Genomic DNA, 55730 nt, shown 5'->3' with positions numbered 1-55730 from the left:
GTGCCAGCCTCACGCCGACGCTGATCTTCGACGAAGTGGACTCGGGGATTGGCGGCGCCGTCGCCGAAGTCGTCGGACGCCTGCTGCGTGAACTCGGCCAAGGGCGCCAAGTGCTCTGCGTCACCCACCTCCCGCAAGTCGCCGCGCTCGGTCATCAACACCTGCGCGTGAAAAAACGCAGCGACGGCGATACCACCATGAGCGAGATCGAACCGCTCAATCGCACCGAACGCGTTGAAGAAATCGCACGCATGCTGGGCGGCGTTGAAATCACCGCCACCACTCGCAAACACGCTCGGGAAATGCTGGCGCTTTAATCAAAGCGCTCATCACACCGCACACGCCGTCCTCCGAGCCGGACCGGGGCCCTTTCTCGCTGCTCAGACAGTGTTCAACTCGCCTCGAGAAAGGGCCCCGATCCATCTCCGCAATCGCCCATAAAAAACGCCGGGGATCACCCGGCGTCTCTCTTTCTCACTCGCTTTCGATTTGCTCGCGCTGCCGCTTACACCGGTCCCGCGTTCGCGAAGACGGAATCCCACAGCGCCATCACCGCGCCACGCTCCGCCTCCACATCCGCCACCGGCACCCTCGCCGCCTCCACACCATCCAAGCGCAACTTGTGCTGACGTTTGCGATACGTCCGATAAGCGGCCGCGGCATCATCCGCCAGCTTGGCGTCGATCAAGCCCAGCTGCGCCGCCTCTCTCAACAACGCAATATTGCCCGCGTTGCGCAACAACGCCGGATGCGCGCCTGAATGCAACAAGACCAAATACTGCACCGTGAACTCGATGTCCACCATGCCGCCCCGGTCATGCTTCAAATCGAACAACTGCGTCGGATTCGGATGCCCTTCCAATACCTTGCGACGCATCGCAACGATCTCTTGCGCCAACGGCAGTGCTTCTCGCGGCGTTGCCAACACCTGCTTGCGAATGTCCTCGAACGTCGCGCCAATCGCTTCGTCGCCCGCACAGAATCGCGCACGCGTGAGCGCCTGATGCTCCCACACCCACGCCGTATTCGCATTCCCCTCGCGGAACTGATACTGGCGGAAGCTCTCGATGTTCGTCACCAACAACCCCGACAGCCCATTGGGGCGCAGCCGTAAATCCACATCGAACAGCATGCCTGCGCCCGTGTGCGTCGTCAGCCACGTCACGAAACGGCGCGCCAACGCCGCATACGCATCCGGTGCGCGGTCGTCGTCATCGTCATAAAGGAAGATCAAATCGAGGTCGGACGCGTAGCCCAATTCCTTGCCGCCCAACTTACCGTACGCAATCACGGAGAAGCGCGGCACCTCGCGATGACGCGTCGCTACGTGCGGCCACACCGTCGCAATCGTCACATCGACGATCACGTCCGCCAACTCGGACAACCGGTCGCCAATCGCTTCGACCGACAACGTGCCCTGCAAATCGAGCAACAGAATGCGGAACACTTCGGCATGGTGCGCACGCCGCAAGATATCCATCTGCACTTCGACGTTACCAATGGCACCCGATGCATTTAGGCTCAGCAACAACTGCGTCTTGAACGACGGCCAGTCGAACGGGGCGGCCAAGGCCTCGTCGTCCAGCAACTCGTCGAGCAACTGCGGATGGCTAATCAGATAGCCCGCCGCCCAGCGCGAACCGGCCAATACCTTGACCACACGCTCCAGCGCGCGCGGGTATTCAGTCAGCAAGGCCAGATAGGAACTCCGGCGACTGATGGTCGAGAGCAAGTCGAGCATGCGTGCGAGCACCGCATCGGCTTCCTTCGTACCCGATGCCCCCTCCACCGCCCGCTGCACCAGCTGATCGAAGCGCCGGCGGCTGGTTTCGTTGAGCGCCTTGTAACGTGATGACGTCCACACCGCGCGCAACCGGTCCAGCGCGCCTTCGGCGTCGGTGAAGCCCAAGCGCGTGAGTTGATTGCCCAAGTCGCCGGTCTGCGCCTCATCTGCGAGACACTCGCTCCACAACTCCGGCGGACACTCGCAATCGCCCTCGCCCGCCGAACCGCCCTTTTGTCCGCTACCGCTCGCCTTGTCGGCAAAGATCTCGTCGAACTGCGCCGCCACGAACTCACGATGCTCGTCGAGCACGGTCATGAATGCCGTCTCGTCGGGAAAACCCATCGCCTTCGCCACCGCGAGACGATCGTCTCCGGGCATCGGCAAGATATGGGTCTGCGCGTCGTCGAGGTACTGAATCCGATGCTCGAGTTTGCGCAGGAAAACATACGCGTTCGCCAGCGCATCTGCCACGCTCTGCGCCAACCATCCGCGCCGCGCCGCTACGCCCAGCACGGCCAGCGTCGGGCGCACGCGCAGCTCGGGCTCCTGTCCGCCGCGAATCAGTTGGAAGACCTGCGCTGAAAACTCGACCTCGCGAATGCCGCCGCGGCCCAGCTTGATGTCGTTGATACGCGCCGGTTTGGCACGCGCACGGCGCTCGGCCTCGTGGCGAATCTGCTCGTGCAACGCGCGAATGGCGCCGATCACACCGTAATCGAGATAACGGCGGAAGACGAACGGCTGCACCAGCGACGACAAGAGGCGTTCGATGCGCTTGCCCGGCTCGCTCGCGACCTCGGACACCAAGCGGCCCTTGATCCACGCGTAGCGCTCCCACTCCCGGCCCTGCACATAGAAATACTCTTCGAGCATCGGCAGGCTGCACACGAGCGGCCCCGAATCGCCATTCGGGCGCAACCGCATATCCACCCGAAACACGTAGCCGTCGGACGTCAATTCCGAAATCAAGCCGATCAGCTTGCGGCCCAGCTTGGTGAAGAACTCGTGATTGGAGAGCAAACGCAGCCCCGTGGCATCGCCCCCGTCGGGTGCCGTGGTGTCGCCGTCGTCTTCATAAAGGAAGATCAGATCGATGTCGGATGAGACATTGAGCTCGCGTCCGCCGAGCTTGCCCATACCGACCACCCTCAGCGTCTGACGCTCGCCCTCGGCATTGCGCGGCACGCCGTGAATCGCCTCCAGTTCGCGTGAGAGGACCGCAATGCCCGCCTGCACGGCAAATTCGGCCAGCGCGGTCATGGCACCGGTCACTTCCGCCAACTCGGCACGGCCATCCAGATCGCGCTGCATTACGGCGCACAAGGCTTCGACGCGCAACACACGCAATGCCCGCGTGAGCCCGGCCTCGTCGATGCCGCTCACGCCCGAGGGCTGATCGGGCGGCGTGAGCATCACGCCCGCAATGGCTTCGAAACGCCGTGCAAGCCAACGCGCGTCAACGGGATGCTCACTCAGCGCAGGCAATGCCTCGGCCAGCGCAGGGCGGCTCGCGAGCATGCGCGCGGCGTAACGGGAGTAAGTCTGGATGTCGATCTGAATTTCGGGTGAACTCACTGGCGGGGTTCCGGTCAGCAATGAGAATGGAGACACACTATGTCTGTCGGCGAGACAGCAACACGCACCTTGTGGGCACCCCGCCGCGAACTTTCACGAGCTTGCGCGAGCTTTCGCCGGCTTACCCGCGAGAAATTAAACGGCGGAACACCTGTCTGTTTGTACGACGCTCCGCCCGTCGAACCGCCATGGGCTTGTGTTACAGTCTTTGCCACAGAAACTACCACATTCCCTCGTAGACGAGCAGCATGACCGACCGTAAGCCGCCTGCCTCGCCCATTGCGACCCGGTCCTGGTTCTCGTCACTGCCTCGTGGCATACGCTTGGGCCTGGAATGGCTGCTGGCGCTCATCGTGGTCGTGTATTTCGGACTTGGCGCCGTTGTACTCGCGACCCGGTACGTGATCCTCCCCCGTGTCTCGGACTACCGCCCCCAAATCGAGGCGGCAGCCTCGCGCGCGCTCGGCCTGCCCGTCACCATCGGCAAGATCGACGCAGTCTGGCGCGGCTGGCACCCCTACCTCACGCTCGAAGACGTGCGCATCCAGCACGCGGTCGCGCCTGCGAAACCCGCGTCGCGCAAAGCTTCCCGCAACACTTCGAGCAATCTGAAGGCGGTCCCGCCTGCGGCCTCGGCGGCTAACGCCGCGTCGGCGCCCGCTGCCACGAGCTACGCGCCACCCGGCGCGCCGCCGCCCGTCGAACCCGGCCTCACGCTGCATCGCCTCGACGCCGTGCTGTCGTGGACCAGTCTCGTCCATCTCGACGTACGCCTCTCAAGCCTCACGCTCTATCAGCCGGACCTCAGCGTCGAGCGGCTCGCCGATGGCTCGATCCTCGTCGCGGGCATGCCGGTATCGGGTAGCGGCAGCGACTCGGACACCCGCGCCACCGACTGGCTCATGCGTCAGGCCCGCGTGATGATTCGCGGCGGGACGGTGCGCTGGCGCGACGCCACCCGCGATGTGCCGGAAGTCGTCGTCACGAACGTGAACGCCATGTTGCGCAATCGGGGACTGGAACACCGTTTCGGCATGCAAGCCACGCCGCCCGCCGGGATGGTCGCGCCACTCGATATTCGCGTGCGCTTCACGAACCCTCTCTTTGCCCGACCCGGTGAACTCAAACGCTGGCGCGGGGAGATCTACGCCGACGTCGGCACGATCGATCTCGCCGCGCTCGCGCAACACGTCGATCTGCCCGGTGAACACGATGCACGCGACACCCGCGGACGCGTCGCCGCACGCGCATGGGTGAGTTTCGACAACGGCGCCGTGACCGGGGCCACGCTGCGCGCCGCCGGGGCAAACACGTCCGCACAACTCGCCGACGATCTGCCGCCTCTGTCGTTCGACGCAACGCAAGGCCGGATCGATATCACCCGCATCGGGCCGCAAGCCGATAGCGGCTGGAACTGGCGCGTGCGCGAGCTCACACTGGCGGCCGCCGGACGCCCGACGCTCGACGTGCCCGACATGCACGGTAGCTACGCCCCGTCCACCAGTGATCGCGGGCTGCACGTGACGCTCGCCGGCCAGCGTTTCGATATCGGCGCCGCCATGGCCCTTGTGCCTGCCCTGCCTATCGATAAACAGACGCGCGACTCGCTCGCCAGCTTCCAACCGCGCGGCCGGCTCGCAAACTTCGACATGAGCTATCAGGCGCCGAAGCCCCACGGCACGGGGAACTGGCGCGATCTGCCCGGTATCCGGCAACTGCCGCCGGAGCGCGATCGCTACCGTGTGGTCGCCGACTTCGAAGACGCAGGCATCGATAGCCTGCCTAACCCGAACCCGCCGCCGCGCGCCGGAGGGCCCAACGCCGGACGCCCCGGGTTCTCGCATTTGAGCGGTCATATCGAGGCCGACCAATCGCGCGGCAGCCTGACGTTGAACGCCAAGGGCACGGTTCTCGACTTCCCGGGACGCTTCGATCAACCTCGCATCGCCCTCGACACGCTCACGGCGCGCACGAGTTGGCGCGTCTCGCACTCGGCCACGAAGCGCGATGCGCCTGCCGACGTGCACGTGCGCGTCGATTCGCTGCATCTGCAAAACGCCGAACTCACCGGCGATGTGAGCGGCACATGGCAGAACGGCGGCAAGGGCAACGGCATCGTCGATCTGAAAGGCACGATCACCCGCGCGAATGCCAACGCCGTGCCACGCTACCTGCCTACCGATATCGGCGCGAGCGTGCGCGACTATCTGCAACGGGCCCTCATCGCAGGTACGGTGCAAAACGCCCCGTTTGCCGTGCAAGGCGATCTGGAAGACTTCCCCTATGACAAGGGCCACGGCAAGTTCCGCATCGATATTCCGCTGGTCGATGTAACTTTCAACCCGTCGCCGCTGCGCCCGGGACATACGGAAGTCTGGCCCGCCTTCGAGAAGGTGCGCGGCAATCTGCGCTTTGACGCCGACAAGCTGCATATCGCTATCGATTCCGGCTCGGTCTATGGTGTGACGCTCAATCAGGTCGTGGGCGACATCGACAAGATCGGTCAGGAAGATTCGACGCTCGCCCTCAAGGGCGACGCTCGTGGCCCGGCGGCGGACTTCGTGAAGTATCTGAATTCGAGCCCGGTCGGTCACTGGATCGGCGACTTCACCGACGAGACGCGTGCCAACGGCAACGCCCAACTGTCGCTTCAACTATCAATGCCGCTCGAACACACCGACCGCTCGAAAGTCAGCGGCCGTGCCAAGTTCCTGCGCAACGACATCGCGCTCATTAACGGGCTGCCGACGTTCGGTGCCGTCGACGGCGAACTCGCGTTCACGGAACACGGCATCTCGCTCGACAACCTGCGCGGCACGTTCCTCGGCGGCGATGTGCGCGCCTCGGGCGGCAGCCGCGAGGACGGCACCATCGCGTTGAACGTGGCCGGGACGATGAGCGCACAAGGGCTTCGCGAAAATCGCGAAAACGCTTCGCTCGCCCAGCTCGCGAAACGCATGACAGGGGCCACGCCTTACACCGCCGTGGTCACCGTGCGTCAGGGCATGACAGACGTGGCCGTGCAATCGACGCTCGCAGGTCTCGCCGTGAATCTGCCCGCCCCGCTGGGCAAAAGCGCCGAGACGTCGCTACCCGCGCGATTCTCGCTACGTCCGCAGCCGAACCCGGGCGGGCGTCGTATCGACACGCTCGACTTCGCCATTGGCAGCGTGCAAGGCAACTACGTGCAGCAACGCAACGGCAACCGCGTGGAGGTGCTGCGCGGCGGTATCGGTATCAACCAGCCGGTGCCCGCGCCGCGCGAAGGCGTGCAGGCTACGGCGCAATTCGACACGCTCGACGTGGACGCGTGGCGCAGCGTGATCGCGTCGCTCTCGACGGACGCCTCAGCGCCCACCAAGCCCGGCACGCAAGGCACCCCCCCCGCCCCCGCCGAGACCGCCGCGGCCGCCCGCGAGGAATTCGGCGCGTTGACGCCGTATCTGCCCACGCGACTGGCCTTGCATGCGAAACAAGTGCGACTGATGTCGCGCGTGTGGCCGGAACTGGTGCTGGGCGCGCAGCGCAACGACCGCGACTGGCAAGTGAGCCTCGCGTCCGATCTGGTCTCGGGCTTCGCCGAATGGCACGCACCGGACGCGAAAAACCCGTCGGGGGCGATCCGCGCTCGGCTCGCCAAGTTGGTGATCCCCAAGGAAGAACACGGCGACGACGTGCTCACGCAAGTGCTCGACGAGCCTAGCGACGAATTCCCGGCGATCGATGTGGTCGCCAACGACTTCGTGTTGCGCGACAAGCCGCTGGGCCGCCTGCAACTGAATGCGCACAACGATCTCGAAGACGGCGTGCCGGTCTGGCAACTCACCAAGCTGGAACTAAGCAACAGCGCCGCCACGCTGGATGTGACGGGCAATTGGCGCACTTCACGCAGGCGCGCGGCGGCCGCCGGTTCGGGTGAGGACGTGCCGCGCCGCACGGTGCTCGACTTCAATCTCGACGTGAAAAACGGCGGCGCCCTGCTCGACCGGCTGGGTCTGCCCAAGACGCTCAAGGATGGCTCGGGGACGGTTTCGGGCCGCTTCGGCTGGCGCGGCGGGCCGGACGCCATCGACTACCCGACGCTTGGCGGCAAGGTGAAAATCGAGCTCAAGCGCGGCCAAATTCTGAAGGCCGACCCGGGCCTCGCGAAACTGCTGGGCATCCTGTCGGTGCAAACGCTCGCCAAGATCCTCACGTTCGACTTCAACAGCGTGGTGGGCAGCGGCCTGCCGTTCGACAACATCGATGGCAACGCGACGATGCAAGCCGGCGTGGCCAGCACCGACGACCTGACGATTCATGCCAATGCCGCGACGATCAAGATCGACGGTCACACCGATCTGGCGCACGAAACGCAGGACCTGAACGTGCTGGTGCTGCCGAAGATCAATGCGGCGTCGGCCTCGCTGGCGTGGGCGATCATCAACCCGGCACTGGGGATCGGCTCGTTCTTTGCGCAGTTGGCACTGGGCGAACAGCTCTCGCGTACGCTCTCGACGACGTATCACGTGACCGGTTCGTGGGATAACCCCATCATCGGACAGGCGAGCGGCAATCAGAGTAAGATCGACGCATCCCCGGAAACCCGGCCCGAAGCCCAGAACACCGGCACGCCCAACGGGCTGCACGGCAACTGAGCCGGCTTTGAGAGCGTTTTTTCAGCGACTTCATGACAAGCCCCGATAGTTCAGCCACCCGCGCCGCCAGCGCCGGCCCGGCGCGCGTAGCCGCAGTTCAGATGGTCAGCGCCCCCGACGTCGCGCGGAATCTGCAAGACGCCGGACGTTGGGTTGCCGAAGCAGCCGACGCTGGCGCGCAACTGGTGCTGTTGCCCGAGTACTTCTGCTACATGGGCCAGCGCGACACCGACAAACTCTCCCTGCGCGAACAACCCGGTCAGGGTCCGATTCAGGACTTTCTGGCGGAAACGGCACGTCGCAACGGCGTCTGGCTGATCGGCGGCACGCTGCCGCTGGCCGCGCCCGAAGCCGACCGCGTGCTCAATACGACGCTGGTTTATGGCCCGGACGGCGCTCAGGCTGCCCGTTACGACAAGATTCACCTGTTCAATTTCGTCAAAGGCGAAGAAGCCTACGACGAAGCGCGCACCATTCGCCCGGGCGAAACCGTACGCGCGTTTGAATCACCGTTTGGCCGCGTGGGCCTGTCGGTCTGCTACGACCTGCGTTTTCCCGAGTTGTACCGTGCGATGGGCGACTGTACGCTCATGGTCGTACCCGCCGCTTTCACTTACACCACGGGGCGCGCGCACTGGGAACTGCTCTTGCGAGCGCGCGCCATCGAAAACCAATGCTACGTGCTGGCGTCCGCGCAGGGCGGACACCACGACAACGGGCGGCGCACCTGGGGGCATTCGATGCTGATCGATCCGTGGGGCGATATCGTCGCCCAGCGTGAAGACGACGGCGCTGGCGTAGTCGTCGGCGACATCGACCCGGCACGGCTCGCCGCCGTGCGCCAAAGCCTGCCCGCCCTGCGGCATCGCGTATTAGGCGCCCAAGCGTCTTGCGATTCCGCCACGCCTGTGGCCGCGCAAGGTTGACATTGCGCCAGCCGCCCCCATATTCCGAACATATTTCCTTGGCCTGACACCGCATGAAAATCATCGAACCCGGCATTCAGAATCTGGCCACCGCGCGTGAGTTGTTGCTCACCCCGTACGGCCTCGACGAAACCCACCTGCAACGCGCCCTCGGCGACATCTTCACGCACCGCGTGGACTATGCCGACCTGTACTTCCAGTACACGCGCAGCGAAGCGTGGAGCCTCGAGGAAGGCATCGTCAAATCTGGCTCGTTCTCGATCGATCAGGGCGTGGGCGTACGCGCCATCGTGGGCGACCGCACGGCCTTCGCTTACTCGGACGACATCTCCGAGATCGCACTCAAGGAAGCCGCCGCCGCCACGCGCAGCATCGCCACGGCTGGCCGTGGCCGCGTGAAAGTGGGCAGCAAGCTCTCGAACGTTTCGGGCCGCGCACTGTATCTGCCGTCGGACCCGCTGGCCTCGCTCGACGCGAACGGCAAGGTCGCGCTGCTCGAGCGCATCGAAAAACTCGCCCGTGCGCGCGATCCGCGTGTTTCGCAAGTGATGGCCGGTCTGGCCGGTGAATACGATGTGGTGTTGGTGGCCCGCAGCGACGGCGTGATCGCCGCCGACGTGCGTCCGCTGGTGCGCGTCTCGGTCACGGTGATCGTCGAATCGAACGGCAAGCGCGAAATTGGCAACAGCGGTGGCGGTGCCCGTCTCGACTACGGCTACTTCACCGACGATTTGCTCGAAAAGTACGTCAAGGAAGCCGTTGACGGCGCCATCATCAAGCTCGACGCGCGCCCGGCCCCGGCCGGTGCGATGACCGTGGTGCTTGGACCGGGCTGGCCCGGCGTGCTGCTGCACGAGGCCATCGGTCACGGGCTGGAAGGCGACTTCAACCGCAAGGGCTCGTCGGCATTCTCGGGACGTCTGGGTGAGCGTGTGGCCGCCAAGGGCGTCACCGTGGTCGACGACGGCACGCTGTCGAACCGCCGCGGCTCGCTCAATATCGACGACGAAGGCAACCCGACGCAGTGCACCACGCTCATCGAGGACGGCATTCTGAAGGGCTATATGCAAGACAGCCTGAACGCCCGCCTGATGAAGATGCCGGTGACCGGCAACGGCCGTCGCGAGTCGTACGCCGCGCTGCCGATGCCGCGCATGACGAACACGTACATGCTCGGCGGCGACAAAGACCCCGAAGAAATCATCGCCTCGGTCAAGCATGGCCTGTACGCGGTGAACTTCGGCGGCGGCCAGGTCGACATCACCAACGGCAAGTTCGTGTTCTCGATGTCCGAGGCGTACATGATCGAAGACGGCAAGATCACGTACCCGGTCAAGGGCGCGACGCTGATCGGCAACGGTCCGGAATCGCTCAAGGACGTGACCATGATCGGTAACGACATGGCGCTCGACTCGGGCGTGGGCGTGTGCGGCAAGGAAGGTCAGAGCGTGCCGGTCGGCGTGGGCCAGCCCACGCTGCGCATGGAAAACATGACGGTGGGCGGCACGGCCTAACTTGTCATTAGGCCCGCGCCGCGGTGCGCCCCGGCTGCTGTTGGCTCGATGCCACGCAGAAGATGGCGCACTGCAAAAAATGCGTGAAGCTTAGCAAAGCGCCCGGGTCAAACCGGGCGTTTTTGCATGATTCTGAAATATCGAGATTTTCTGACGCATTTCGACCGAATGAAATGCAATATTTCCGCGCGTTTTTGCGCGCTTTAGCGCAGAGCCACGGTTGCAGCGTCATCTAATTCGGCGTATAAAGTTGTTTCTGTGCACGGCAAAAGCCTGCAATGCAACGACAGACACCCTTCATGACCGCCAATAAGTTTTACTTTTACTTTTTTGCGAATCTCACACCGCTGGCGGAAGGAGAGGGGCAGTTGCAGCAGTAAGCACCGAAACGAATCCTGAAAAACCGCCAGCGAGTCTGGCGGTTTTTTTTTGACCCGCATTCCCGAGAACCGAACCGCAGTCCGAACTGCCCAGGAGAAAAACCATGCCTCCCCACAACACCGATGATGTCCGTATTCGTGAGCTCAAGGAACTGACGCCCCCGGCGCACCTGATTCGCGAATACCCCTGCTCGGAGAAGAGCGCGGACCTCATCCACCGCTCGCGCGGCGCCATCCACCGCGTGTTGCACGGCATGGAAGACCGTCTCGTCGTGATCATCGGCCCGTGCTCGATTCACGATCCGAAAGCGGCCATGGAATACGCCGCGCGTCTGGTCGAACAGCGCGAACGCCTCAAGGGCGAGCTCGAAATCGTGATGCGCGTGTACTTCGAAAAGCCGCGCACGACGGTGGGCTGGAAGGGTCTGATCAACGACCCGCACATGGACAACAGCTTCAAGATCAACGACGGCCTGCGCCTCGCACGCGAACTGCTCGCCCAGATCAACGAACTGGGCCTGCCGGCCGGCACCGAATACCTCGACATGATCAGCCCGCAGTACATTGCGGATCTGGTGTCGTGGGGCGCCATCGGTGCACGCACGACCGAGTCGCAAGTGCACCGCGAACTGGCGTCGGGCCTGTCGTGCCCGGTCGGCTTCAAGAACGGCACCGACGGCAACGTGAAGATCGCCGTGGACGCCATCAAGGCTGCGTCGCAGCCGCACCATTTCCTGTCGGTGACCAAGGGCGGCCACTCGGCGATCGTCTCGACCGCAGGCAATGAAGACTGCCATCTGATTCTGCGCGGCGGCAAAGCGCCGAACTACGACGCCGCAAGCGTGCAGACGGCCTGCGACGATATCGCCAAGTCGGGACTGGCGGCACGCGTCATGATCGACGCCTCGCACGCCAACAGCCAGAAGAAGCACGAGAACCAGATTCCGGTGTGCCAAGACATCGCACGTCAAATCGCCGGCGGCGACGACCGCATCATCGGCGTGATGGTGGAATCGCATCTCGTGGCCGGCCGTCAGGACCACGTGCCGGGCAAGCCGCTGACCTACGGCCAGAGCATCACCGACGCCTGCATCAACTGGGAAGACAGCCTCGGCGTGCTAGACACGCTCGCCGAAGCCGTGCGTGCCCGCCGTCTGGCGCGTGGTTCGGGTAACTGATCCAGTAGGAAGTATGGCTGGCGCATCGCCCTCGGTAAGCATCGGGGGCGTGACAGCAAAGCAAAACCCGGTCGATGCGACGAAGCACGACCGGGTTTTCTTTTACGCGGGCGGTGCACGGGGTGCTTCCGCGCCGGCAAATACCCCTTCAAGCGCGGCCTCAGGCTTCGCTTGTGCCTTCACGCTCGCGCTGCCAAAGCACGTCGCTGCCGCCACCGGCACGGTTGAGCACGCGGGCTAGCACGAACATCAGATCCGACAGGCGGTTGATGTACTGACGCGGCGCCGGACCGACCGTCTCCTCGGCACCCAGGGCGACCATCGCGCGCTCGGCGCGACGCGCCACGGTACGCACCACGTGGGCGAGCGCCGCCGCACGCGTACCTCCGGGCAGAATGAATTCTTTGAGTGGCGGCAGGGCCTCGTTGTACTGGACCAGCCAGCCATCGAGCCGGACCACATGGGCATCGCCTAGCAACGTGTGACGCGGCGTACTGAGTTCGCCGCCGAGATCGAACAGATCGTGCTGAATAGCGGCCAGCACGTCACGCACATCCGCGGGCAGGTCTTCACACAGCAACACCCCGATATGCGAATTGGTCTCGTCGACCTCGCCAATGGCGACGATGCGCAGGCTGTGTTTGTCGACGTGGGCCCCGTTGCCCAGACCGGTTCTGCCGCCATCGCCCGTTCGCGTGACGATCTTGCTCAAACGATTCCCCATCTTGCGATACCTGCTCCTTGCGGCATGCCATGCCCGCCGGCTGTCAAGCTCCGGCGGCGATACGACTTACCTTCTTGTGATAGAAAAACGCCATCCGCCACACGCTGCCTATTTTTCGGGCAATTCCGATGGCGCGTGCCGGCGACAAGTTCGTATGATATGACGCAAAGGGTGGGGAAAAACGCCATCACAGCGTAAAATCCCCGCTCATGAGGTGTCAGGGCATTCGCCGTCTTCGAGAGGCGGGCTCAAGACCCCACCCAATATGGAGCAAGCCCCCGGGAGCACACCAGCGCTGTCCCGCGTTGGCCGCCCGGAGACCCGAAGGAGAAAGCCGTGAATCACCCCCACCTGCCGTTTGCCGCCAAGCGTCCGTTTCCCGACGCCCTGCTCACCGAATTGCAAGCCCTGCTGGGCGAGCGCGTGAGCACCAAGGAGGCGCTACGCGAACATCACGGCCGTGACGAGTCTCCTTTCGACCCGATGCTGCCCGACGCCGTCGCCTTCGCGCACAGCACCGACGAAGTCGCGCAAATCGTGAAGCTCTGCGGCAAGTACAACGTCCCGCTCATTCCCTACGGCGCCGGCTCGTCCCTCGAAGGTCACTTGCTGGCCGTGGAAGGCGGCCTGTCGCTCGATCTGTCCGAGATGAACAAAGTCGTCTCGATCAACGCAGAAGACCTGACGGTCACCGTCGAGCCGGGTATCTCGCGCAAGGCACTGAACGAAGCGCTGCGCGACACGGGCCTGTTCTTCCCGATCGATCCGGGTGCCGACGCCAGCATTGGCGGCATGTGCGCGACGCGTGCCTCGGGCACCAACGCCGTACGCTACGGCACGATGCGCGAGAACGTCCTCGCGCTCACCGTGGTACTGGCCGACGGCCGCGTGATCCATACCGGTACCCGCGCGCGCAAGTCTTCCGCTGGCTACGACCTCACGCGCCTGTTCGTCGGCAGCGAAGGCACGCTGGGCATCATCACCGAAGCCACGGTGCGCCTGTATCCGCAACCGGAAGCCGTCTCGGCCGCCATCTGCTCGTTCCCGAGCATGACCGACGCGGTGAACTGCACGATCCAAACGATTCAGTTGGGCGTGCCGGTCGCACGCGTCGAGTTCGTCGACGCGCTGGCCGTGCGGGCAATCAACAAGCATTCGAAACTGGAACTGCCCGAGACGCAGACGCTGTTCTTCGAATTCCACGGCAGCGAAGCCGGGGTGAAGGAGCAAGCCGAGACCGTGCAGGCGCTGGCCGACGAGAACGGCGGTACGGGCTTCGAATGGGCCACCCGCACCGAAGATCGCAACCGTCTGTGGGGTGCGCGTCACAGCGCGTACTTCGCCATGCTGCAACTCAAGCCGGGTTGCCGCGCGGTAACGACCGACGTGTGCGTGCCGATCTCGCGTCTGGCCGAATGCGTGGGCGAAACCGAGGTCGACCTGCGCGCCTCCAGCCTGCCCTGCCCGATCGTGGGACACGTCGGCGACGGCAACTTCCACGTGGCGATTCTGATCGACCCGGCCAAGCCCGAAGAGATCGAGGAGGCCGAGCGCCTGAATCAACGCATTGTCGAGCGCGCCATCCGCATGGGCGGCACGTGCACCGGCGAACACGGTGTGGGCCTGCACAAGATGGGGTTCCTCGTCACCGAGCATGGCGAAGATGCTATCGACGTGATGCGCTCGATCAAGACATCGCTCGATCCGCATAACCTGCTCAATCCGGGCAAGATTTTCCGGTTGCGCTCGGCGGGCTGAGCACCGCATGAACGCTCCCGCGATGTCGCAAAGCCCGCACGACGCTGACCTGCCCGACCGGCAGACGCCGCTCGAGGAACGTCAGCGTCAGTTGCTCGAAGCACTCGGGCAGATTCTGCCCGCGCATTGCATCTTGCATCGCCGCGAGGACACCACGCCCTACGAGTGCGACGGCCTCGCCGCGTACCGCCGCGTGCCGCTTGCCGTGGCGCTGCCCGAGTCGGAATCGCAGGTCCAGCGCATTTTGCAGGCCTGTCATCAACTCGGCGTGCCGGTTGTGCCGCGCGGCGCGGGCACCAGCCTCTCAGGCGGCGCGATGCCCATCACCGATGGACTCGTGCTCTCGCTGGCGAAGTTCAAGAAGATTGTCGAGATCGATCCGTACGCGCGCACTGCCACCGTGCAACCGGGCGTGCGCAACTTGGCCATCTCGGACGCGGCGGCGACTTACGGGCTTTACTACGCGCCCGATCCGTCCTCGCAAATCGCTTGCACCATCGGCGGCAACGTCGCGGAAAACTCCGGTGGCGTGCACTGCCTGAAGTACGGCCTTACCGTGCACAACGTGCTGCGCGTGCGCGCCATCACGATGTCGGGCGAAGCCATCGAATTCGGCTCGCTCGGCCCCGATTCGCCCGGTCTGGATCTGCTCTCGGTCTTTATCGGCAGCGAGGGGATGTTCGGCGTGGTGACGGAAATTACGGTCAAGCTTGTGCCGAAGGCGCAAACGGCGCAGGTCATTATGGCGAGCTTCGACGACGTGGAAACCGGCGGTAACGCCGTGGCCGCGATCATCGCCGCCGGCATTATCCCGGCCGGGTTGGAGATGATGGACAAGCCCGCCACGCAGGCCGTCGAAGAGTTCGTGCACGCGGGCTACGATCTCGACGCTGCCGCCATCTTGCTGTGCGAGTCGGACGGCACTCCGGAAGAAGTGGCCGAAGAGATCATGCGCATCTCGCATGTGCTACGCACCTCTGGTGCCACGCGCTTGCAGATTTCGCGCAGCGAGGAAGAGCGCCTGCGATTCTGGTCGGGCCGCAAGAACGCGTTTCCCGCCGCCGGGCGTATCTCGCCCGACTATTACTGCATGGACGGCACCATCCCCCGGCGCGCCATTGGGACTTTACTCAAACGCATCGAGCGGTTGGAACAACAATACGGATTGCGCTGTATTAACGTCTTTCACGCGGGAGACGGCAATATGCATCCGCTCATTCTTTTCAACGGCAACGACCTCGACGAGTGGCATCGCGCCGAAGCCTTCGGTTGCGACATTCTCGAAGCGTGCGTCGAACTTGGCGGCACGATCACGGGCGAGCACGGCGTCGGCATCGAGAAAATCAACTCGATGTGCGTGCAGTTCTCGGCAGAAGAGCGCGACGCTTTCTTCGGTGTGAAGCGCGCCTTCGACCCGGTCGGGCTGCTCAATCCGGACAAGGGCATTCCCACGCGTGCGCGCTGTGCCGAATACGGCAAGCTGCACGTGCGCGGCGGCCTGCTACCTCACCCCGACCTGCCGAGGTTCTGACATGCGAGCGCTGTCGGAATGGCTGCCGCACGATTGGCGGCAGCGGCTCTACATCATCATCTTCGAGGCCGATACCCGCGAGGGCCGGCTGTTCGACATCGCGTTGCTCATCGCGATCGTCACGTCGGTTTTCGTGGTCGTCATCTCAAGCGTGCCCGTGGTGCAAAACACCCTGCCGCTGCCGATGGCCATTCTCGAATGGTTCTTCACGCTGCTGTTCACGGCCGAGTACATCGCGCGGTTGTTATGCGCGCACCGGCCGCTGCGCTATGCCCTCTCGTTCTACGGCATCATCGATCTGCTCTCGATCCTGCCGACGTATCTCGCCATTCTCGTGCCCGAACTGCACGGTCTGATCGACGTGCGACTGCTACGCCTGATGCGCGCGTTCCGAATTCTCAAGCTCACGGCCTATGTGGACGAGGCCGGTGTCTTGAGCCTCGCGCTCTATAACGCGCGCCGCAAAATCTTCGTGTTTCTCGGTTTCGTGTCGATCATCGTGGTGATCTTCGGCACGCTCATGCACATCATCGAAGGGCCGGAGCACGGCTTCACCAGCATTCCCGTGGGCATCTACTGGGCCATCGTCACACTGACGACGACGGGCTACGGCGACGTGGTGCCCGTGACCGGACTGGGCAAAGCGATCACCGGCTTCGTGATGTTGCTCGGTTACAGCGTGATTGCCATCCCCACCGGGATCATGGGTGCCGAGATTCATTCGGCGATGCGCAAGCGCCCGATCACCACACGCACGTGCAAGCAATGCCTGACCGAAGGGCACGACGCCGATGCGAGCTTCTGCAAACATTGCGGCAGCGAGCTCGATCCCTATCAAACCGACACGCCACCGCCGCCAGAACCGAGCTGATGACCGACACGAACGACACTCTCGATCAATTCCGCGCCGTCATCGAACACGCCACCGCCCGGCGCCAGCCGCTGCAACTGCGCGGCGGCGGCACCAAAGCCTGGTACGGGCAACAACGCGTAGGCGAAGTGCTCGACACGCGCGCCTATAGCGGCATCGTGGCTTACGACCCCGCCGAGCTGGTGATCGTTGCGCGCTGCGGCACGCCGCTCGCGGACATCGAAGCGGCGCTCGCCGAGCGCAATCAGTTGCTCCCGTTCGAGCCGCCCTACTTCGGGCCGGGTGCCACCATCGGAGGTGCGGTCGCTGCCGGGTTGTCGGGGCCGCGTCGCGCGGCGGTCGGTGCCGTGCGCGACTTCGTCCTCGGTGCCAAGTTGATGGACGGGCGCGGCCACGTGCTGAACTTCGGCGGACAGGTCATGAAGAACGTGGCTGGCTTCGACGTCTCGCGCATGCTGGCGGGGTCGCTCGGTACGTTGGGCCTGATTCTCGAAGTCTCGATCAAGGTGTTGCCGCAGCCGTTCGCCGAACTGACGCTGCAATTCGAGATGAATGCCGTCGATGCCGTGCGCAAGCTCAATGAGTGGGGCGGACAGCCGTTGCCTATCACCGGCAGTGCGTGGCGCAACGACTTGCTCGTGATTCGTCTGGCGGGTGCATCGGCGGCGATTAAAGCCGCGCGTGTGAAGATGGGCGGCGAGTTGGTCGATGCGATTCATGCCGCCAAGTTCTGGCATGCGATTCGTGAGCAGACGGATAACTTCTTTGCCGACGCTGGTCCCGGTCAAGCACTGTGGCGTCTCGCGGTGCCGTCGACGGCCGAGCCGCATCGACTGCCGGGCAAGCAACTCATCGAATGGGGCGGTGCGCAGCGCTGGTGGATTACCGATGCCGATGCGCAGATCGTGCGGTCCGCCGCGCGTCAGGATGGCGGGCACGCCACGCTGTTCCGCTATGGCGAACCGGGCGTGAGTGTCTTCACGCCGCTGCCATCACCGGTGATGCGCATCCATCGAAATTTGAAATCGGTCTTCGACCCCGCCGGGATCTTCAACCCGGGACGGATGTACCCGGAGCTCTGAGCACGTCGAAGTCACCCGTTCGCGTCCACCAGACGGGTCACTTCCGTGGCGAGCGTGCGCACGGCGCGATCGATGTCTCGCGTGAACGGATGCCCGGTGTTCATGCGCAGGAAGTGGTCATAACGCGTCGAGTTGGAGAACAGGCTCCCCGGCGCGACGCGAATGCCTTTCGCCAGTGCCGCGTCGAACAGCTTCTCTGAACTCACGCCGCCCGGCATCTCCACCCATAAGCTCAACCCGCCCGTCGGCAGCGTAAGCCGGGTGCCCGCTGGGAAATATGTAGCAATCGCTTCGGCCATCGCCGCCCGCTGTTCGCGCAAATGCGCGCGCAAGCGCCGCAGATGGCGGTCGAACTTCGGCGAGTCCATGAATTCACCCATCGCGATCTGTGCCAGCGCCTCATTCGGGCGCGTCTGCGCGTACTTCAGCATCTCGATACGCCACTGCCATTTGCCGCCCGCGATCCAACCCAAACGCATCCCCGGCGCGAGCGTCTTGTGCAGCGACGCGCAGTGAATCACGTTGCCGGTGGTATCCCAGCCGCGAATCGCCGCAGGGGTCGCGTCGTCGTCGCCCAGCGCCGAATAGGTGTCGTCTTCGATGATGGCGATGCCACGCGACTCGCCCCACTTCACCAAACGTGCCTTGTGTTCATCGGGCATGACGGAACCCATCGGGTTCTGGAAATGCGGCACGACAATCACCGCCTTGATGTTGTCGTAGGTCTCGCAGGCAAGCTCCAACGCTTCGAGCGAAATGCCGGTTTGCGGACTCGTCGGAATTTCGAGGGCACGAATGCCCATGCTCTCCAGCGTTTGCAGCAACGCGTAGTACGTCGGCGACTCGACGGCCACGACATCGCCCGCACTGGCCACGGCACGTAAGGCAAGGTTGATCGCCTCGATGCAGCCGTGCGTGACGACGATCTCTTCCGGCGCGATGTTCATGCGCGCCTCAAGGGCACGCCGTGCGATGGCCGCGCGAAAACGTGCTTCGCCGCCCCCCGGCGGCGGTGTGCCGTAAAGCAGCGGGTTATCGCGCAACGCCCGCAGCGTGGACTGGCGCAATTCAGCGACGGGATAGAGCGTCGGTGCCCCATGTGCCACGGCAAAGTTGATTTGCACGTTCGCTTGAAGCCCACGCGCGAGGATCGACGACACGCGTTGATTGATACCGACGTATTGCGCGAGATCAGGCACCCACGGACGCGGTTCGTCCAACGGTGCAATGCTCGCGCGTGCCGGGGTTCGCACGAAATACCCCGAACGTGGACGCGCTTCGAGCACGCCTTGCGCCTCGAGATGGCGGCAGGTCTGCAACGCCGTCGACAGACTCACTTGGTGTCGGTCCATCAACGTGCGCACGCTGGGCATACGATCGCCGGGGGCCAGTGTGCCCGCCTCGATGGCTTGACGATAGTGATCGGCGAGTTGCCGATACAGCGGCAGCGTTTGCGCGGGGGCAGGCGTGGTGGCAATCGATGACGATGACGGCGACGACGGCGTCATACCCGCGCGCTGGACGGACTTAACCGTTGTCTCAGGCGCATTCGGGTCAAGGGCAGTAATGGCGGCTTCCATGGAGCGATCATCGGGCATCGGCGGCAACCATAACAGATACAGATTTGCTGATTTGGCATCGTAACAGATGCGCGAAAGCCCTTCTGTTACCGGCGAAACCGCCAGTCTGTGTGCCTACCGGCGACGATCTCCGGCCGATACGCTGTACTCACTCGTACAACGCACCGGAGTCAGCCATGGCAAAGCGCCCTCACCCCCTCTTCTCCCCCGATCTCGCGCTCCCGCGAGGCGCGCGGCACGTGCCGGATGTCCGGGATTCGCGCGAGGCCGGGGCACTCGCTCGCCCCGCATCGACGGACGATCTCGCTGCATTGCCCGAGCAGCTGACGCTGGCGAAGGCGCAAGCGTTCCACACCTACGTGCACCGCGGCACGGTATTCCATGTGAAGCGGGGAAATGTTTGGCTCACGCCCGCCGCGCGCTGGCTCGCGGCAACGGTCTGGGCCACGCCGGTGCACCTGCCTGCGGGGCACGCCTACGTTGCGGAAGACACGGGCTGGCTTGTGTTGAGCACGGACAGCGGAGCAGAACTGTTCTGCCATGCCGTCGAAGCGCCGCCCGCGCGCTGGTACGCCTTGGCGTGGCAGGCGCTTAGGGAGCGCTTGGGGGCGTAGTTAGCGTCTGCACGGCGCATCGACAGCGCCCAGACTTAGGCGGGCAACAATCGCTCGATATCCGCGCGGATCGCCTCAGGCTTGGCCGTTGGCGCGTAGCGCGCCACGACGTGACCGCTCGCGTCGACCAGAAACTTCGTGAAGTTCCATTTAATGGCCTTCGTCCCCAGCACGCCGCGCTTCTCGTCGGTCAAATACTGATACAACGGGGCGGCGTCGGGGCCCTTGACGTCCACTTTGGCGAACATCGGAAACGTCACGTGAAAGCGCAAGTCGCAAAAGCTGCGAATCGCCTGCGCATCGCCAGGCTCCTGCTTGCCGAACTGGTTGCACGGAAACGCCAGCACCTCGAAGCTACGCGGCGCCAGTTGCGCATACAACGTCTGCAAGCCCTCGTACTGCGGCGTGAAGCCACATTCGCTCGCCGTGTTCACGATGAGCAAGACCTTGCCGCGATACTGCGACAGGCTCACCGTCTCGCCCGCTAGCGTTTGCACGGAAAAATCGTAGACCTGCTTTGCCTGTGGTGAACTCGCGCTCATCGTTGGCTCCCTCTGAATTGTCGGCACGCGCAGTCTGCCATATTCACCGGTAGCACCTCGTTTTTTCCGGGGTAGCACCTCCCTTTTCGCACGGCTATAATCGTTGGCCTACCCCGCCACCTGCGGGGGACACTGACGCAAGCGATGCGCCAGCCCTTTCGTTTCACTACGCTTCACGACGCTTCCCGACGCCAGAACCCGCCTCATGTCGACCATCGCTTCACACCTCGACGCCGTCCTCTCCCGGATCGCCCAAGCTACCGCCAGCGCCGCACGCCCGGCAGGCAGCGTGCAACTGCTCGCCGTATCGAAGACCTTCGGCCCGCACGCCGTGCGTGAAGCCATTGCCGCCGGTCAGCGCGCATTCGGTGAGAACTACGTGCAGGAAGCGCTCGACAAGATTGCGGCGCTTGCGGGTGACACAGTCGACGGTGCGCCGCTCGAATGGCATTTCATCGGGCCGCTGCAAAGCAACAAGACACGCCCGGTCGCGGAACACTTCGCCTGGGTCCACTCGGTCGACCGGCTCAAGATCGCCGAGCGCCTGAGCGCACAACGTCCTGCGGGCATGGCGCCGCTTCAGGTTTGCCTGCAAGTGAACATCAGCGGCGAAGCCACCAAGAGCGGTGTGCTCCCCGCCGAGGTGCCCGAGACCGCCCGCGCCATCGCGGCGCTGCCCAACCTGACGTTGCGCGGCCTGATGGCGATTCCCGAGCCCGAAGACGACCCGGTACGCCAACGCGCGCCGCTGCGCGCGATGCGCGAGCTGTTCGATGCCTTGCGTGCCAAGGGAATGGCGCTCGATACGCTCTCGATGGGCATGTCCGGCGATCTCGAGGCAGCCATCGCCGAGGGTGCGACAATGGTGCGCATCGGCACTGCGATTTTCGGGGCCCGCGACTACGGGTCTCACGCCTGAGGCGCCTATTGGCGGCCCCCGGAATTAGGGGGAACAGGCCCTAGGATGACGGACGAGACGCAAACTCGCCACGGCATGACACGGTAACGACGCAAACGACTCACGCAACGCAAAGGATGGTTATGAGAATTGCATTCATCGGCGGCGGCAATATGGCCAACGCCCTGATCGGCGGATTGGTGGGACGCGGCACGGCACCGCGCGACATTCTCGCGATCGACGTCAACGAATCGACCCGCGAGGGCCTCGTCAAGCAATACGGTATCGACACGGCCAGCGCGCCCAACGACCGCCTGCGCGACTACGACACGCTCGTGCTCGCGGTCAAACCGCAAGTGCTCAAGGACGTCGCCCAAGCCCTGCAACCGCACCTGAACTCGCAACTGGTCATCAGCATTGCCGCCGGTATTCGCGCGTCGGATCTGGCGCGCTGGCTCGGCGGTCACAACCAGATCGTGCGCTGCATGCCGAACACGCCTGCCCTCATCGGCATGGGAATTACCGGGCTGGCCGCGCTGTCTGGCGTGGACTCGGACCAGCGCAAGCGCGCCGAGACCGTGCTGGGCGCCGCCGGTCAGATCGTCTGGGTGGAAAAGGAAAGCCAGCTCGACGCCGTGACGGCGATCTCGGGCAGCGGCCCGGCCTACGTGTTCTATTTCATCGAAGCCCTTGAGCAAGCCGCGCAAGAACTCGGTTTCTCGCCGGAACAGGGCCGTCAATTGGCCATCGCCACGTTCACCGGCGCTTCGCAACTGGCCGCGCAGTCGAGCGAGCCGGCCAGCGTGCTGCGCGAGCGCGTCACATCCAAGGGCGGCACCACGTTCGCCGCACTCAGCTCGTTCGATCGCGATGCCATCAAGGCCGCCATCGTGCGCGGTGTGCACGCCGCGAATACGCGAGCCAAGGAATTGGGCGACGAACTCGGCGATGCCTGATGTGACGGTGCCGGTCGACATCGTCTGAAACTGACGACATCACCGACTAGCCACGATTGGCAAAACCGCATGCGCAACGGCGCGAGTGATTCACGAATCACCGCGCCGTTTTTCATTTCGGCAGACCTCTGTCACGACATTTCATGAGGTCACGATCGTTTTTTGAAAGGTCGCGCCTGCATCGGAACGTTAGCTTCTGCATACGACAACTCTACGCAGATAGCGACCATGCCCGGCACAACACCCGCGCTGCCACACAGCTCCCTGAAGTCACATCGCCGCCACTTTCTTGCTAGCGCTTCGGCGTGGTCGGTCGCCGCGCTCGTGGTACCGATCAGCGGTTGCGCGACCTTGCTTGCGCCTAACGAACCGCGCGCATCGTACAAGCTCGACACGCTCATCGCGTCGCCCAATCAAGGCTCTCGTGTCAGTACGTTGGTCCTGCATTACACGGCCCTCCCGCTCGGTGCGTCGATTGCGATACTGACCGATCCGCGTCGCGCGGTCAGCGCGCACTACGTCGTGCCGGACGCACCAGACAACGATGGAAAATTCGGCGTTTTCGCGCTGGTACCGGAGTCGCAGCTGGCGCGACACGCGGGGGTGAGCTATTGGCAGGGAGTGCGCATGCTGAATGGCACATCGATCGGCATCGAGATCGTCAACGGCGGCTTTCCCGCGAAAGACAATCGCGTGCCGCTCATGACCCGCGACTGGGAAGCCTTCGGCGACGACCAAATTGCCGTGGTCGGTGAACTCGCACGCGACATCGTGTCGCGCCATGACATCGCCCCCCACCGGGTGGTGGCGCATGCCGACGTGGCCCCGGGGCGCAAGCTGGATCCGGGACCGCTATTTCCGTGGCGAAAGCTGTATGAGACTTACGGAGTCGGCGCGTGGCCCGATGCAGACGTCGTGGAGTATCACCGTATCGCGCAACCGTTTGACGGCGATATCGGCGATCTGCAGGCAAAACTGCTGGCGTACGGCTACGACACGCCACAAAACGGTGAACTGGACGCGCGCACCGTCGATGTCGTGTCCGCGTTCCAGATGCACTTTCGTCCTGCGCGGTACGACGGCGTACCTGACGCCGAGACCGTCGCCATTCTCGATGCGCTGTTGGAGAAGTATTTCAACCGGCCTCGTCAGCCACAAAGCGGGCCGGTGTGACCCGGCCGCCCGATTAGCCGTGTGCCGTCAGCAGGTAGTGCCCGGCAATGCCCGCGAAGACCGCAGCGCCGAGCCAATTGTTGTGACGGAATGCCGCAAAGCACGGCATGCGCTCGCGTTTGCGAATCAGGAAGTAGTGATAGATGGCGAAACTCACCGCGACCGCCATGCCGAGCCAGAACGGCCAGCCAAAACCAAGATAAGCACCCACGCCCATCTGAATGCCCAGCGCGCCTGCGTAGCAGAGCATGATGGCTGCCACATCGAAGCGACCGAACGTGATCGCCGAGGTCTTGATGCCGATCTTCAGATCGTCGTCGCGATCGACCATCGCGTACTCGGTGTCGTACGCCACCGACCAGAACACGTTCGAGAGCAGCAGAACCCAGGCAAGCATCGGCACCTGATCCTGCACGGCGGCAAACGCCATCGGAATGCCGAAGCCGAACGCCACGCCCAGATACGCCTGCGGAATCGCCAAAAAGCGCTTGGTGAACGGATACGTGCCCGCCACGAACAGCGCCGGAATCGACAGCCATTTGGTGAGCGCGTTGAGCGGCAGAATCAGCAGAAAACTCGCCAGCGCCAGTGTCGCCGCGACGGCCACGGCCTCCCAGGCACGAATGCGGCCCGAGGTGATCGGGCGCTCTTTGGTGCGCTTCACGAACTTGTCGAAGTCGCGGTCGGCGTAATCGTTGATCGCGCAGCCCGCCGAGCGCATCAGGAACGTGCCCAGCGTGAAGATCAGCAGGAGCAGCGGGTCGGGATGCCCGTTCGAGGCGATCCACAATGCGGCGAGCGTCGGCCACAGCAGCAGCACGGTGCCGATCGGCTTGTCCAGACGAACGAGGCGGAAATACAGCGGAAGGCGTTGAGCGAGCAACATGGGCGGCACACAGAAAGACATGTGGCGACATTGTAGGGCACGCGCCGGATGCCCGCCAATTCAGCCTAGCGGATGGCGGGACAGCGGCTTACCAGATCCAGAACATCAACAGCCAGAGCCAGTTGACCAGTGCCAGCGCGGCAACAATACCGGCCATGCCCGCCAGACGACGTCCCAGCGTGGCAGCATGACGCCCTGTCACACGCCAGCCCAGCCACAGGCTCCACAGCGTGGTGACGGCCAGAATGGTCGCACGCACGTCGTTCGCCCAGTACACCGGCAGGTGTTCCGCACGCAGCAGGCTGATCGTGGTGGCCGACAGGCCGATAAACACGCCCGCGCCCGCAATCGGAATCAGCGCCTGCACAAGGTGGTTAAAGCGCGACGTCTGCCACTTCCCCATCGCCCGGTTGGCGAGCGCGAAGATGACGGTGAACGCCAGCCCCAGCAGCAACCCGTTGCCCAGAATGTAGGCGACCACCAGACTTCCGTCGAGCCACGTGAACACGTCGCTCTGATCGGGGTAATTGGTGAAGACGAACCACGGCGCATTCGTCTCGAACGGCCACATGATGTTGCGGTCGATGAGCCACGAGGCAATCGCCGTCTTCACGGTGACGAACCACGGGTTCACGGTCCAGTGGAACGCGCCGATGGCCACGCCGAGCAGGCCGTACATCAGGAGCACGCTGTCCCACACGCTGTTGTTTTCGGTGGCGCCGAACTTCACGATTTCTTCGCTCGGCGAGCGGCCGGCCAGCTCGATGGCGTCGCGGTGTCCGGCGCAACGGCCGCACATATGGCATTGCGCACCGCCCTTCATATTGCGCAGCGGCACGAGCGGCGCGCAATTGACCGGAATGATCTTGTGACCGTTGGTGTGATACGACTTACGCCAGGCGTCTTCGTTGACCTTGAAATGGAACGGTGCGAGACGCGCCAGTAGCGAGAACACGCCGTTGACCGGGCACAGATACTTGCACCACACGCGCTTGTCGCGCCCGTAGAAGTAACCGATCACCATCGCGCCGATGGTCGAGCCGCCCAGCACCAACAGCACGGCCTTCGGATACTGATAGACGCTGACCATCTGCCCGTAGAGCGTCGTGCCGGCGAAGGCCACGAAGGGCCAGCCGCCCCAGCGCATCCAGCGCGGAATGGCGCGGCCACGGCCGTGGCGGCTTGCGAATTCGGAGAGTGTGCCTTCGGGGCAGAGCACCCCGCACCAGACCCGGCCCATCAAGACCATGCTGATGAGCACGAACGGCCACCAGATGCCCCAGAACGTGAACTGGGCAAAGACGGTGAGGTTATTGAGGATGTGCGCCGTCTCGTCGGGCAGCGGCATCATGACTGGCACGCAGATGAGGAACGCATAAACCAGCACAATGGCCCACTGCACGCCACGGATCAGTTTGCCGTGGCGTTGCATCCAAAGGCCCGCGCGGGCCAACAGGTTCGGGACAGGTATGGCGATGCTCATGCTCAACTCGTGCTTCGGGGATTACTTCACCGGCCCGACGGACTCTCTATACGGCGTGGTCCGTTCAGGCCGTTCAAGCCAGACAGGTCACTTGACCCATCTGGCGGATGGCGCCGTGGCGTCGCTTAGGTGCGCTTACGTGCGCTTAGGCGGCCTTAACCTGCTTAGCCGGGGCACCTGCGCGCTTCAACAGCGCCCAGATGAACAGCCAGTACAGCGCATACACCAACAGATTCATGCCGGACGGGTGCGCGCGGTAGCCGGTCAGCGTGGCGACCAGACTGCCGAACGGGCTGGCGTCGTCCAGAATCGCGGAAGTATCCCACAGTTGGTCGACCAGCGTCGGCACGAACTCCAGCGAAATCAACCGGTCGAGACCCGACTCCAGCAACCCTGCAGCAAGGAACAACAGCATGATTTCGGTGACGCGGAAGAACAGACGCCACGAGAAAATCTTGCCGCCCAGTTGCAGCAGCCAGAACGTCAGCAGCGCCAGTGCGAAGCCGATCACCACGGCCAGCCACATGTTCAGCGGCACACTGCCTTGCTGACCGAAGCCGATGCCGTACAAGAAGATCGCCGTCTCACTGCCTTCACGGGCAATGGCCAGCGCGACCAACACCAGCACGCCCCACCAAGTGCCCTGATCGTGATTCTTCTTTAGCGACGACTCCATGTCTCGCTTGAGCGTGCGGCCGTGCCGCTTCATCCAGAACACCATTTGCACGATCAGCACGCAGGCGATCAGCACCATGGCGGTCTGGAAGTAATCTTGCGCGTCGCCCGAGAGGACTTCGGTGAACCCGACCAGCGCGGCGCCCAGTGCCACGGCGGCAGCAATACCGATTGCCACACCGGCCCACAAATAGGGCAGACCGCGCTTCGCGCCGTGCTCGGGGTTGGCCAGCCAGGCATGCAGAATGCCTACGACCAGCAGTGCCTCGACGCTTTCGCGCCAGACGATGAACATGACCTGACCCATCGTGCAATTCCTTTAGTGATGCGTGTTGATGCTTGTTACTGCCAATTGGTACTTACGGGTACTGACGCCGCGCGCAAGCGCGGCTTCGCACAAAACGCCTTCCGCGCAGACTTACTTGGCGACGATCACGCCTTGCGCCTGCTGATGGAAGTCGTCGAAAAACTTGTACTCGCCCGGTTGCAACGGGGCGATCACGACAAACGACTGCGCGCCCGGTGCGAGCACCTTTTCCTTGCGCAGTTGCAGGCTTTCGAACTCGACCGCGTTCGTGCCCGTGTTATGCACTTCGATCTTGATACGCTTGCCGGCCGGCACTTCGATGCGCGCGGGGTTGAGCTTGCCGTTGTTCATTTCCAGCTTGAACGTGGGCAGGTCGTCCGCGTGCGCAAGCGACGTGGCGCCGAGTGCGAACAACGTGGCCAGCACGGCCGTCATGGTGGCCAGCAGGCGCGCGATGCGCTGAATCATCCTTCTTGCTCCAAATGAAAACAGCGTCGGCCCGCCAACTGGCCAACGCTGCATCAAGATAGTCAGGGCTTAGTAGCCGCCCTTCTTGCCAATACCGCTGAACGTGAATTCGACGGTCTTGGTGATCGGCTTGAACCACGGGCCCACGCCGGTTTCCTTGTCGACGTGACGGCCGAAGCACCACGGGCCCATGCCACCGTGCGCTGCGTGCGCGCCCGAAGCGGCCATCGCACCGCCGCTCATCTTGCAGCCGAATTGTTCCAGCGTGCCCGGCGCATTGACCACCATCGTCAGCGTGTACTTGCCCACGCCGTCGAGCTTGACGTTGTCACCGTAGTGCGGGCCATCGCTCGCCACCATCGGCATCATCAAGCCTTCGATCACCTTCGTGCTACCGGCCTTTTGCAACTTGTACGTGATTTCCAGACCCGGAATCCAGTCGCCTTCGGCGTAACCGTTCGGGTTCTTGGCAACAGCGTGAATATCGGCTTCGAGGTGGATATCCGACTTCTTGGCATCGTTCATCATGCCAGCCGGTTCCATCGTGATCGGTTGCAGATAAACCGTGTTGATTTCCATGCCAGCCGTGACCAACGGCTTGCCAATCGGAAACTCGGCGGCTTGCGCCAGGGTCGCCGCACCGGCGAGCAGCACCGCTGCCACGAGGGATTTCACGCGCATACGAACTCCAGAAGGTAAGAAGTTAATGCAAATTATTCTCAATAAGTTTAGCACTATCGCCACCACCCGACAAACCCGAAGTCGACGCTATATGGGGAGTTGGGGGGATTGAGAAGGCGATGGGGCCGCATTCTGCCCCATTTTTTGCACAAGACTTAGGGAACCCGTGGTTTCCGTTTACGGAAAATTACCAAACCGCTTGCGAACGCCCGCCGGAAACACGTAAAGGCCGCCGGCCGACACCATAGCGGCCCATTCTTAGTGCCGAATTAGCCCGAATTAGCGTCGCATCAGGGCAACACGCCGCCCCGGTCGATCTTGCGGGCCAGCACCACCGACGTGGTGGTACGTGTCACGCCATCGATCTCGCCAATGGTGTCGAGCAACGCGTCGAGCTGATCGGGCGATGCGGCATGCAGCCACGCCACGTAGTCGAATTCCCCGCTCACGGTGCACAGCAGATGGATCTCGGGCATTTTGTCGAGCCGGCGTTGGACGTCGCGTCCCGAGCGCGGCTGCACGCTGATACCTACGCACGCCTGCAAACCACCGCCCACGGCATCTTGCCCCAGGCGCACGGTGTAGCCCGCGATCACGCCCGCGCGCTCGAGCCGCCCGATGCGGGCGAGCACCGTCGTGCGGGCCACGCCGAGCCGGCGGGCCAGATTGGCCGCACTCTCGCGGGCGTTCACGCGCAACAGCGCGAGCAGGTTCCGGTCGAGTTCGTCGAGCGGCGTAGCAGACAGGGTCATGACGGACTCGGCAAGGGCTGGCGCCTAAGCAGGGCGCGTGAGCGATAAAGCGCGATTATATGAGGTCGTCACGCTAAGCGGTCGGCACACAACTTCTCCGTCGCGAAGCCCGTCGACATACGTCAGCCCGCCTAGACCAAGAGATACGATGACATGGCGAGCAAGTGGCCGCCATCAACCGGTCGTTGAGGCGGCCTCACTGGCTCGCGGCACCCCTGCCACACCGCATCCCACGGCACTTAACCCTAGTCCTATCAAGGCCATAGCCTCGGGTATCCCCGCAAGCCTCCGGTATTGACAACGCGGAAGTCCAATGCGCAAAATCACATCACTTATATGACGACGTACAAGAAAGACCCACCACGGCAGTTGCGGATGTCATAGCCGCTTATCCATTGCCTGGCGCGTCGGCCCCGAACGTCACCGGAGACAGGCGTCAGCCATGCATTTCTCGTTGAATTTCGCCCCGCTGGTTCCTTACTGGCCAGTTTTTCTGGAAGGCGCATGGCTCACGCTGAAGATGACGGTCCTATCCGTGATCATTGGCACAGCGCTCGGCACGCTCGTCGCGTTCGCCAAACGCAGCCGCCATCGCTGGCTGTCGCGCCTGTGCGGCATCTACATCGAGTCGGTGCGTAACACCCCCTTCCTCGTTCAAATCTTCCTGCTCTATTTCGGTCTCGCCAGCCTCGGCATTCATATGCCGACGTTCGCCGCGTCGGTCATCGCCATGGTCATCAACATTGGCGCCTATGCGGCGGAGATCATCCGCGCGGGCATCGAGTCGGTGCCGCGCGGGCAGATCGAAGCGGCCGAGTGTCTTGGCCTGTCGAAGTGGCGCATTGCGTGGCACGTGATGCTGCAACCGGCCATCGAGAAGGTGTACCCCGCACTGACCACGCAGTTCATTTTGATGATGCAGGCCTCTGCGATGGCCTCGCAAATTTCCGCCGAAGAACTCACCGCCGTGGCGAACACCGTGCAATCGGACACCTTCCGCTCGCTCGAAACCTACATCGTCGTGGCAGCGCTGTATCTCGTGCTGTCGCTGCTGGTGAAGCTGGTCGCGTGGGGCGTCGGGGAATATCTCTTCAAGCGCCGCCGCACGGTACGTCGCGCCGCCGCTCAGACGGCACAAGCCGCCCGTCGGCGTGCCACGGCAGCGCGTGCCGCCGCAGGCAATACGGGCGTGGCAAGCGCCGCCGGCAGCAACGCCGCACAACGGAGCGCGTCATGATCGGTAGTTTCTCGTGGACTTATCTCGGCTACCTCGTGCAGTCGATCGGCTGGACGCTGGTGCTCTCGCTGATTGCGTTCGTGCTCGGCAGCGTCGGTGGCTTTCTCGTGATGCTGGCGCGCATCTCGCCGCGCCGCTGGCTGCGTTTGCCCGCACAAGTATTCATTGAAGCGATTCAGGGTGTGCCGCTGCTGATTCTGCTGTTCATCGTGTATTTCGGCCTGTCGGTCTACGGCTTCGAATTACCCGCCATCGTGGCTGCTGCTCTCGCGCTGATGGTCTACACCAGCGCGTATCTGGGCGACATCTGGCGCGGCTGCGTGGAAGCGATGCCGCGTGCGCAATGGGAAGCGGCCGAGTGCCTGTCGTTCACGCGTTGGCAGACGTTGCGTCTCGTGATCATTCCGCAGGCCATTCGCTTGTCGCTGCCGCCGACGATCGGCTTTCTGGTGCAGATCATCAAGATGACGTCGCTCGCCTCGGTCATCGGCTTCGTCGAACTCACCCGCGCCGGTCAAATCATCAACAACTCGATTTTCCAGCCCTTCCTCGTGTTCTCGCTGGTGGGGGTGTTTTATTTCGTGCTGTGCTACCCGCTCTCGCGCTGGAGCGCCGCATTGGAGGACAGACTGAATGTCGGCAATCGTTAAGGTCAACCAGATTCACAAACGCTTCGGCGACAACCCGGTGCTCAAGGGGGTGTCGTTCGAGGTGGAGCGCGGCAAGATGGTCGCGATCATCGGCGCGAGCGGTTCGGGCAAGAGCACGGCGCTGCGTTGCATCGACCGGCTGGAGACGATTGACGAAGGCTCCATCGAAGTGTGCGGCATCCGCGTGGAAGATCCGAAGATCGATCTGCACGAGCTGCGCCGCGAAGTCGGCATCGTCTTCCAAAGCTACAACCTGTTTCCGCACCTGAGCGTGCGCGAGAACATCATGCTCGCGCTGCGCCACGTGAAGCGCATGCCGCGCAGCGAGGCCGAAGCCGTCGCCAAGCGCGTGCTCGCCCAAGTGGGGCTCGCGGAGAAAGCCGATAGCTATCCCGAGCAACTCTCGGGCGGTCAGCAGCAGCGTGTGGCCATCGCTCGTTCGCTCGCCATGTCGCCGAAGGTGATGTTGTTCGACGAAGTGACTTCGGCGCTCGATCCGCAGCTCACCGGCGAAGTGCTACGTGTGATGGAAGACCTCGCCGCCGACGGCATGACGATGGTGCTCGTCACGCACGAGATGGCCTTCGCGAAACGGGTGGCCGATCAAATCATTTACATGCATCAAGGCAAGGTGTGGGAAGTGGGTCCGGGCGAGATGCTCGACAACCCGCAAACGCCTGAATTGCGTGCGTTCCTCGCCAATGGCCTGTAAGGCAGGCCGCAAGCGCACGCTCGCTAGTCGCAGCAACACACAACACTTCAAGGAGACCACCGCATGAAACTCAAGACGCTCTTCACCCAGGCCTGCGCGGCCGTTGTGCTCGGCGCGATGGCGCACGCTGCGCTCGCCGATCAGCTCGACGACATCAAGAAGGCGGGCAAGATTCGCGTCGCGATTGCCATGGGCACGCCGCTGTTCTCGTTTGCCGATGCCAACTTGCAACCGGCGGGCTCGGATGTCGATACGGCGAAGCTGCTCGCGCAAGACCTCGGCGTGAAGCTCGACATCGTGTCGGTGACGAATGCGGCGCGCGTGCCGACGCTGCAAGCTAACCGTGCCGACGTGGTGGTGGCCGACCTGTCGATCACGCCTGAGCGCGCCCAGGTCATCGACTTCTCGGTGCCGTATGCCGTGATCTCGATCATCGTCGGCGCGCCCAAGAGCATGAACATCAAGAGCTATGACGATCTGAACGGCAAGCGCGTCGGTCTCACGCGTGCGACCGTCAATGACACGCTCACGACGCAGAACGCCAAGGGCGCCCAGATCGTGCGTTATGAAGACGACGCGACGCTCATCACGTCGATGGTCACGGGTCAGGTGGACATTTTCTCGAGCACGCCGTCGAACCTTGGCGAAATGGCCAAGCGCGCGCCGGAGAAGAATCTTGAATTGAAGTTCACGCAGAAGGACTTCGATCTGGGCATCGCGCTCAACAAGAATCAGCCGCGCCTGAAGGAATGGATCAACGAGTGGGTGAAGACCAACCTCAAGAACGGCAAGCTCAACGCGATCTACAAGAAGTATCACGGTCGCGATCTGCCGGACAGCGTGACGAAGGCTTCGTAATCGCCTGAAGCACACGGGTGTGGGCGATGGCACAACAGCGTGTCGAATCGCCCGCCCCCCACTCACCACTCACCCATTCACCCATTCACCCATTCACCCGTTCCCGCCTCACGACGCCAGCGGCACCGCCTTATTCCCAGCCAGCCGAATTGCTCGACGTACCGCCAGCCCTCTACCAAGAAACACACCGGTAAAACCACCGTAGGCCAAGCTGATCCACGCGACGAAGCCACCTTGTTCGCGCAGCGCAGGATGCATTGCCAACTGCACGGCGACGGCAAACTTCAACGCGAAGATCGCAATCATCCACACGAGCGGCATCCAACTGCCCGCGACGACGACCTTGCGAGTGGCCGGAACCCAGCGCACGTCGCCCCAGATACCGAGCGCCGCACGCATCACGACGACGATCACCACGGCACTCGTCCATGCGATCAGCGACGGCGTGCTGGCGCCAAACGAGTTCGCGACGCCGTACGCGGAAAACACCGTCATCGCCACGGGCATCGCCAGTGCGGCCCAGAGCGGTTTTTGCTGCGTACGCGTCGCCGACAAGCCCAGCGCCACCAAACCGACGAACAGAAACCCCACCCACAGTGGGACATGAGACAGAAAGGACATGACAGCGCTCCGAAGAATGGCCGCTCCTGTGCGGCGATGACCGGAGCATCGGAGATTGTGTGAGATGACTCGACGAGGATGCGACGAACGGCTGGCGGTATGGCGCGAGTTGCCGATGCGATACGCGAACAGCGCACGTCATCGCGCACCGTCACGCACCGTCGAGCCACCGCGACACGATGTCGCAACGTGCCGCCGCGCGGGAGAAACACTGGCCCGAGAATTTAGAACACGGTAACGTAGCGCCTTGCTCACAAAACGCTTCGCGCAGCATTTCCGCCGATGAACCGTTCGTCCTTATCTTCTCCGCTCGCCCACGAGCCATCACGCCAGATCGTAGCCTCCGCCGCGCCCTTGAACGCTCGGCAAATCGCGCCGCTCGGCGCGATGCTCATGGCGCTCGCATTCGCGTCGCCGGTCTTTGCGCAGGGGAATATTGCCGAAGGGAAAACGCTCTTCACGGCGCGCTGCTCATCGTGTCACACCGTGGGGCCGATGGCGGGCTCGGGGTTCGGGCCGCAACTCAACGCGATCTCGGGTCGCCGGGCCGGGAGCTTGAAGGATTTCGAGTATTCGAGCGCGATGAAGCAATCGGGCATCGTCTGGGACGACAAGTCGCTCGCCGCCTTCATCGAGAACCCGGGCAAGGCAGTGCCCGGGACCAAGATGCGCTTCTGGGGTATCAGTAATCCCCGCAAGATTGCCGACTTGCTGGCGTATTTGAATACGCTTAAGTAGATCGTCTCCGCGCTTAGCCGTCGGCGCGCTGCGTCACGGCGGCAAGCACCTCAGCCGTGGTCGTTGTCTCCCCCAGACGCGGGAAGATTTTCTCGACACTGTGCTGATGCGAGGCGGCGTTCAAGTCCGTCATCGCATCGACCACGAGGGCCACGTTGTAGCCGTACTCGTGCGCATTACGCGCGGTCGATTCCACGCCGATGCTGGTGGAAATGCCCGCCAGCACCACCTGCGTCACGCCGCGCCGACGCAGGAATTGGTCGAGCGACGTACCGTAGAACGCCCCCCATTGCAGCTTCGTGACTTTGTGATCGTCAGGCTGCACGTCAAGCTCGGGAATCAGTTCGGCCCAATCGGCAGGCGGCGTGCCGTGCACAGGTGCGTCGGTACGGCCCGCCGGGCGACCAGCGACATTGACCAGCACCACTGGCAGACCTTTCGCACGAAACGCACGTAGCAATGCAGCGTTGTTCGCCACGATATCGGCGACCGGGTGCGCGGTCGGCAGACTAACGATGCCCTTCTGCATGTCGATGACGACAAGCGCGGGCAGGCCGGGGTGGGAATCGAGTTGGGAGAGTGGCATGGGGGAGCCTCAGGAGTTGCCGAGTCGGCGAATCAGTTCTACCGCCGAGACGAGCGTCTTGCGCTCGGCGGGCGTGAAGTTGGCGACGGCGCTCATCAGCCAGTCGTGTTTGGCGAGGCGCACTTTGCGCCGCGTCTCACGGCCGTCCTCGGTGAGCGCAACGAGCATTTGCCGGCCATCGTCGGGATGGGCATACCGCTCGATAAGCCCCTCCGCCTCCATGACCGCCAGCGTGACCCCCATCGATTGCGGCTTGACCGCTTCCGCGCGGGCAAGATCGGCCGTCGTCGTCGGCCCGCCTTCTTCAAGGCGGGCCATGATGGCCACTTGCGACCACGTCAGCTCGCGCGTGTTGGAGACGGCCCGCAGCCGGCGCAGCAATTGGCCCATCACCGGCAACAAGTCGGCGATGGCGCTTTCAGATTCGTTGGGAACAGTCATGGGCGGAGCATAGAACTTGGAAAGCAAACTTGCAAGTTAACCTTCCAATTTTCATGACGCCGTTGAGGCGAACGACTGAGAACGGGGGCCGCTAAGTCGACGAGGCGCTTCAGCCGGTCCAACCGACGAACTGACTGCGCGTGTCTTGCCACGTCGCCAGATTCTTGAGAATGAGTGCTTCGATCTGCTTGGGATCTTCACTGAGGTCGCTGACGTTCAGCACGAGGGCCGTGTAGCCCAGCTTCACGTTCGCGGCGGCGAACTTGCGCTTGTGCGACGACATTTTCTCTAGCCACTTTTCCGGCGCTTTAACCTCAAGGCAGACGAAGGCATTGCCGAACATCGATTTGATGTGAGCACCCGTGATGTCGGACCAAGGGATCAGCCCGACGCCGAGGGTGCCGTCCAGAATACCGTTGCTATCGATCTGCAATCGAGGCTGTCCGTCGAAGAGTCGCCGCAAGGCGATGGGAATGCCTGCACCGAAAAAGACGATGCTGGCCCAGCCGACGAGCTTCGTCATCTCTTCCGACATGCGACGCGAACCGCCCTCCGTGACCATAAAGCCCCCCGCGATGACGAAGGCGATCGACGCCAGCAGCAGGAAGAAAGCCTTTCGTTTGGAGGGTCCAACCGTTAGTGATGTCACTGATGACCTTGAGAAGGGGAACGGCTGATGAAGACAACGGCATCGATCAGTCTTTCGGCAAGAAACGCGAAAGACTGATGCGAAAAGAAGGCGTGACCGGTTCTTCGGGCGCGTGCGCACAAAAAACGGTGTGTGGTACCGGGGACCGGACTTGAACCGGCAAGCCCGAAGGCGGCGGATTTTAAGTCCGCTATGTTTACCAATTTCATCACCCCGGCAGGGTCGCGCATTCTAACATCCCCACCGCGTTACGTCAGTTGAGTATCATGGCGGCATGCGCGCGGTGCGCGCTCCACCGGAGATCGATCCCATGCTGGAGAATCTCGACCGCATCGCGATGTCGCTCGACGCCATCGAAACCGCCGCCCGCGACGTCGCCCTGCACTCCCCCCAGAACGCGCAGGCGCTCTACACCGCGCTCATGGAAATTCGTAACGCCATCGCCCTCGTCGCCCAGGAAGTCGTGCGGCTAGAACACGAAATTCATGGCCCAACCGGGAACGGTCCGACCTAATACCGAAGTAAGCGCGCTAGCCTCTCACGGGTGACCTCCCGCAAGTCGAGCGGCGCACCCGGATTGTGTGCGCTCCCAACCTTCCTATCCCTTTCGTCGTCATGGCCGTCGATTCCGATAGCACCCCGCCGCGTCCCTCCTGTTGGCAACTCGCCCTCGCTTTCGGCACCGTCGGAGCCACCGGCTTCGGTGGCGTACTGCCGTGGGCACGCCGCATGGTCGTCGACCAGAAACAATGGCTGACGGACCGCGAATTCGCTGAACTGCTGCCGCTCGCGCAACTGCTGCCCGGCCCTAACGTCGCCAACATCGCCACCGTGCTCGGCCGCCGCTTCCAAGGTCCGCGTGGCGCCGCCGCTGCGGTCGCCGGACTCTACTTCTGCCCGACCATCGTCATCATCCTCATCGGCTTCGCTTATGCGCAGTGGGGACAAACGCAAGTCGTGCAGCATCTGTTATCAGGACTGATGCCCGCCGCCACCGGACTGGTCATCGCCACCGCCCTGCGCCTGCTCGCCGGACTGGAGCGGCACTGGAGCACGCTGACGTTCGCCGCAGCCACATTCATCGGCAGCTTCGTCTTCGGCTTACCCTTGCTGATCGTGCTCGGCGTTCTCGGCCCCTGCGCCATCCTCATGGCGTATCACCTGCGACGACAACGCGACCGACAACCGCCGCCCGATGCCGTCTGATATGCACACGCTCATCGATCTCTTTCTGCACGGCTCGCTCTGGTCGCTGCTCGCGGTGGGCGGCACCAACGTCACCCTTGCCGATATCCATCGCTACGCGGTCGAGACCCGCCACTGGATCACCGACGCGCAATTCGTCACTTTTTTCTCACTGGCACAGGCCGCCCCCGGCCCCAACGGCATGGCCGTCACACTGATCGGCCTGCAAGCGGCAGGCCTGCCGGGTGCGCTCACGGCGACGCTCGCGAAATGTGCGCCGAGTTCGCTGCTCGCCTATCTCGTTGGCGGATGGGTCGACCGGCACGAACGCTCACCATGGGTGCGGGCCGTGCGCGCCGGACTCGCACCGATCACCGTCGGCCTGCTGGCCGCCAGCAGCGCCATTTTGGCTCGCGAAATCGACATCAATCTCGCACGCGCGCTCATCACGCTCATCGCGATTTTCATTACCCTGCGTACGCGCTGGAATCCGCTCTGGCTCATCGCGGGCGGCAGCCTGCTCGGACTGACCGGATGGTTGATGTAGTGCGTCGCTGTAGGGGGTGAAGCAGCCTTCCCGCAGTGTCATACGGAGCGCTTGCAACAGGTCTACAATAGAGCGCACGTTTCACAACACGGTGTGTCCCCATGACCGTCCCTTGTTGTACGTCGCAAGCCGAGGCGCCCTCCGGCACCTCCCCTGAAGCCACCGTCCTGCGCACTGCGCGTGACGGGCCGTCAGCCAACGCCACGCTCGCCGAACGGTTCGATGCCGTGCGCGCCGCATCGGTCGCGTTCGCCACCGGATTGTCGGACGCCGATGCCACCGTGCAGTCGATGCCCGACGCAAGCCCCATCAAGTGGCATCTCGCACACACCACGTGGTTCTTCGAGACGTTTTTGCTCGGTGAGTACGGCGCACTCGCTGGCAAACGGTATCGTCCGTACGATCCGCACTTCGCATTTCTCTTCAACTCGTATTACGAAGCCGCCGGGCCGCGTCATCCACGCCCGCAACGCGGCTTGCTCACGCGGCCCGCGCTCGACGAGATTTTGCGTTATCGCGCGCACGTCGACGCAGCAATGCACGAGTTTCTGCTGCATGCCGATCTGCCTCGTGAGGTCTTCGATCTGATAACGCTCGGCCTGCACCACGAGGAGCAGCATCAAGAGCTGATGCACACCGACTTGCTGCACCTGTTCGCGCAGAATCCGCTGCGGCCAGCGCACCGAGAAATCGTTCGCGAGGCCGATCGGGCACCGCATCCGACTATCCCCTTGCAATGGATCGAGCACGACGGTGGACGCCATCGCATCGGCCATGAAGGCGAGCAGTTCTCGTTCGACTGCGAAACGCCCGCGCACGATGTGTTGTTGCGCCCTTTTGCCATCGCGTCGCGCGTGGTGACCAACGGCGAGTGGCGCGACTTCATCGAAGACGGCGGCTATCGCATGGCGGGGCTCTGGCTCTCCGACGGCTGGGCGACCGTGCAACGCGACGGTTGGGGGCATCCGCTTTACTGGGAATTGCGCAACGGCGAATGGCACGCGATGACGCTTGCAGGCATGCAACCTGTCGACGACAACGCGCCTGTGCGCCACGTGAGTTATTTTGAAGCCGACGCGTTTGCGCGCTGGGCGGGCAAGCGCTTACCGACAGAACATGAGTGGGAGGTCGCGGCACAAACGCACGCCGCGCAACAACACTCCCCGTCACGGCCGCTTCATCCGCTTGATCAACTTTATGGCCCGGTCTGGCAATGGACCGCGAGCCCGTACGTCGCATATCCCGGATTCCGGACGGCAGCGGGGGCCGTCGGCGAATACAACGGCAAGTTCATGTGCGGACAATTCGTGCTGCGTGGCGGCTCGCTGGCAACCCCGGCGGGACATTCGCGCACGACTTACCGCAACTTCTTCTACCCGCATCAGCGCTGGCAATTCTGCGGCCTGAGGCTCGCGGAGGACCGCTGATGTCGCATGCCACCCAAGCCACGGCATTCGTTTGCCCGTCACTGCCCGAGAACGCGTTTGCCACCGACGTACTCGCCGGTCTCGGCCACACCCCCAAGTCGCTGCCGAGCGTCTGGCTCTATGACCGACGCGGCTGCGAGCTCTTCGAGGAAATTACCGGTCTCGACGAGTACTACCAGACACGTACCGAAACCGCCTTGCTCGGCGAATGCGCTGCGGCGATTGCCGATGTGATCGGCCCGGACGCCGTGGTCGTTGAATTCGGCAGCGGCTCCAGTCGCAAGACGCCGTTGCTACTCGACGCGCTCGTCACACCGCGCGCCTATGTACCGGTGGATATCGCCGACGACTTTCTCGACGACGCCGTAGCCGCGCTCGCGCGCCGCTGCCCGGGTATTCCAATGCTGCCGGTGCGCGCCGACTTCACGCGGCCTTTCCGGCTGCCGCCGCAGTTGCAGAACACGCAAGGCCCGCGTCTGGGCTTCTTTCCCGGCTCGACCATCGGCAACTTCGCGCCGGGGCAGGCGGCCGCCTTTCTCGCGCATGTCGGCAAGATGCTCGGACCTCGCCGGCGCATGGTGGTCGGCGTGGATGCGTGCAAAGACCCCGCCGTGCTGATCCCCGCCTACGACGATGCGCGCGGCGTGACGGCGCAGTTCGATCTGAACGTGCTGGCGCGTATCAACCGCGAACTCGACGGCAACCTGCCGCTCGACGCCTTCCGGCATGAAGCGCGGTTCAACGCGGGGGCGAGCCGCATCGAGATGCATCTGGTCGCGCAGCGTCCGTGCCACGCGGATGTGCTCGGTCAGCGCTTCACGTTTGCCGCGGGCGAATCGATTCACACCGAGAACTCTTACAAATACGGCCCCGCGGAATTCCGCGCACTCGCCGCCTCTGCCGGATGGGACGTGGAACGCGTCTGGCACGACGCACGCTCGCGCTTCGCGGTGTACCTGCTTGGGCCCGCGGCGAACGGCTGACGGCTCGCTACGCTTCGCGCGAATGACGGTGGTGGTCTGACCTGTCATTCGCGCAACGTACTCCACACTTCAACGCAAAACCGCAGCAGCCCTAAAGTTCTGCTGCGTTTTTGCCGTTATGCCGAGGGGATCCACGCCGCTTGCTCTGCAAAGTGTGAATTCGTTAGCGTTTTAATGAATCGCGGTGACTTGCTGGCAACGAATACGCTAGAATCGCCGCCATATGGGGCCACGCTCGGCGCGAGACTGCGACGAGAATCGATGGTCATCTTCATAGCGCACGGCCATGACCGTCGCGCACCGTTTAGACGTATCGCTGCAATGACTTCACGCGCAATGGGGATGCACGTGGCACGGGCTCCGGCGACGCCGCCTCCGTCCCGTTGCACTCAGGCAGACGCTCGCCGGGCCATGACGGGCTCGCGTGACGACTGGCATCGCGCCGTCGCAGTGGCCGGGAGCCTGTCACGATGAGCCGTATCTCACTCACCCTGTCCGACACCGCACTAGCGGACCTGCAAAAAGACTTCGACGCGTTCGTGCGCATTTCCGCCGCCGTCGATCGTCATTTCACGCCCCCGCTTTTCGACGACTTCCTACGCGCGCGCCTGCTCGACAGCACCGTGCCGCTCACCGAAGCCGCCGTCGCGCAATTGCTCGCGGGCGGGCACTACGCGTGGGCCAAGCGCACGTTCGACAAACAGTTTCCCGACGTCGTCTCGATCATCCTGAATCAGGCACGCCAGCACGGTTTCTACTTCGTGTCGCGCCCGGAATGGACGCGCGAAGACATGTCGCGCCAAGCCAGCCGATGGGCCGAAGGCATCGTACGCGAGGCCAAGGGCGAAGAACGGATTGTGGAGTCGCTGGCCGGGCAGATTGTCACGTCGGCGCAAGACCTGCGCACGCTTGAAGCAACGTTGCAGACGCCCGCGTGGCGCGCGGCGTCGGTGTTGCGCGAGCGTGTGTTCGACGCCAAGCGCGGCGTCGAGACGGCGCGTACGTTGCAGGCAAGAGAAAAGCTGGGAGAGTTGCGCGCGCTGCTCGATCTCGCCGTGATCTACGGGTCGGTCGGGCAACAGGAAGCCGATCAGATTTTGGAATACCTTCGTGTGCTGCGCCCGGAGATTTTCAACGACGACCCGACCGTGTTCGAGCGACTCGCGGCATGGTTGCGTCGTCTGCTCACGCCGTCTGCACCGCGTCCGGCAACGAGCGACACGCCCCCAGCCGCTAGCTCGGGCATGTCACACGATCAGGCACCGAAGAACACCGATAGCTTGCAGTCGCCGCTCACGCGTTGATGCGGCATCGCGGTGGTGCGCTGGTGCATTGTCGTGCGGACGTGTCGACGCCTTCGCGCATCGACCAACGCCCCCCTCAACGATTGAAAATCAGCGCCACACCGGCGCTCGCAATCAACGCCCCCATCCACGCCCCGGCTGCCGGACGCTGACGCGTACGAATCCACAGCAGCGGCAGCACCATCACCGGCGTGGTGGCCGAGAGCGTGGCGATTACCCCGGTATTGCCATGCCCCATGCCATAGAGCAGCAGCGTCATACCGACGGCCACGCCCACAAAGCCGGATAGCGCCGTCAGTGCCAGCGTCCCCGGCGTGAACGCAGCGAAGATGCTCCGCCCGCGCCGTGCAGCAAGGATCGTGAGTCCGAGGGCCGACACCCCCACACGCACCGCCGAAGCCCCGACCGGATCGACACCGGCCGCCATCACCGGCTTGGCAATCAGCGTGCCGATCGAGTGGCACAGCGCCGCCGTCAGGCCGATCGCCACGCCCACGCGAACATCGCCACGCACCGACTCCCAGTGATGGGCGTCGTCACGACGGCCACCGAACGCAATGGCCAACGCCACCCCAGCCGTCACCAGTGCGACGCCGACGATGGCACGCCAACCGAGCGCCTCGCCCAGCCAGAAGTACCCGAGCATGGCCGTCATCGGCGCATTGGTCGCGAAGATGATGGAGTTGCGGCGCGGCCCGAGCCTGCCAAGCGATGTGTAGAGAATGGTGTCGCCCACCAAAATGCCGATGAGCCCCGAGGCGCACAGCCGTAGCCATTGCTCGAGAGTGAGCGATGGCCAGCCGCGCAACACCGCCAGCGCGAAGAGCAGCATCGCGAAGACGAGCAACATGCGGGCGTAGTTGAACGGGAAAGAACCGGCCTGGCGAACAGGCGTGATGGCGATCATGCCGCTGCAAGCCCAGCAAAGGGCGGCACCGAGCGCGGCGAGGTAGGCGAGTTGGGTTGTCATGGTCAGGGGGCGGACGGCGCGAAGTCGCAACCGCCCCCGCCGTTGGGACGCCATTATACGAGCGCCACGCCCCATCCGGGTGCATCTTGTCGTCGTCTTATTGCACCCGCTCCTGCGATTCCCCCGATCATGTTTCCCCAGCTCAGATGTCTTCGTCGAGCCGGTACAACCCGTCGAACATCGCGCGGTAAGCCGCCGCGACGCCCGATGCGCCGCGCAGCATTCGCAGGCGTGCTGCGGCATCCGGTGGCCCGGCCTCCTGCACCCACAGCGACAACAACGGCGTGCCACCGCAGACACTGGCGTCGTGACGCGCATGCGCGCAGACCGCCGCAAAGCCCTCGGCGGCCGACGGGTAACGTTGCGACAGCGCATCGAATTGCGCTTCGATTTCGCTCACCGCACGCGCCGCGGCAGGCGCCTGACACAACGCTGAACAGCCGACGTAACTCGGCATGTCCCCCGCCGCTTCGATGATGAAGTCGATAAGCGCGTGTGTCGCGTCGAACGCACCGCTATCGAGGAACGTACGCGCCGCCGCGCCGCAGCGCAGCAATCCGGCAGCCAGCATCGTCGCCTGCCCGCGCTGCTCGCGGTATTGACGCAACAAGATAGGCCGCAGGACGGGGTCGGTACAACGCTCGACGGCGATTCGGTTGTGCACGTCGGCACCCGCCGCCCGGTGATAAAGCTGTGCGAGAAACGCGAGCACCTGAATGTCGCTCGACTCACCCGCGAGAAAGCGTGCCCAAAACGGCGATGCGAAGATGCCGCGCATCCACCCGTCGCAGATGTCCCCAAACGCCGGTACGACATCGGGCCGCGTGGCAGGCAACACACTGACAAGCCCCTCGTCGACGAGCGTCGCGAGCCAGCCGCCAGGCATCGGCGCCGATGCCAACAGCACGCCGTGTCGTACGCGCTCCAGCCAGATCGGCACCTCGGGGGTGACGCCGTGCAACGTACACGACACCTCGTGCGACGCCACCGTGACCACGTCCCCTGCACAAGACCATTCCGCGTGCGGCGAGACAATGATCCACACCGCCCCGCCCGGCTTCTCGGCATCGACATTGACGTCGGCAGGCGGGCGAGAGACGTCGGTCGGAATCGGTGCCGAATTGGGCATGACCGGCACCGCGCTCATCGGACAATCGCGCCGAGCAACAGCACATCGGCGCCTGCTACGACACGAACCACGTCGATGCGCAAGTCGGCGAAGCCACCGTCGGGAGATGTCACCGGCGTTTGGCGATGACCGACCGAGACACTGCGATGAGCATTGCGGGATTTGGGAGATGCTGCAGAGGGGAAGGCCTGCGATGCCGAAGGTGAGGCGGGCATCACGGGCACGAAGGGAAAGGGTAGCGGCGAGGCATTGGTCGGCATGTCGGCTCCTGTCGAATCCTGCGAGCAAACGCTAACCTTAGGAAAACCGGAGAGTTTCGTGATTGGGGCAATGCTCTAGGAAAATTCACAGCAAGGACCGCATCACGGCGACGCTGACCACCCGGCATTTCCGCTGACACCACCGCCCCTTACGGCTGCCAACCGTGCGCCGCGCGCCCATCGCACCGCCCGTTGCGGCCGTCAGGTCACCGAACGCGTCACGCGCAGGCGTCGCGAATATCGGCCGTCTGACGAGCACTTTCGGAAACTACCCAAGAACCTGCGGGGAAAACGCGGAGCCACCTCACAATCCTGCGCCCCGTCGCGTCGCCCGCTATCGCGCGGGTACAATCGTCTGGCTACGATATGTCGCCACACGAGGAGTAACGCTCATGCATCTCTATCAGCGTCTGCCGATCTTTGTCTTCGAGATCGAGGCTTGCGAAGACCTGAAGTTCATCACGATGGCGATTCGCTTCAATCTGGATCGCAACGGACAACATTTGTCGCTCGCCGATTGGCAGCGCCTGCCGTATGAGGCACGCGAGACCCTGGCGTCGTGCGTGCCGGGCGATGAGGATTTTGCGGCGCGTCTGGATGAGATTGCCGAACAGCATCTGGGCCAGCCGGTCGAGCGCAGCATCGACGCCGCGCCCACCGCGTGGCAGGACGTCAATGCCCTGCCGCCTGGCTTGCTCAAGCAATGCGAACTGGCCGACCTGCTGCCGCCCGATGTGGGCGACTGGGGCACGCTCACGTCGTTTCGCCGCTATGTGCTGACCAAGCTCTCGCGACGCGACACGCTCAATCACTGCTTCGTGCCAGCCATGCTGGAGTTCGGGCTGGCGCAAACGCAAGCGGAGCTCTGAGACGAGCGTGCCCCGCGTATCAGGTCACCGGTGCGGGGTTGAACAGGACCAGTGCGTTGTGCAGCTCCCAACGCTCGGCCCACGTCTTATCGCCGCTTGCCACCGCGAGCATCAGGTGAAAGAGTTGCCAGCCCACGTCTTCGATGGTGGCCTCACCGGTGGCGATCCGCCCCGCGTCGACATCCATCAGATCGTGCCAACGGCGGGCGAGATCACTGCGCGTGGCGACTTTGATCACCGGCACTTCGGCCAGCCCGTACGGCGTGCCGCGCCCAGTGGTGAATACATGCAGGTTGATGCCAGCAGCCAGTTGCAGCGTGCCGCAGATGAAGTCGCTAGCCGGGGTCGCCGCATAGATGAGTCCGCGCTGGCGTGAGCGGTCGAGCTTATCGCCCGGCGACACCACACCGTGAATCGGTCCGCTGCCGGATTTCACGATCGAGCCCATCGCCTTTTCCACGATGTTCGACAAACCGCCCTTCTTGTTGCCGGGCGTCGTGTTCGCGCTGCGATCCACGCGTCCGCGCTCCAGATAGGCGTCGTACCACGCCATCTCCTTGATCATGGCTTGCGCCACTTCGGGGGTGGCTGCGCGTGAGGTCAGTTGATCGATGCCGTCGCGCACTTCCGTCACTTCCGAGAACATCACCGTCGCCCCCGCGCGCACCAGCAAGTCCGTGGCGAAGCCGACGGCGGGATTCGCGGTCACGCCCGAAAATGCATCGCTGCCGCCGCACTGCACGCCGACCACGAGTTCCGACGCGGGCACCGTCTCGCGCTGGCGGGCATTCAGGCGCTGCAAGTGCACCTCCGCCGTGGCGAGGATGGAATCGATCATCGACAAGAAACCGACGTGCGCCTCGTCTTGCAGACAGACGGTATCAGGCTTGCCGTCGGCATCTGCGCTGCCGATCGGAATACTGCCCGCAGGCAGCAACCGCTCCGGCTGGAGCTTTTCGCAGCCCAGGCTCACTACCATCACTTCACCGCCGAAGTTCGGATTCGTTGCGATGTTGCGCAGCGTGCGGATGGGCACGATCGCGTCAGGCGCGTCGATGGCGACACCGCAACCATAGGTGTGCTCGAGACCGACCACATCGTCGACATTTGGATACTTCGGCAACAACGTGGCTTTGATGCGCTTCACCGCGAACTCGACCACCCCTGCCACGCATTGCACGGTCGTGGTGATCGCCAGAATGTTGCGCGTGCCGACTGAGCCATCGGCATTCCGATAACCCTGAAACGTGAAGCCCTCGAGCGGCGGCAGCTCGGCGGGCACGCGCGTGGCGATGGGTAGCCGGTCGAGCGACGGTGCTTCCGGCATATGCAGGTTGCGCTCGTTGACCCAACTGCCCGCAGGCAATGCGCGCGCTGCGTAGCCAATAACGACGCCATAGCGAATCACCGGCGCATCTTGCGCGAGATCGATCAGGGCGACCTTATGCCCCTGCGGCACTGCATCGACCAGTACGAGGCCGTCGGCAAAACGGCTGCCCGCCGGCAGGCCCCCGTCGTTCACCACGATGGCAACGTTATCTGCGGGCTGCATACGGATGTAGCGTGGCAAGGCCGCCGACTTGTTGGAAATATCCGACACACCGGTCGTGGCCTCCTGATGTGCATCGCCTGCACGGTGCGTGTCCTGTGTTGAAGACATCTTGCGTCCCTCTCCTCCTGCTGACTTGATCCCATCCGGCGTCGTTGATGTTGGCTCAACCCGCCATCACTTATGCGTCATCATACATCTAGACGCTTTCTGCGCGTACGCTTTCGCGGTCACTCCCGTATAGCGATAAGCCCTTTCCGGGTTTATCCCAACTGCCAATCGGACGGCCTCCCTCTTGCCCGTCCGAATGACATGTTATACGATGACATATAACTAAGCGCCGGACGCTAGTTGAGCGATCCCTTTTTTATTGATTCCGGCCCTGCGGGCCGACAGGAACTGCCGAAATGACCGCACCCCAAGAACTCAAACAGATCGTCTCCGACGGCTTGTTGTCTTTCCCCGTGACCGATTTCGACGCGAATGGCGACTTCAACGCGCGCGCTTATGCGGCGCGTCTGGAATGGTTGGCGCCGTTCGGTGCGACGGCCTTGTTCGCCGCAGGCGGCACTGGCGAATTCTTCTCGCTCACGCCGCAGGACTACAGCGCCGTCATCAAGACTGCGGTCGACACCTGCGCAGGCAAGGTGCCGATTCTGGCCGGTGCCGGTGGCCCGACGCGCATGGCCATTCAGTACGCACAGGAAGCCGAGCGCCTTGGCGCCAAGGGCGTGCTGCTCATGCCCCACTACCTGACCGAAGCCAGCCTCGACGGCATTGCCGCGCACGTTGAACAAGTTTGCAAAGCCGTGAACATCGGCGTGATCGTCTACAACCGTGCCAACTCGAAGCTGAGCGCCGACGAGCTCGAACGTCTCGCCGACAAGTGCCCGAACCTGATCGGCTTCAAGGACGGCGTGGGCGACATCGAACGCATGGTGCAGATTCGCCGCCGTCTGGGCGAGCGCTTCTCGTATCTGGGCGGTTTGCCCACGGCCGAGGTCTATGCCGCAGCGTACCGCGCACTGGGTGTGCCGGTGTATTCGTCGGCAGTGTTCAACTTTATTCCGAAGACGGCGATGCAGTTCTACCGCGCCGTGTGCGAGGACGACCAAGCCACGATGGGCCGTCTGCTCGACACGTTCTTCCTGCCGTATCTCGAAATTCGCAATCGCCGCGCCGGTTACGCCGTGAGCATTGTGAAGGCTGGCGCGAAACTCGTCGGGCACGATGCCGGTCCGGTGCGCGCACCGCTCACCGACTTGCTGCCGCAGGAACTCGAAGCGCTCGACGCGCTGATCAAGAAGGTCGAAGGCTAAGGAGCCCCGCATGCAGATCACCGGTGAGATGTTGATTGGTCGCGCCGATGTGCGCGGCAGCGCGGGCACGCTCGACGCGTTCGATCCGGCCCGTGGCGAGCGTCTTGCGCCCGCGTTCGGCGCGGGCACCCCGCAAGACGTCGACCGTGCCTGCGAACTGGCGCGCGCGGCGTTCGATCCGTTCCGCGCGCTACCGCTCGCTAAGCGCGCCGAGTTTCTCGACGCCGTCGCGCAGGCGATTCTCGATCTGGGCGATGCACTCATCGAGCGCGCGCATGCGGAAAGCGGCCTGCCTGTCGCGCGTTTGCAAGGCGAGCGTGGCCGCACGGTCGGCCAGTTGCGGATGTTTGCGCAAGTGGTGCGCGACGGGCACTTTCTCGACGCCACCATCGATCCCGCGCAACCTGCGCGTCAGCCGCTGCCGCGCAGCGATCTTCGTCTGACGAAGATCGGCCTCGGCCCTGTGGCGGTGTTCGGTGCAAGCAACTTCCCGCTGGCGTTCTCGGTGGCTGGTGGCGACACCGCGTCGGCGTTTGCCGCGGGATGTCCGGTCGTCGTGAAGGCACACTCGGCGCATCTGGGCACCTCTGAACTGGTCGCACGCGCGGTACGTTCAGCGGTGCAAAAGCTCGGCTTGCCGGAGGGCGTCTTCTCGTTGCTCGTGGGTGAGCGCGCTGTCGGTGAAGCGTTGGTCGCGCATCCGGCCATCGCTGCGGTGGGCTTCACCGGTTCGCGCACCGGCGGTCTCGCACTGCAACGCATCGCGCAAGCGCGCCCGGTGCCGATTCCCGTGTATGCGGAAATGAGCAGCATCAACCCGGTGTATATCCTGCCGGAAGCGCTCAGCGCACGCGGTGATGCCATCGCCAAGGGCTTTGCCGATTCGCTCACGATGGGCGTCGGCCAGTTCTGTACGAACCCGGGGCTGGTGCTCGGCATCGCGGGTGAGGCGTTGGAACGCTTCTGCCAAACTGCGGGCGAAGCCCTCACGGCGAAGGCAGCGGGCACGATGCTCACACCGGGCATTCATCAGGCTTACGACAAGGGCGTCGCGCGTCTGGCGGATGAAAGCAACGTGGCGTTGGTCGCACGCGGTCAGGCAGGCAGCGGTTGTCAGGGGCAAGCCGCCCTCTTCCGCACGACGGCTGCGGCGTTTCTTGCCACACCGGCGCTGCACGACGAAGTGTTCGGCCCGGCGTCCGTCGTCATTGCCTGCGAGAACATCGACGAGATGATCGCGATTACCGAGCGTCTGGAAGGCCAGCTCACGGCGACGTTGCAACTCGATGCGGGTGATGTGGCAACCGCGCGCCGTCTGCTGCCGAGTCTGGAGCGCCGCGCTGGCCGCATTCTCGCGAACGGGTTCCCGACCGGTGTCGAGGTGTGTCACGCGATGGTGCACGGTGGCCCGTTCCCGGCCACATCGAACGCGATGTTCACGTCCGTGGGCGCCACCGCCATCGATCGCTTCCTGCGCCCGGTCTGCTATCAAGACCTGCCCGACGCACTGCTGCCCGAAGCGCTGCGTCAGGACAATTCGCTCGGCTTGTGGCGTCTCGTGGATGGGGCGTTGAAGCAGGCGTGACGCCCGCATGAGGTTTGACCCGCGAGGGGCGTCATCGCGAAACGTCGTGATTCAAAACGTCTCCCGATGCGCCCCTCGCGTCACTCATACAACCAGCGCGATGCGAGTCGCGTCACGCGCGGCATGATGACGTAGGTCATCAGCCCCACGACGATGGCCGCAACCACGAGTTTCGTGAGGATGGTGTTGCCAAGCCACGGCAGTTGTTGCGCCAGCCAATGCACGGGAAGCGGCACCACCACCGTGAGCGGAAAGATCACCGACAGCGTCAGCAGAAACTGCTTGTAGCGCTTGGCGGGCTTCTGTCCCGGTGCCGGGTGAAACCAAAACTCAAGCCCGGTCACCGTCTGACGCCGTTCGTCGCTCGCCAGAAACGGCATCACTTCGCTCAACAACGTCTGCCGTGCATCCGACTCAAACCAATCCTCCGCGTGCGCCAGTGAGTCGAAACGCAGCGTCACGGTGTACACCGTCGAGCCTGCCACGGGACGAAGGACGTGCACACCACGGTGCCCGGGGAAGCGCTCCGCAATCGGCACAATCCGCTTGAGCCATTCCTCATACCCGGCGACGGCTTCCGGGCGGATGTGATGCTCGATGACAGCCGTCACGCTCTCGGGGCGCGGCAAACTGCGTGCCGACAGATCGCCCAGCGAGGCGCTACGCAGCGACGGGTCGCGCGGATCCATGGAATCGGCGGGTGCGGCGGGTGCGGTGGTTTCGGCTTGATGCATGAGATCCTCTTCGAATTGTTATTTAGACGTAGCGCGGAATCGGCCCGTTTTGCGGCGTCGTGTCGTCGCCCAGGTCGAGCATGACGCGATCGATGTAGCACCAGCCCCAGCCCTCCGGCGGGTCGTAGCCCTCGATGATCGGATGACCGGTTTCGTGGAAATGCGCATTGGCGTGGCGGTTCGGCGAATCGTCGCAGCACCCCACGTGGCCGCATGTTCGGCACAGTCGCAAGTGCACCCAGCGGCTGCCGGATTTCAAGCACTCTTCACAACCGAGCGCGCTGGGCGTGACGTGTTGAATGCTGTCGGTATGCGTGCAACGTTTGGACATGGCGATCTCTCCTCAGAGGGTTGCGAGATGCTGATGGATAAACGCGACTGCCATTGCGCCTTCGCCCACTGCGGACGCGACGCGTTTCATTGAGCCATGCCGCACGTCGCCCACGGCGAACGAACCGGGCACACTCGTTTCCAGCGGAAACGGGGCACGTGAGAGCGGCCAGCCCGCTGCCGCTAACATTGCCGGGGTGAGATCCGGCCCAGTGACGAGATACCCGGAAGCATCGCGTGTAATGGCCGTATCGCGCGCCCAATCGGTGTTGGGCAAACCGCCGATGCAAACGAACAGATGATGCGTCGCCAGCATTTGCTCGGCACCGCTCGCGCGCTCGCGCACCGTGATCGACTCCAGAAAACGATCGCCATGCAACGCACTCACTTCACAGCCCGTGACGACACGGATGTTGGCGGTGCTTTGAATCTTCTGAATCAGGTAATCGGACAGCGTGTCGGCCAGGCGCGCGCCTCTCACCAGAATGACGACTTCGCGCGCATAGGCCGACAGATGCATCGCCGCCTGCCCGGCCGAATTGCCACCGCCAACGACATACACGGTCTCGCCGGTACACATGGGCGCTTCGCTGGCACCTGCGCCATAGAAAAGCCCCAGCCCCTGCAATCGCGCTTCGTCCGGAAGACCAAGACGACGCCACTCGATGCCGGTCGCGCAGATGTTAGTGCTCGCGCTAAGCTGCGTGCCGTCGGCCAAATCGACATGGATGCCACGCTCGGCGAAAACGGCATACACCCCTTCGCGTAGCCGGAGAATTTCTGCGCCGAACCGCACCGCCTGTTGACGCGCGCGTTCAGCCAGTTCACCGCCGCTGATGCCCTGCGGAAACCCCAGATAGTTCTCGATCAACGATGAGTTGCCTGCCTGCCCGCCGACGGCATCGCGCTCGACGAGTACAGTGTTCAGCCCCTCGGACGCGGCATACACCGCCGCACTCAGTCCGGCTGGCCCCGCACCGTAGATCGACACGTCGTACGCTTTCCGGCGAGGCTTCTCCACCCACCCGAGCCGCCGCGCAACATCCGCAACCGTCGGATTGAACAACCGCGTGCCGTCGGGAAATTCACAGACCGGCAGCCCCGGATCGTCCAGCCCTCTGATGCCGGGAATGCGACGCGCGCCCGCTTCATCCAACTCGACCCAATCGTAGGTGACAACGCTTCGGCTCAAGAAGTCGCGAATCTCGAAAGCGCGTGCGGAAATGGCGAGCCCAAGCAGGCGGACTCGGGGGCGTGGGGCGTCAATCTGATCGGCTGCGGTGGGCGATGTCATGACGGCTCCGTGTCGTTACAGACCGAGCAAGGCGCGACCTTCGTCGGCCAGCAAATCGTGCGTCTCGGGATGGGCGCGCATGTAGGCCGCAAACACGGGGCACTGCGGAATGACACGCAGGCCGCGCTCACGCGCCGAGGCCAGTCCCGCCAGCACCAACTTCGTTGCGATGCCCTGCCCGCGCAACGCGTCAGGTACCAACGTATGAATGAAGGTGATGACGTTGCCTTCGAGCGAATAGATCGCAACGGCGTGCTCACCTTCCACCGTGTATTCGAAGCGATGCTTTGCCGGGTTGTCTTGCACCTGAATCGGCGTGGTCGAAGTGGTCATGAAAGATTCTCGATGAGGGGCGCGGTGCGACGCGCCCCCGGGGCATTTGCCCCTTAGCCCTTGATGAATGCCAGCAGATCGGCGTTGAGTTGATCGGCATGCGTGGTCGCGGTCGCGTGCGGTGCGCCTGCATAGACCTTCAACTGCGCGCCCTTGATCATCTCCGCCGCGAGTTTGCCCGTGGCTTCGAAGGGCACCACCTGATCGTCGTCGCCGTGAATCACGAGCGTGGGCACGTCGATCTTCGCCATGTCAGGACGGAAATCGGTTTCGGAGAACGCCGTCACGCAATCGATGGTGGCTTTGATCGATGCTTGCAGCGCGATCTGCAACGTCTGCTTGAGGACGCCTTGCGACACCTTCGCGCCCGGCCGATTGGTACCGTAGAAGACCGTGCTGAAGTCATCGATGAACTGCGGCCGGTCGGCGGCCAAACCTGCACGGATGCCTGCAAAAACCGATGCATCAGGCCCCATCGGATGGTCAGCCGTCTTCACGAAGAGCGGCGTCACCGCGCTGATGAGTGCGAGCTTGGCGATACGCGAGCTGCCTTTGCGTGCGATGTAACGCGTGACGTCGCCGCCACCCATCGAGAAGCCCGCGAGGATCACGTTCTTCAGATCGAGGGCTTCGATCAATTCGCTGATGTCGTCAGCGAACGTGTCGTAGTCGTAGCCGGTCCACGGCTGGCTCGAACGGCCGAAACCGCGGCGATCGAACGCAATCGTGCGGAAGCCGCGCTCGGCGAAGAACAGCATCTGGGCATCCCACATGTCGGCGCTCAGCGGCCAGCCGTGGCTAAAGAGAATCGGCTGGCCCGAACCCCAGTCCTTGTAGTAAAGCTCGGTGCCGTCACGCAGTGTCAAAGTCGTCATGATGTCTTCCAAAGAGATAGGGGAAACAAAGTCGAGAGAACGAATCACTTACTGTTGTGTTTCAGGCATCCGCACGCGTTTTCCAGTCGTGCCAAGCCACCAGCAAAAAGCCACCTACCAAACCGAGATGCTCGAAGAACGCGTTCTCCGCCATGAAGCGTGCGGGCTGCGGCATCTCCCAGAAGCGCAGTGCCACGAACGTCGCGAAGAGCGTGAACGCTGCCAGCGCCAGGGCCCCGAGCCACCGGTAGAAGCCGGTGAGGATAAGCACCGACGCCCCCAGTTCGAGCACGATCACAATGGCCGCCATCGGGGCTGCTGGCGATACGCCGAAGTGCTGCATCTCGGCGATCGCGGCGTTGAAGTCGATCGCCTTGTCGAGACCGCCCTGAATATAGGCGGCGCACAACAGCAGCAGCGCGATCCACCGCAGCGCGGGTGCGGGTTGCCAACGCGCAAGGGTTGACGTGTTCATCGTTACACCGCCCAGCACGCGCAACCCAACGCGCCCCAGAAGCCCTTCAGGTCGGACACGGGCAACTTGCTGCTCCAAGCCGTCGCATGCCGGTGACCGTGCACGTTGCAGTTGTTCGCACAGGCACAAGCCGCAGCGGCGTTGTGCAGTGCCTTCTGCATCGGCGTGCCGTTTGCCGAAGTCTCCTTATCGGCCCAACCAGCGTAACCACCGAAGGTGCGCGCAGGCGACCAATCGGGCATGGCCACCGGCGGCGTGCCTTCGTCGAGCGATGCGAACGGCCCGGCACCGTAGACCACCTTGCCGCCGACCATGGTGAGCAGCGCCGTCGTGTCGGCGATGTCCGATTCGGCACAACCGAAGAAGTCGCGATCCGGCACGATCAGATCGGCCAGTTGACCGGCTTCGATGCGGCCCTTCTTGCCGACTTCGTTGGAGAACCACGTGACCTTCTCGGTCCACATGCGCAGCGCCGTCTCACGATCCACACAGTTAGCCTGCGGATAAAGCTGCATGCCGCCTACCGTCTTGCCGGTGACCAGCCACGACAGCGATACCCACGGGTTGTAGCTCGCCACCCGTGTCGCATCGGTCCCGGCCGACACGTTCACGCCCTTCTCCAACATGCGCTTGACCGGCGGCGTTGCCTCGGCAGCACCTGCGCCGTAGCGTTCGACGAAATACTCGCCCTGATAGGCCATGCGATGCTGCACGGCAATACCGCCACCGAGTGCGGCAATACGGTCGATCGATTTCTCGGAGATCGTTTCGCAGTGATCGAAGAACCAGTTCAGGCCTTCGAGCGGCGTGTCTTGATTCACCTTCTCGAACACATCGAGCGCACGTTCGATGGTTTCGTCGTAGGTCGCGTGCAGACGCCACGGCCAGCGGTTCTGTGCGAGCACGCGCACCACTTCTTCGAGCTCGCCTTCCATCTCCGGCGCCATGTCCGGGCGCGGCTGGCGGAAGTCCTCGAAGTCGGCCGCAGAAAACACCAGCATTTCGCCCGCGCCGTTGTGGCGGAAGTAGTCGTCGCCCTGCTTGTACTTGGACGTCGCCGTCCAGTTCAGAAAGTCTTCCTTCTCCTGCTTCGGCTTTTGCGTGAACAGGTTGTAGGCGAGGCGAATCGTGAGTTGACCGGCGTCGGCCAACTGCTGAATCACCTGATAGTCCTCGGGGTAGTTCTGGAAGCCGCCGCCTGCGTCGATAGCACCGGTCACGCCCAGACGGTTGAGCTCACGCATGAAGTGGCGCGTGGAGTTGACCTGATAGTCCAGCGGCAGCTTCGGGCCTTTGGCCAGCGTGGCGTAGAGAATCGAGGCATTGGGTTTGGCGAGCAACAAGCCCGTCGGGTTGCCTGCGCTGTCGCGCACAATTTCGCCGCCCGGGGGCGCCGGGGTATCTCGCGTGTAGCCCACGGCGCGCAACGCAGCGCCGTTGAGCAGCGCGCGGTCGTACAAGTGCAGGATGAAAACGGGGGTGTCGGGTGCCACCGCGTTGAGTTCGGCGATGGTCGGCAGACGCTTCTCGGCAAACTGATGCTCGGTGAAGCCACCGACCACACGCACCCATTGCGGTGCGGGCGTGATCGCTACCTGACGCTTGAGCATGCCCATCGCGTCGGCCAAGCTGCGCACGCCATCCCAGCGCAATTCCAGATTGAAGTTCAGCCCGCCGCGAATGATGTGCAGGTGGTTGTCGATCAGCCCCGGCAGCACCGGCTTGCCCTTCAAGTCGACAACGCGGGTGTTGTGCCCGGCGAGCGGCAGGACTTCTTCGGTGCGGCCAACGCGAACGAAACGGCCGTCTTTGATGGCCACGGCGCTCGCCGTGGGATTCGTGCGGTCTAGCGTGGTGAAGCGCCCGTTGTGCAGGATGACGTCGGGGGCAGCGGTCGAGGCGTTGGTGGCGGTCATGTCAGGCTTCCTTGGCTTGGCGGAGTAGGACGTCTCAGTACTGGGAACAAGGCGCTCGCCGTACTGGCGAGCGTGACACCGGATGCACGTGTTACTTGCGTTCTTCTATTACGTGCGTTCTTCTTTGGCGGGCGTGACGGCTGCGACGTCGGTCTTGGCACATCGCGGCAATTCGCCGAACACGTGTGGCTTGACCTGCTCTTTCAGCCACGAAGTTTGCACCGTGTCGGGCTTGATCCAGCCTTTGACGAGGGGCGGAATCTGCTCACCGAGCAAGATTCCGAGAAGCCCCACCAGAGCGACGACCGGCGGTGCCGGAGAGCGCACGTGAAACATCGCGTAGATCACGCCAACCAGTACGCCGAGCGCTAGTGACAGCAGGTAGGGCTTCATCGTCTTCCTCCGGATTAGCCTTCGTGGGCGCCAAACATCGTCTTGGCATAGTTGATGCCGATGCCGTACGACCCGCCCCACTTCTTCGCGATACCCGTGGTCATGTCGTACGTGTCGGTGCGCGCCCAGTCACGTTGCAATTCCAGCAGATACTGCAACGAGGTCATCGGGCGGGCGCCTGCCTGGATCATGCGCTCGACAGCGCGTTCGTGGGCTTCGGTCGAGACGTCGCCGCTGGCGTCGGTGATCACGTACACCTCGAAGCCTTGATCGATGGCCGAGAGGGCCGGGCCCACGATACACACGCCGGTCCACAGGCCTGCGAGCACGATGCGCGACTTGCCGATCTCGTTCACACGGCGGATCACTGCCTCGTCTTCCCACGTATTCATCGACGTGCGATCGAGCATCTTCTGGCCCGGGAACGGGGCGGTGACTTCTTCGAACATCGGGCCGCTGAAGCTCTTTTCGGCGACCGTGGTGAGGATGGTCGACACGCCGAAACCGGCAGCGGCGTTGGCGACCAGCGCAGCGTTGTTGCGCAGCGTGACGGCGTCGATCGAGTGCGTAGCGAAAGCCATCTGCGACTGGAAGTCGATCATGATCAGCGTATGGTCTTGCGGCGTGAGCAGCAGCGAACCGGGCTTGGCGGCGGCGACGGGTTTGTTGAGGGCCATGGTAAGTCTCCTAGATTGCGTTGAATGAAAGAAAAGAGAAAAACGAACGAGATATTGCGTTTTACTGTTCGATAAAATTCACTAAATCAAACTCGGCGGCTCGTGTA

The 55730-nt window shown here is 63.5% G+C and carries 54 protein-coding genes and 1 tRNA gene (1 of these 55 running past the window's edge); 27 read left to right on the top strand and 28 right to left on the bottom strand.

Features of this window, described 5'->3' with window-relative positions; translation table 11 throughout:
• Positions 1-317: the 3' portion of a DNA repair protein RecN gene (recN, locus tag ACPWR9_RS18690; protein ID WP_426330997.1), read on the top strand. 1348 nt of this gene lie to the left of the window's left edge; only the last 317 of its 1665 coding nucleotides appear in the window; its start codon lies off the left edge, out of view; the stop codon is at positions 315-317.
• Positions 318-505: 188 nt separating this feature from the next.
• On the opposite strand, the gene glnE is transcribed toward recN, so the two are convergent.
• Positions 506-3361, bottom strand: a complete 2856-nt coding sequence (gene glnE, locus ACPWR9_RS18685; protein ID WP_426330998.1) for a bifunctional [glutamate--ammonia ligase]-adenylyl-L-tyrosine phosphorylase/[glutamate--ammonia-ligase] adenylyltransferase — start codon at positions 3359-3361, stop codon at positions 506-508.
• Between the two features lie 248 nt (positions 3362-3609).
• Between glnE and ACPWR9_RS18680 the strand changes: the two genes are divergently transcribed.
• The 4 genes from ACPWR9_RS18680 to aroG all read left to right on the top strand — a co-directional run bounded on the left by ACPWR9_RS18680 (position 3610) and on the right by aroG (position 11996).
• Positions 3610-7998 (top strand): YhdP family protein, encoded by a 4389-nt coding sequence (locus tag ACPWR9_RS18680; RefSeq protein ID WP_426330999.1) that lies wholly within the window; start codon positions 3610-3612, stop codon positions 7996-7998.
• 32 nt (positions 7999-8030) lie between these two features.
• Positions 8031-8924, top strand: a complete 894-nt coding sequence (locus tag ACPWR9_RS18675; protein ID WP_426331001.1) for a carbon-nitrogen hydrolase family protein — start codon at positions 8031-8033, stop codon at positions 8922-8924.
• Positions 8925-8977: 53 nt separating this feature from the next.
• On the top strand, positions 8978-10438 hold the full coding sequence (tldD, locus tag ACPWR9_RS18670) for a metalloprotease TldD (RefSeq protein ID WP_426331003.1): 1461 nt from the start codon (positions 8978-8980) through the stop codon (positions 10436-10438).
• Between the two features lie 484 nt (positions 10439-10922).
• Positions 10923-11996, top strand: coding sequence for a 3-deoxy-7-phosphoheptulonate synthase AroG (gene aroG / locus ACPWR9_RS18665; protein ID WP_426331005.1), 1074 nt, complete (start codon positions 10923-10925; stop codon positions 11994-11996).
• Positions 11997-12156: 160 nt separating this feature from the next.
• On the opposite strand, the gene ACPWR9_RS18660 is transcribed toward aroG, so the two are convergent.
• Positions 12157-12720, bottom strand: coding sequence for a cob(I)yrinic acid a,c-diamide adenosyltransferase (locus ACPWR9_RS18660; protein ID WP_426331007.1), 564 nt, complete (start codon positions 12718-12720; stop codon positions 12157-12159).
• 336 nt (positions 12721-13056) lie between these two features.
• Between ACPWR9_RS18660 and ACPWR9_RS18655 the strand changes: the two genes are divergently transcribed.
• Genes ACPWR9_RS18655 through glcE form a run of 4 tightly spaced genes read left to right on the top strand, consistent with a single transcriptional unit; the run spans position 13057 to position 17962 of the window.
• Entirely contained in the window at positions 13057-14478 is a 1422-nt protein-coding gene (locus ACPWR9_RS18655) for an FAD-binding oxidoreductase (protein WP_426331009.1), read from the top strand.
• Between the two features lie 7 nt (positions 14479-14485).
• On the top strand, positions 14486-16009 hold the full coding sequence (locus ACPWR9_RS18650; RefSeq protein WP_426331011.1) for an FAD-linked oxidase C-terminal domain-containing protein: 1524 nt from the start codon (positions 14486-14488) through the stop codon (positions 16007-16009).
• 1 nt (position 16010) lies between these two features.
• Positions 16011-16880, top strand: a complete 870-nt coding sequence (locus ACPWR9_RS18645; protein ID WP_426331013.1) for an ion transporter — start codon at positions 16011-16013, stop codon at positions 16878-16880.
• Positions 16880-17962, top strand: coding sequence for a glycolate oxidase subunit GlcE (gene glcE, locus ACPWR9_RS18640; protein WP_426331015.1), 1083 nt, complete (start codon positions 16880-16882; stop codon positions 17960-17962). Before ACPWR9_RS18645 ends, glcE begins: the two co-directional genes overlap by 1 nt.
• A gap of 11 nt (positions 17963-17973) precedes the next feature.
• On the opposite strand, the gene ACPWR9_RS18635 is transcribed toward glcE, so the two are convergent.
• Complete coding sequence (locus tag ACPWR9_RS18635) at positions 17974-19470, bottom strand: PLP-dependent aminotransferase family protein (RefSeq protein WP_426331115.1); 1497 nt, start codon at positions 19468-19470, stop codon at positions 17974-17976.
• Between the two features lie 248 nt (positions 19471-19718).
• Between ACPWR9_RS18635 and ACPWR9_RS18630 the strand changes: the two genes are divergently transcribed.
• Positions 19719-20156 carry a hypothetical protein gene (locus ACPWR9_RS18630; RefSeq protein ID WP_426331017.1) on the top strand — a complete coding sequence of 146 codons (438 nt, stop codon included), beginning with the start codon at positions 19719-19721 and terminating at the stop codon, positions 20154-20156.
• Between the two features lie 35 nt (positions 20157-20191).
• On the opposite strand, the gene ACPWR9_RS18625 is transcribed toward ACPWR9_RS18630, so the two are convergent.
• Positions 20192-20698 (bottom strand): glutathione peroxidase, encoded by a 507-nt coding sequence (locus ACPWR9_RS18625; protein ID WP_426331019.1) that lies wholly within the window; start codon positions 20696-20698, stop codon positions 20192-20194.
• 205 nt (positions 20699-20903) lie between these two features.
• Between ACPWR9_RS18625 and ACPWR9_RS18620 the strand changes: the two genes are divergently transcribed.
• The 3 genes from ACPWR9_RS18620 (at position 20904) to ACPWR9_RS18610 (ending at position 23725) form a co-directional block, all read left to right on the top strand.
• On the top strand, positions 20904-21617 hold the full coding sequence (locus ACPWR9_RS18620) for a YggS family pyridoxal phosphate-dependent enzyme (RefSeq protein ID WP_426331020.1): 714 nt from the start codon (positions 20904-20906) through the stop codon (positions 21615-21617).
• 122 nt (positions 21618-21739) lie between these two features.
• Complete coding sequence (gene proC, locus ACPWR9_RS18615; RefSeq protein ID WP_426331021.1) at positions 21740-22552, top strand: pyrroline-5-carboxylate reductase; 813 nt, start codon at positions 21740-21742, stop codon at positions 22550-22552.
• 228 nt (positions 22553-22780) lie between these two features.
• Positions 22781-23725, top strand: coding sequence for an N-acetylmuramoyl-L-alanine amidase (locus ACPWR9_RS18610; protein ID WP_426331023.1), 945 nt, complete (start codon positions 22781-22783; stop codon positions 23723-23725).
• A 13-nt stretch (positions 23726-23738) separates the two neighbouring features.
• Here the strand turns inward: ACPWR9_RS18610 and ubiA are convergent, their stop codons facing one another.
• The 6 genes from ubiA to ACPWR9_RS18580 form a co-directional block, all read right to left on the bottom strand.
• Complete coding sequence (ubiA, locus tag ACPWR9_RS18605; RefSeq protein ID WP_426331024.1) at positions 23739-24611, bottom strand: 4-hydroxybenzoate octaprenyltransferase; 873 nt, start codon at positions 24609-24611, stop codon at positions 23739-23741.
• 88 nt (positions 24612-24699) lie between these two features.
• Positions 24700-26094 (bottom strand): 4Fe-4S binding protein, encoded by a 1395-nt coding sequence (locus ACPWR9_RS18600; RefSeq protein ID WP_426331025.1) that lies wholly within the window; start codon positions 26092-26094, stop codon positions 24700-24702.
• 145 nt (positions 26095-26239) lie between these two features.
• On the bottom strand, positions 26240-27076 hold the full coding sequence (locus tag ACPWR9_RS18595; RefSeq protein ID WP_426331026.1) for an FTR1 family iron permease: 837 nt from the start codon (positions 27074-27076) through the stop codon (positions 26240-26242).
• 111 nt (positions 27077-27187) lie between these two features.
• Complete coding sequence (locus ACPWR9_RS18590) at positions 27188-27511, bottom strand: cupredoxin domain-containing protein (protein ID WP_150681112.1); 324 nt, start codon at positions 27509-27511, stop codon at positions 27188-27190.
• 102 nt (positions 27512-27613) lie between these two features.
• Positions 27614-28225, bottom strand: a complete 612-nt coding sequence (locus ACPWR9_RS18585) for an iron transporter (protein WP_426331027.1) — start codon at positions 28223-28225, stop codon at positions 27614-27616.
• Positions 28226-28515: 290 nt separating this feature from the next.
• The gene (locus ACPWR9_RS18580; RefSeq protein WP_426331028.1) at positions 28516-28977 is read right to left on the bottom strand and encodes an Lrp/AsnC family transcriptional regulator; all 462 of its coding nucleotides are present in this window, start codon (positions 28975-28977) and stop codon (positions 28516-28518) included.
• Between the two features lie 442 nt (positions 28978-29419).
• On the opposite strand from ACPWR9_RS18580, the gene ACPWR9_RS18575 reads away from it, so the two are divergent.
• The 4 genes from ACPWR9_RS18575 (at position 29420) to ACPWR9_RS18560 (ending at position 32434) form a co-directional block, all read left to right on the top strand.
• The gene (locus ACPWR9_RS18575; protein ID WP_426331029.1) at positions 29420-30214 is read left to right on the top strand and encodes an amino acid ABC transporter permease; all 795 of its coding nucleotides are present in this window, start codon (positions 29420-29422) and stop codon (positions 30212-30214) included.
• Positions 30211-30864 carry an amino acid ABC transporter permease gene (locus tag ACPWR9_RS18570; protein WP_426331030.1) on the top strand — a complete coding sequence of 218 codons (654 nt, stop codon included), beginning with the start codon at positions 30211-30213 and terminating at the stop codon, positions 30862-30864. Before ACPWR9_RS18575 ends, ACPWR9_RS18570 begins: the two co-directional genes overlap by 4 nt.
• Positions 30848-31576: an amino acid ABC transporter ATP-binding protein gene (locus ACPWR9_RS18565; RefSeq protein WP_150680694.1), complete on the top strand. Its 729-nt coding sequence runs from the start codon at positions 30848-30850 to the stop codon at positions 31574-31576. Before ACPWR9_RS18570 ends, ACPWR9_RS18565 begins: the two co-directional genes overlap by 17 nt.
• 63 nt (positions 31577-31639) lie before the next feature.
• On the top strand, positions 31640-32434 hold the full coding sequence (locus ACPWR9_RS18560; protein WP_426331032.1) for a transporter substrate-binding domain-containing protein: 795 nt from the start codon (positions 31640-31642) through the stop codon (positions 32432-32434).
• Between the two features lie 108 nt (positions 32435-32542).
• Here the strand turns inward: ACPWR9_RS18560 and ACPWR9_RS18555 are convergent, their stop codons facing one another.
• Positions 32543-33055 carry a DUF6622 family protein gene (locus ACPWR9_RS18555; RefSeq protein ID WP_426331033.1) on the bottom strand — a complete coding sequence of 171 codons (513 nt, stop codon included), beginning with the start codon at positions 33053-33055 and terminating at the stop codon, positions 32543-32545.
• Between the two features lie 354 nt (positions 33056-33409).
• Here ACPWR9_RS18555 and ACPWR9_RS18550 point away from each other — a divergent pair, with 354 nt between their 5' ends.
• Positions 33410-33793, top strand: a complete 384-nt coding sequence (locus ACPWR9_RS18550) for a c-type cytochrome (RefSeq protein ID WP_426331034.1) — start codon at positions 33410-33412, stop codon at positions 33791-33793.
• A gap of 13 nt (positions 33794-33806) precedes the next feature.
• Here the strand turns inward: ACPWR9_RS18550 and ACPWR9_RS18545 are convergent, their stop codons facing one another.
• The 4 genes from ACPWR9_RS18545 to ACPWR9_RS18530 all read right to left on the bottom strand — a co-directional run bounded on the left by ACPWR9_RS18545 (position 33807) and on the right by ACPWR9_RS18530 (position 35687).
• Positions 33807-34379 (bottom strand): isochorismatase family protein, encoded by a 573-nt coding sequence (locus ACPWR9_RS18545; protein WP_426331036.1) that lies wholly within the window; start codon positions 34377-34379, stop codon positions 33807-33809.
• A 9-nt stretch (positions 34380-34388) separates the two neighbouring features.
• The gene (locus tag ACPWR9_RS18540; protein WP_426331038.1) at positions 34389-34820 is read right to left on the bottom strand and encodes a MarR family winged helix-turn-helix transcriptional regulator; all 432 of its coding nucleotides are present in this window, start codon (positions 34818-34820) and stop codon (positions 34389-34391) included.
• 109 nt (positions 34821-34929) lie between these two features.
• On the bottom strand, positions 34930-35469 hold the full coding sequence (locus tag ACPWR9_RS18535) for an STM3941 family protein (RefSeq protein WP_426332396.1): 540 nt from the start codon (positions 35467-35469) through the stop codon (positions 34930-34932).
• 133 nt (positions 35470-35602) lie between these two features.
• Positions 35603-35687: transfer RNA gene (locus ACPWR9_RS18530), tRNA-Leu, on the bottom strand.
• Positions 35688-35779: 92 nt separating this feature from the next.
• On the opposite strand from ACPWR9_RS18530, the gene ACPWR9_RS18525 reads away from it, so the two are divergent.
• From ACPWR9_RS18525 to ACPWR9_RS18500, 6 genes are all read left to right on the top strand, one after another.
• Entirely contained in the window at positions 35780-35983 is a 204-nt protein-coding gene (locus tag ACPWR9_RS18525) for a hypothetical protein (protein WP_150680699.1), read from the top strand.
• A 101-nt stretch (positions 35984-36084) separates the two neighbouring features.
• On the top strand, positions 36085-36675 hold the full coding sequence (locus ACPWR9_RS18520; protein ID WP_426331042.1) for a chromate transporter: 591 nt from the start codon (positions 36085-36087) through the stop codon (positions 36673-36675).
• The gene (locus ACPWR9_RS18515; RefSeq protein ID WP_426331044.1) at positions 36665-37201 is read left to right on the top strand and encodes a chromate transporter; all 537 of its coding nucleotides are present in this window, start codon (positions 36665-36667) and stop codon (positions 37199-37201) included. The genes ACPWR9_RS18520 and ACPWR9_RS18515 overlap by 11 nt, the downstream gene beginning before the upstream one ends.
• A 101-nt stretch (positions 37202-37302) precedes the next feature.
• A complete protein-coding gene (gene egtB / locus ACPWR9_RS18510) occupies positions 37303-38628 on the top strand; it encodes an ergothioneine biosynthesis protein EgtB (RefSeq protein ID WP_426331045.1) in 1326 nt (441 codons plus the stop codon).
• A complete protein-coding gene (gene egtD, locus ACPWR9_RS18505; RefSeq protein WP_426331047.1) occupies positions 38628-39611 on the top strand; it encodes an L-histidine N(alpha)-methyltransferase in 984 nt (327 codons plus the stop codon). The genes egtB and egtD overlap by 1 nt, the downstream gene beginning before the upstream one ends.
• A 470-nt stretch (positions 39612-40081) precedes the next feature.
• Positions 40082-40915, top strand: a complete 834-nt coding sequence (locus tag ACPWR9_RS18500) for a DUF4088 family protein (RefSeq protein ID WP_426331049.1) — start codon at positions 40082-40084, stop codon at positions 40913-40915.
• A gap of 76 nt (positions 40916-40991) precedes the next feature.
• Here the strand turns inward: ACPWR9_RS18500 and ACPWR9_RS18495 are convergent, their stop codons facing one another.
• The 3 genes from ACPWR9_RS18495 to ACPWR9_RS18485 all read right to left on the bottom strand — a co-directional run bounded on the left by ACPWR9_RS18495 (position 40992) and on the right by ACPWR9_RS18485 (position 43274).
• On the bottom strand, positions 40992-41885 hold the full coding sequence (locus tag ACPWR9_RS18495) for a DMT family transporter (protein ID WP_426331050.1): 894 nt from the start codon (positions 41883-41885) through the stop codon (positions 40992-40994).
• 142 nt (positions 41886-42027) lie between these two features.
• Positions 42028-43014, bottom strand: a complete 987-nt coding sequence (locus ACPWR9_RS18490; protein ID WP_426331051.1) for a hypothetical protein — start codon at positions 43012-43014, stop codon at positions 42028-42030.
• Between the two features lie 14 nt (positions 43015-43028).
• The gene (locus ACPWR9_RS18485) at positions 43029-43274 is read right to left on the bottom strand and encodes a hypothetical protein (protein ID WP_426331052.1); all 246 of its coding nucleotides are present in this window, start codon (positions 43272-43274) and stop codon (positions 43029-43031) included.
• A gap of 392 nt (positions 43275-43666) precedes the next feature.
• On the opposite strand from ACPWR9_RS18485, the gene ACPWR9_RS18480 reads away from it, so the two are divergent.
• Complete coding sequence (locus ACPWR9_RS18480; RefSeq protein ID WP_426331053.1) at positions 43667-44143, top strand: nitrate reductase associated protein; 477 nt, start codon at positions 43667-43669, stop codon at positions 44141-44143.
• Positions 44144-44162: 19 nt separating this feature from the next.
• Here ACPWR9_RS18480 and garD read toward each other — a convergent pair whose 3' ends face one another.
• Positions 44163-45695 carry a galactarate dehydratase gene (gene garD, locus ACPWR9_RS18475; RefSeq protein WP_426331117.1) on the bottom strand — a complete coding sequence of 511 codons (1533 nt, stop codon included), beginning with the start codon at positions 45693-45695 and terminating at the stop codon, positions 44163-44165.
• A gap of 404 nt (positions 45696-46099) precedes the next feature.
• Here garD and kdgD point away from each other — a divergent pair, with 404 nt between their 5' ends.
• Together kdgD and ACPWR9_RS18465 are read left to right on the top strand one after the other, a co-directional pair.
• Positions 46100-47011 (top strand): 5-dehydro-4-deoxyglucarate dehydratase, encoded by a 912-nt coding sequence (kdgD, locus tag ACPWR9_RS18470; protein ID WP_150680708.1) that lies wholly within the window; start codon positions 46100-46102, stop codon positions 47009-47011.
• A 10-nt stretch (positions 47012-47021) separates the two neighbouring features.
• Positions 47022-48596 (top strand): aldehyde dehydrogenase (NADP(+)), encoded by a 1575-nt coding sequence (locus ACPWR9_RS18465; protein WP_426331054.1) that lies wholly within the window; start codon positions 47022-47024, stop codon positions 48594-48596.
• An 80-nt stretch (positions 48597-48676) separates the two neighbouring features.
• Here ACPWR9_RS18465 and ACPWR9_RS18460 read toward each other — a convergent pair whose 3' ends face one another.
• The 9 genes from ACPWR9_RS18460 to ACPWR9_RS18420 all read right to left on the bottom strand — a co-directional run bounded on the left by ACPWR9_RS18460 (position 48677) and on the right by ACPWR9_RS18420 (position 55623).
• Positions 48677-49330 carry an antibiotic biosynthesis monooxygenase gene (locus tag ACPWR9_RS18460; protein ID WP_426331055.1) on the bottom strand — a complete coding sequence of 218 codons (654 nt, stop codon included), beginning with the start codon at positions 49328-49330 and terminating at the stop codon, positions 48677-48679.
• A gap of 22 nt (positions 49331-49352) precedes the next feature.
• On the bottom strand, positions 49353-49661 hold the full coding sequence (locus ACPWR9_RS18455; RefSeq protein WP_426331056.1) for a UBP-type zinc finger domain-containing protein: 309 nt from the start codon (positions 49659-49661) through the stop codon (positions 49353-49355).
• A gap of 12 nt (positions 49662-49673) precedes the next feature.
• Positions 49674-50954, bottom strand: coding sequence for an NAD(P)/FAD-dependent oxidoreductase (locus tag ACPWR9_RS18450; protein ID WP_426331058.1), 1281 nt, complete (start codon positions 50952-50954; stop codon positions 49674-49676).
• 15 nt (positions 50955-50969) lie between these two features.
• Complete coding sequence (locus tag ACPWR9_RS18445) at positions 50970-51287, bottom strand: GNAT family N-acetyltransferase (RefSeq protein ID WP_426331059.1); 318 nt, start codon at positions 51285-51287, stop codon at positions 50970-50972.
• 53 nt (positions 51288-51340) lie between these two features.
• On the bottom strand, positions 51341-52162 hold the full coding sequence (locus ACPWR9_RS18440) for an alpha/beta fold hydrolase (RefSeq protein ID WP_426331060.1): 822 nt from the start codon (positions 52160-52162) through the stop codon (positions 51341-51343).
• 61 nt (positions 52163-52223) lie between these two features.
• Positions 52224-52637, bottom strand: a complete 414-nt coding sequence (locus ACPWR9_RS18435) for a DoxX family protein (RefSeq protein ID WP_426331061.1) — start codon at positions 52635-52637, stop codon at positions 52224-52226.
• A gap of 2 nt (positions 52638-52639) precedes the next feature.
• Positions 52640-54553: an amidohydrolase gene (locus ACPWR9_RS18430; RefSeq protein WP_426331062.1), complete on the bottom strand. Its 1914-nt coding sequence runs from the start codon at positions 54551-54553 to the stop codon at positions 52640-52642.
• A gap of 108 nt (positions 54554-54661) precedes the next feature.
• The gene (locus ACPWR9_RS18425; RefSeq protein WP_426331063.1) at positions 54662-54946 is read right to left on the bottom strand and encodes a DUF1427 family protein; all 285 of its coding nucleotides are present in this window, start codon (positions 54944-54946) and stop codon (positions 54662-54664) included.
• Positions 54947-54960: 14 nt separating this feature from the next.
• Positions 54961-55623: a hydrolase gene (locus tag ACPWR9_RS18420; RefSeq protein WP_150680718.1), complete on the bottom strand. Its 663-nt coding sequence runs from the start codon at positions 55621-55623 to the stop codon at positions 54961-54963.
• Positions 55624-55730 lie beyond the last annotated feature (107 nt).

The sequence above is a fragment of the Pandoraea pneumonica genome (assembly GCF_049918595.1).
Classification (GTDB): domain Bacteria; phylum Pseudomonadota; class Gammaproteobacteria; order Burkholderiales; family Burkholderiaceae; genus Pandoraea; species Pandoraea pneumonica_A.
This window is presented reverse-complemented; position numbering and strand designations above follow the sequence as displayed.

Excerpts from the sequence above, each read along its gene's own strand:
- ACPWR9_RS18650 (WP_426331011.1), top strand. The coding sequence starts at position 14,486 with ATGAACGCTCCCGCGATGTCGCAAAGCCCGCACGACGCTGACCTGCCC.
- ACPWR9_RS18520 (WP_426331042.1), top strand. The coding sequence starts at position 36,085 with ATGGCCGTCGATTCCGATAGCACCCCGCCGCGTCCCTCCTGTTGGCAA.
- ACPWR9_RS18660 (WP_426331007.1), bottom strand. The coding sequence starts at position 12,720 with ATGGGGAATCGTTTGAGCAAGATCGTCACGCGAACGGGCGATGGCGGC.
- ACPWR9_RS18580 (WP_426331028.1), bottom strand. The coding sequence starts at position 28,977 with ATGACCCTGTCTGCTACGCCGCTCGACGAACTCGACCGGAACCTGCTC.
- ACPWR9_RS18575 (WP_426331029.1), top strand. The coding sequence starts at position 29,420 with ATGCATTTCTCGTTGAATTTCGCCCCGCTGGTTCCTTACTGGCCAGTT.
- proC (WP_426331021.1), top strand. The coding sequence starts at position 21,740 with ATGAGAATTGCATTCATCGGCGGCGGCAATATGGCCAACGCCCTGATC.
- ACPWR9_RS18440 (WP_426331060.1), bottom strand. The coding sequence starts at position 52,162 with ATGACGACTTTGACACTGCGTGACGGCACCGAGCTTTACTACAAGGAC.
- ACPWR9_RS18465 (WP_426331054.1), top strand. The coding sequence starts at position 47,022 with ATGCAGATCACCGGTGAGATGTTGATTGGTCGCGCCGATGTGCGCGGC.
- glcE (WP_426331015.1), top strand. The coding sequence starts at position 16,880 with ATGACCGACACGAACGACACTCTCGATCAATTCCGCGCCGTCATCGAA.
- ACPWR9_RS18565 (WP_150680694.1), top strand. The coding sequence starts at position 30,848 with ATGTCGGCAATCGTTAAGGTCAACCAGATTCACAAACGCTTCGGCGAC.
- ACPWR9_RS18425 (WP_426331063.1), bottom strand. The coding sequence starts at position 54,946 with ATGAAGCCCTACCTGCTGTCACTAGCGCTCGGCGTACTGGTTGGCGTG.
- ACPWR9_RS18485 (WP_426331052.1), bottom strand. The coding sequence starts at position 43,274 with ATGCCGACCAATGCCTCGCCGCTACCCTTTCCCTTCGTGCCCGTGATG.
- ACPWR9_RS18635 (WP_426331115.1), bottom strand. The coding sequence starts at position 19,470 with ATGACGCCGTCGTCGCCGTCATCGTCATCGATTGCCACCACGCCTGCC.
- ACPWR9_RS18590 (WP_150681112.1), bottom strand. The coding sequence starts at position 27,511 with ATGACGGCCGTGCTGGCCACGTTGTTCGCACTCGGCGCCACGTCGCTT.
- ACPWR9_RS18630 (WP_426331017.1), top strand. The coding sequence starts at position 19,719 with ATGGCAAAGCGCCCTCACCCCCTCTTCTCCCCCGATCTCGCGCTCCCG.
- ACPWR9_RS18675 (WP_426331001.1), top strand. The coding sequence starts at position 8,031 with ATGACAAGCCCCGATAGTTCAGCCACCCGCGCCGCCAGCGCCGGCCCG.
- ACPWR9_RS18490 (WP_426331051.1), bottom strand. The coding sequence starts at position 43,014 with ATGCCCAATTCGGCACCGATTCCGACCGACGTCTCTCGCCCGCCTGCC.
- ACPWR9_RS18480 (WP_426331053.1), top strand. The coding sequence starts at position 43,667 with ATGCATCTCTATCAGCGTCTGCCGATCTTTGTCTTCGAGATCGAGGCT.
- ACPWR9_RS18610 (WP_426331023.1), top strand. The coding sequence starts at position 22,781 with ATGCCCGGCACAACACCCGCGCTGCCACACAGCTCCCTGAAGTCACAT.
- ACPWR9_RS18450 (WP_426331058.1), bottom strand. The coding sequence starts at position 50,954 with ATGACATCGCCCACCGCAGCCGATCAGATTGACGCCCCACGCCCCCGA.
- ubiA (WP_426331024.1), bottom strand. The coding sequence starts at position 24,611 with ATGTTGCTCGCTCAACGCCTTCCGCTGTATTTCCGCCTCGTTCGTCTG.
- tldD (WP_426331003.1), top strand. The coding sequence starts at position 8,978 with ATGAAAATCATCGAACCCGGCATTCAGAATCTGGCCACCGCGCGTGAG.
- ACPWR9_RS18585 (WP_426331027.1), bottom strand. The coding sequence starts at position 28,225 with ATGCGCGTGAAATCCCTCGTGGCAGCGGTGCTGCTCGCCGGTGCGGCG.
- ACPWR9_RS18560 (WP_426331032.1), top strand. The coding sequence starts at position 31,640 with ATGAAACTCAAGACGCTCTTCACCCAGGCCTGCGCGGCCGTTGTGCTC.
- ACPWR9_RS18570 (WP_426331030.1), top strand. The coding sequence starts at position 30,211 with ATGATCGGTAGTTTCTCGTGGACTTATCTCGGCTACCTCGTGCAGTCG.
- ACPWR9_RS18525 (WP_150680699.1), top strand. The coding sequence starts at position 35,780 with ATGCTGGAGAATCTCGACCGCATCGCGATGTCGCTCGACGCCATCGAA.
- ACPWR9_RS18445 (WP_426331059.1), bottom strand. The coding sequence starts at position 51,287 with ATGACCACTTCGACCACGCCGATTCAGGTGCAAGACAACCCGGCAAAG.
- ACPWR9_RS18645 (WP_426331013.1), top strand. The coding sequence starts at position 16,011 with ATGCGAGCGCTGTCGGAATGGCTGCCGCACGATTGGCGGCAGCGGCTC.
- garD (WP_426331117.1), bottom strand. The coding sequence starts at position 45,695 with ATGCAGCCCGCAGATAACGTTGCCATCGTGGTGAACGACGGGGGCCTG.
- ACPWR9_RS18435 (WP_426331061.1), bottom strand. The coding sequence starts at position 52,637 with ATGAACACGTCAACCCTTGCGCGTTGGCAACCCGCACCCGCGCTGCGG.
- ACPWR9_RS18515 (WP_426331044.1), top strand. The coding sequence starts at position 36,665 with ATGCCGTCTGATATGCACACGCTCATCGATCTCTTTCTGCACGGCTCG.
- ACPWR9_RS18555 (WP_426331033.1), bottom strand. The coding sequence starts at position 33,055 with ATGTCCTTTCTGTCTCATGTCCCACTGTGGGTGGGGTTTCTGTTCGTC.
- ACPWR9_RS18430 (WP_426331062.1), bottom strand. The coding sequence starts at position 54,553 with ATGACCGCCACCAACGCCTCGACCGCTGCCCCCGACGTCATCCTGCAC.
- ACPWR9_RS18545 (WP_426331036.1), bottom strand. The coding sequence starts at position 34,379 with ATGCCACTCTCCCAACTCGATTCCCACCCCGGCCTGCCCGCGCTTGTC.
- kdgD (WP_150680708.1), top strand. The coding sequence starts at position 46,100 with ATGACCGCACCCCAAGAACTCAAACAGATCGTCTCCGACGGCTTGTTG.
- ACPWR9_RS18540 (WP_426331038.1), bottom strand. The coding sequence starts at position 34,820 with ATGACTGTTCCCAACGAATCTGAAAGCGCCATCGCCGACTTGTTGCCG.
- ACPWR9_RS18420 (WP_150680718.1), bottom strand. The coding sequence starts at position 55,623 with ATGGCCCTCAACAAACCCGTCGCCGCCGCCAAGCCCGGTTCGCTGCTG.
- ACPWR9_RS18600 (WP_426331025.1), bottom strand. The coding sequence starts at position 26,094 with ATGAGCATCGCCATACCTGTCCCGAACCTGTTGGCCCGCGCGGGCCTT.
- aroG (WP_426331005.1), top strand. The coding sequence starts at position 10,923 with ATGCCTCCCCACAACACCGATGATGTCCGTATTCGTGAGCTCAAGGAA.
- ACPWR9_RS18460 (WP_426331055.1), bottom strand. The coding sequence starts at position 49,330 with ATGCATCAAGCCGAAACCACCGCACCCGCCGCACCCGCCGATTCCATG.
- ACPWR9_RS18595 (WP_426331026.1), bottom strand. The coding sequence starts at position 27,076 with ATGGGTCAGGTCATGTTCATCGTCTGGCGCGAAAGCGTCGAGGCACTG.
- ACPWR9_RS18455 (WP_426331056.1), bottom strand. The coding sequence starts at position 49,661 with ATGTCCAAACGTTGCACGCATACCGACAGCATTCAACACGTCACGCCC.
- ACPWR9_RS18500 (WP_426331049.1), top strand. The coding sequence starts at position 40,082 with ATGAGCCGTATCTCACTCACCCTGTCCGACACCGCACTAGCGGACCTG.
- egtD (WP_426331047.1), top strand. The coding sequence starts at position 38,628 with ATGTCGCATGCCACCCAAGCCACGGCATTCGTTTGCCCGTCACTGCCC.
- ACPWR9_RS18620 (WP_426331020.1), top strand. The coding sequence starts at position 20,904 with ATGTCGACCATCGCTTCACACCTCGACGCCGTCCTCTCCCGGATCGCC.
- ACPWR9_RS18680 (WP_426330999.1), top strand. The coding sequence starts at position 3,610 with ATGACCGACCGTAAGCCGCCTGCCTCGCCCATTGCGACCCGGTCCTGG.
- egtB (WP_426331045.1), top strand. The coding sequence starts at position 37,303 with ATGACCGTCCCTTGTTGTACGTCGCAAGCCGAGGCGCCCTCCGGCACC.
- ACPWR9_RS18625 (WP_426331019.1), bottom strand. The coding sequence starts at position 20,698 with ATGAGCGCGAGTTCACCACAGGCAAAGCAGGTCTACGATTTTTCCGTG.
- ACPWR9_RS18495 (WP_426331050.1), bottom strand. The coding sequence starts at position 41,885 with ATGACAACCCAACTCGCCTACCTCGCCGCGCTCGGTGCCGCCCTTTGC.